55 protein-coding genes (1 of these 55 only partly in view) are annotated in these 55632 nt (G+C 62.5%); 20 read left to right on the plus strand and 35 right to left on the minus strand.

The window, feature by feature from the left end; genetic code table 11:
• Positions 1–184: 184 nt before the first annotated feature.
• Complete coding sequence (locus EI969_RS13965) at positions 185–1495, minus strand: ATP-binding protein (RefSeq protein ID WP_160388322.1); 1311 nt, start codon at positions 1493–1495, stop codon at positions 185–187.
• Positions 1492–2232, minus strand: coding sequence for a response regulator (locus tag EI969_RS13970; RefSeq protein ID WP_160388323.1), 741 nt, complete (start codon positions 2230–2232; stop codon positions 1492–1494). Before EI969_RS13970 ends, EI969_RS13965 begins: the two co-directional genes overlap by 4 nt.
• A gap of 307 nt (positions 2233–2539) precedes the next feature.
• Here EI969_RS13970 and EI969_RS13975 point away from each other — a divergent pair, with 307 nt between their 5' ends.
• The 3 genes from EI969_RS13975 to EI969_RS13985 all read left to right on the plus strand — a co-directional run bounded on the left by EI969_RS13975 (position 2540) and on the right by EI969_RS13985 (position 4429).
• Positions 2540–2803 carry a DUF2790 domain-containing protein gene (locus tag EI969_RS13975; RefSeq protein ID WP_160388324.1) on the plus strand — a complete coding sequence of 88 codons (264 nt, stop codon included), beginning with the start codon at positions 2540–2542 and terminating at the stop codon, positions 2801–2803.
• A 48-nt stretch (positions 2804–2851) separates the two neighbouring features.
• Positions 2852–3064 (plus strand): hypothetical protein, encoded by a 213-nt coding sequence (locus tag EI969_RS13980; protein WP_160388325.1) that lies wholly within the window; start codon positions 2852–2854, stop codon positions 3062–3064.
• A gap of 147 nt (positions 3065–3211) precedes the next feature.
• On the plus strand, positions 3212–4429 hold the full coding sequence (locus EI969_RS13985; RefSeq protein WP_160388326.1) for a cytochrome c biogenesis protein DipZ: 1218 nt from the start codon (positions 3212–3214) through the stop codon (positions 4427–4429).
• A gap of 17 nt (positions 4430–4446) precedes the next feature.
• On the opposite strand, the gene EI969_RS13990 is transcribed toward EI969_RS13985, so the two are convergent.
• Both EI969_RS13990 and EI969_RS13995 read right to left on the minus strand, forming a co-directional pair.
• Entirely contained in the window at positions 4447–4908 is a 462-nt protein-coding gene (locus EI969_RS13990) for a GNAT family N-acetyltransferase (protein WP_160388327.1), read from the minus strand.
• A gap of 68 nt (positions 4909–4976) precedes the next feature.
• Positions 4977–5954, minus strand: coding sequence for an AraC family transcriptional regulator (locus tag EI969_RS13995; RefSeq protein ID WP_160388328.1), 978 nt, complete (start codon positions 5952–5954; stop codon positions 4977–4979).
• A 180-nt stretch (positions 5955–6134) separates the two neighbouring features.
• On the opposite strand from EI969_RS13995, the gene EI969_RS14000 reads away from it, so the two are divergent.
• Together EI969_RS14000 and EI969_RS14005 are read left to right on the plus strand one after the other, a co-directional pair.
• Positions 6135–6404 carry a DUF4242 domain-containing protein gene (locus EI969_RS14000; protein ID WP_160388329.1) on the plus strand — a complete coding sequence of 90 codons (270 nt, stop codon included), beginning with the start codon at positions 6135–6137 and terminating at the stop codon, positions 6402–6404.
• Between the two features lie 44 nt (positions 6405–6448).
• Positions 6449–7261 carry a class I SAM-dependent methyltransferase gene (locus EI969_RS14005; RefSeq protein WP_160388330.1) on the plus strand — a complete coding sequence of 271 codons (813 nt, stop codon included), beginning with the start codon at positions 6449–6451 and terminating at the stop codon, positions 7259–7261.
• A 163-nt stretch (positions 7262–7424) separates the two neighbouring features.
• Here EI969_RS14005 and pcsA read toward each other — a convergent pair whose 3' ends face one another.
• A complete protein-coding gene (pcsA, locus tag EI969_RS14010) occupies positions 7425–8147 on the minus strand; it encodes a phosphatidylcholine synthase (RefSeq protein ID WP_160388331.1) in 723 nt (240 codons plus the stop codon).
• Positions 8148–8405: 258 nt separating this feature from the next.
• Here pcsA and EI969_RS14015 point away from each other — a divergent pair, with 258 nt between their 5' ends.
• Both EI969_RS14015 and ligD read left to right on the plus strand, forming a co-directional pair.
• A complete protein-coding gene (locus EI969_RS14015; RefSeq protein ID WP_160388332.1) occupies positions 8406–9134 on the plus strand; it encodes a tellurite resistance TerB family protein in 729 nt (242 codons plus the stop codon).
• A 798-nt stretch (positions 9135–9932) separates the two neighbouring features.
• Complete coding sequence (gene ligD, locus EI969_RS14020; RefSeq protein WP_160388333.1) at positions 9933–12497, plus strand: DNA ligase D; 2565 nt, start codon at positions 9933–9935, stop codon at positions 12495–12497.
• Positions 12498–12555: 58 nt separating this feature from the next.
• On the opposite strand, the gene EI969_RS14025 is transcribed toward ligD, so the two are convergent.
• From EI969_RS14025 to potE, 6 genes are all read right to left on the minus strand, one after another.
• Positions 12556–13230, minus strand: a complete 675-nt coding sequence (locus EI969_RS14025; RefSeq protein WP_160388334.1) for a DUF3313 domain-containing protein — start codon at positions 13228–13230, stop codon at positions 12556–12558.
• A 50-nt stretch (positions 13231–13280) separates the two neighbouring features.
• The gene (locus tag EI969_RS14030) at positions 13281–14549 is read right to left on the minus strand and encodes an OmpP1/FadL family transporter (RefSeq protein ID WP_160388335.1); all 1269 of its coding nucleotides are present in this window, start codon (positions 14547–14549) and stop codon (positions 13281–13283) included.
• A 223-nt stretch (positions 14550–14772) separates the two neighbouring features.
• Positions 14773–15312 (minus strand): HD domain-containing protein, encoded by a 540-nt coding sequence (locus EI969_RS14035; RefSeq protein ID WP_160388336.1) that lies wholly within the window; start codon positions 15310–15312, stop codon positions 14773–14775.
• Entirely contained in the window at positions 15312–15713 is a 402-nt protein-coding gene (locus EI969_RS14040) for a hypothetical protein (RefSeq protein ID WP_160388337.1), read from the minus strand. Before EI969_RS14040 ends, EI969_RS14035 begins: the two co-directional genes overlap by 1 nt.
• Positions 15714–15894: 181 nt before the next feature.
• The gene (locus EI969_RS14045) at positions 15895–18180 is read right to left on the minus strand and encodes an Orn/Lys/Arg decarboxylase N-terminal domain-containing protein (RefSeq protein WP_160388338.1); all 2286 of its coding nucleotides are present in this window, start codon (positions 18178–18180) and stop codon (positions 15895–15897) included.
• Positions 18180–19586 (minus strand): putrescine-ornithine antiporter, encoded by a 1407-nt coding sequence (gene potE, locus EI969_RS14050; RefSeq protein ID WP_160388339.1) that lies wholly within the window; start codon positions 19584–19586, stop codon positions 18180–18182. The genes EI969_RS14045 and potE overlap by 1 nt, the downstream gene beginning before the upstream one ends.
• A 183-nt stretch (positions 19587–19769) precedes the next feature.
• On the opposite strand from potE, the gene EI969_RS14055 reads away from it, so the two are divergent.
• The gene (locus EI969_RS14055) at positions 19770–20099 is read left to right on the plus strand and encodes a hypothetical protein (RefSeq protein ID WP_160388340.1); all 330 of its coding nucleotides are present in this window, start codon (positions 19770–19772) and stop codon (positions 20097–20099) included.
• A 123-nt stretch (positions 20100–20222) separates the two neighbouring features.
• The gene (locus tag EI969_RS14060) at positions 20223–20639 is read left to right on the plus strand and encodes an organic hydroperoxide resistance protein (protein ID WP_150719327.1); all 417 of its coding nucleotides are present in this window, start codon (positions 20223–20225) and stop codon (positions 20637–20639) included.
• 121 nt (positions 20640–20760) lie between these two features.
• Here EI969_RS14060 and EI969_RS14065 read toward each other — a convergent pair whose 3' ends face one another.
• The 5 genes from EI969_RS14065 to EI969_RS14085 all read right to left on the minus strand — a co-directional run bounded on the left by EI969_RS14065 (position 20761) and on the right by EI969_RS14085 (position 24789).
• On the minus strand, positions 20761–21270 hold the full coding sequence (locus tag EI969_RS14065) for a copper chaperone PCu(A)C (protein WP_160388341.1): 510 nt from the start codon (positions 21268–21270) through the stop codon (positions 20761–20763).
• A 1-nt stretch (position 21271) separates the two neighbouring features.
• Positions 21272–21877, minus strand: coding sequence for an SCO family protein (locus EI969_RS14070; protein ID WP_150719325.1), 606 nt, complete (start codon positions 21875–21877; stop codon positions 21272–21274).
• Between the two features lie 220 nt (positions 21878–22097).
• Positions 22098–22982, minus strand: coding sequence for a ChaN family lipoprotein (locus tag EI969_RS14075; protein WP_160388342.1), 885 nt, complete (start codon positions 22980–22982; stop codon positions 22098–22100).
• A gap of 56 nt (positions 22983–23038) precedes the next feature.
• Positions 23039–23806: a heme ABC transporter ATP-binding protein gene (locus EI969_RS14080; RefSeq protein ID WP_160388343.1), complete on the minus strand. Its 768-nt coding sequence runs from the start codon at positions 23804–23806 to the stop codon at positions 23039–23041.
• The gene (locus tag EI969_RS14085; RefSeq protein ID WP_160388371.1) at positions 23806–24789 is read right to left on the minus strand and encodes an iron ABC transporter permease; all 984 of its coding nucleotides are present in this window, start codon (positions 24787–24789) and stop codon (positions 23806–23808) included. Before EI969_RS14085 ends, EI969_RS14080 begins: the two co-directional genes overlap by 1 nt.
• A gap of 328 nt (positions 24790–25117) precedes the next feature.
• On the opposite strand from EI969_RS14085, the gene metE reads away from it, so the two are divergent.
• Positions 25118–27406 carry a 5-methyltetrahydropteroyltriglutamate--homocysteine S-methyltransferase gene (metE, locus tag EI969_RS14090; RefSeq protein ID WP_160388344.1) on the plus strand — a complete coding sequence of 763 codons (2289 nt, stop codon included), beginning with the start codon at positions 25118–25120 and terminating at the stop codon, positions 27404–27406.
• Positions 27407–27517: 111 nt separating this feature from the next.
• Here metE and EI969_RS14095 read toward each other — a convergent pair whose 3' ends face one another.
• From EI969_RS14095 to EI969_RS14130, 8 genes are all read right to left on the minus strand, one after another.
• Positions 27518–28189, minus strand: a complete 672-nt coding sequence (locus EI969_RS14095; protein WP_160388345.1) for a bifunctional 2-polyprenyl-6-hydroxyphenol methylase/3-demethylubiquinol 3-O-methyltransferase UbiG — start codon at positions 28187–28189, stop codon at positions 27518–27520.
• A gap of 12 nt (positions 28190–28201) precedes the next feature.
• Entirely contained in the window at positions 28202–28423 is a 222-nt protein-coding gene (locus tag EI969_RS14100; RefSeq protein WP_160388346.1) for a DUF4287 domain-containing protein, read from the minus strand.
• Positions 28424–28524: 101 nt separating this feature from the next.
• Complete coding sequence (locus tag EI969_RS14105; RefSeq protein ID WP_160388347.1) at positions 28525–29046, minus strand: cytochrome C; 522 nt, start codon at positions 29044–29046, stop codon at positions 28525–28527.
• 246 nt (positions 29047–29292) lie between these two features.
• The gene (locus tag EI969_RS14110; RefSeq protein ID WP_008050506.1) at positions 29293–29814 is read right to left on the minus strand and encodes a methylamine dehydrogenase light chain; all 522 of its coding nucleotides are present in this window, start codon (positions 29812–29814) and stop codon (positions 29293–29295) included.
• Between the two features lie 18 nt (positions 29815–29832).
• The gene (gene mauD / locus EI969_RS14115; protein WP_160388348.1) at positions 29833–30459 is read right to left on the minus strand and encodes a methylamine dehydrogenase accessory protein MauD; all 627 of its coding nucleotides are present in this window, start codon (positions 30457–30459) and stop codon (positions 29833–29835) included.
• A gap of 5 nt (positions 30460–30464) precedes the next feature.
• The gene (locus tag EI969_RS14120; RefSeq protein WP_160388349.1) at positions 30465–31004 is read right to left on the minus strand and encodes a MauE/DoxX family redox-associated membrane protein; all 540 of its coding nucleotides are present in this window, start codon (positions 31002–31004) and stop codon (positions 30465–30467) included.
• 11 nt (positions 31005–31015) lie between these two features.
• On the minus strand, positions 31016–32164 hold the full coding sequence (locus EI969_RS14125; RefSeq protein WP_160388350.1) for an amine dehydrogenase large subunit: 1149 nt from the start codon (positions 32162–32164) through the stop codon (positions 31016–31018).
• 217 nt (positions 32165–32381) lie between these two features.
• Positions 32382–33863 carry a sensor histidine kinase gene (locus EI969_RS14130; protein WP_160388351.1) on the minus strand — a complete coding sequence of 494 codons (1482 nt, stop codon included), beginning with the start codon at positions 33861–33863 and terminating at the stop codon, positions 32382–32384.
• A 347-nt stretch (positions 33864–34210) separates the two neighbouring features.
• On the opposite strand from EI969_RS14130, the gene EI969_RS14135 reads away from it, so the two are divergent.
• The 9 genes from EI969_RS14135 to feaR all read left to right on the plus strand — a co-directional run bounded on the left by EI969_RS14135 (position 34211) and on the right by feaR (position 42098).
• Positions 34211–35374 (plus strand): acyl-CoA dehydrogenase family protein, encoded by a 1164-nt coding sequence (locus tag EI969_RS14135; protein ID WP_160388352.1) that lies wholly within the window; start codon positions 34211–34213, stop codon positions 35372–35374.
• Positions 35375–35405: 31 nt separating this feature from the next.
• Complete coding sequence (locus EI969_RS14140; protein WP_110661140.1) at positions 35406–35777, plus strand: hypothetical protein; 372 nt, start codon at positions 35406–35408, stop codon at positions 35775–35777.
• Between the two features lie 3 nt (positions 35778–35780).
• Entirely contained in the window at positions 35781–36251 is a 471-nt protein-coding gene (locus EI969_RS14145) for a nuclear transport factor 2 family protein (RefSeq protein WP_160388353.1), read from the plus strand.
• Positions 36248–37372 (plus strand): amidase, encoded by a 1125-nt coding sequence (locus tag EI969_RS14150; protein ID WP_160388354.1) that lies wholly within the window; start codon positions 36248–36250, stop codon positions 37370–37372. The genes EI969_RS14145 and EI969_RS14150 overlap by 4 nt, the downstream gene beginning before the upstream one ends.
• A gap of 23 nt (positions 37373–37395) precedes the next feature.
• Positions 37396–38679, plus strand: coding sequence for a Rieske 2Fe-2S domain-containing protein (locus tag EI969_RS14155; RefSeq protein WP_160388355.1), 1284 nt, complete (start codon positions 37396–37398; stop codon positions 38677–38679).
• Positions 38676–39176: an aromatic-ring-hydroxylating dioxygenase subunit beta gene (locus EI969_RS14160; RefSeq protein WP_077048276.1), complete on the plus strand. Its 501-nt coding sequence runs from the start codon at positions 38676–38678 to the stop codon at positions 39174–39176. The genes EI969_RS14155 and EI969_RS14160 overlap by 4 nt, the downstream gene beginning before the upstream one ends.
• Before the next feature lie 10 nt (positions 39177–39186).
• Complete coding sequence (locus tag EI969_RS14165) at positions 39187–39927, plus strand: SDR family NAD(P)-dependent oxidoreductase (RefSeq protein WP_160388356.1); 741 nt, start codon at positions 39187–39189, stop codon at positions 39925–39927.
• Positions 39928–40071: 144 nt separating this feature from the next.
• Complete coding sequence (locus EI969_RS14170; protein ID WP_160388357.1) at positions 40072–41022, plus strand: PDR/VanB family oxidoreductase; 951 nt, start codon at positions 40072–40074, stop codon at positions 41020–41022.
• A 155-nt stretch (positions 41023–41177) separates the two neighbouring features.
• Complete coding sequence (gene feaR, locus EI969_RS14175) at positions 41178–42098, plus strand: transcriptional regulator FeaR (RefSeq protein WP_160388358.1); 921 nt, start codon at positions 41178–41180, stop codon at positions 42096–42098.
• 145 nt (positions 42099–42243) lie between these two features.
• On the opposite strand, the gene EI969_RS14180 is transcribed toward feaR, so the two are convergent.
• A complete protein-coding gene (locus EI969_RS14180) occupies positions 42244–42873 on the minus strand; it encodes a response regulator transcription factor (RefSeq protein WP_160388359.1) in 630 nt (209 codons plus the stop codon).
• 257 nt (positions 42874–43130) lie between these two features.
• Between EI969_RS14180 and hpaC the strand changes: the two genes are divergently transcribed.
• A complete protein-coding gene (gene hpaC / locus EI969_RS14185; protein WP_160388360.1) occupies positions 43131–43643 on the plus strand; it encodes a 4-hydroxyphenylacetate 3-monooxygenase, reductase component in 513 nt (170 codons plus the stop codon).
• 78 nt (positions 43644–43721) lie between these two features.
• On the opposite strand, the gene EI969_RS14190 is transcribed toward hpaC, so the two are convergent.
• The 10 genes from EI969_RS14190 to EI969_RS14235 form a co-directional block, all read right to left on the minus strand.
• Positions 43722–44123: a biopolymer transporter ExbD gene (locus EI969_RS14190; RefSeq protein ID WP_160388361.1), complete on the minus strand. Its 402-nt coding sequence runs from the start codon at positions 44121–44123 to the stop codon at positions 43722–43724.
• A 1-nt stretch (position 44124) separates the two neighbouring features.
• On the minus strand, positions 44125–44847 hold the full coding sequence (locus EI969_RS14195) for a MotA/TolQ/ExbB proton channel family protein (RefSeq protein WP_160388362.1): 723 nt from the start codon (positions 44845–44847) through the stop codon (positions 44125–44127).
• An 84-nt stretch (positions 44848–44931) separates the two neighbouring features.
• Entirely contained in the window at positions 44932–45744 is an 813-nt protein-coding gene (locus EI969_RS14200) for an energy transducer TonB (RefSeq protein WP_160388363.1), read from the minus strand.
• 57 nt (positions 45745–45801) lie between these two features.
• The gene (locus tag EI969_RS14205) at positions 45802–46596 is read right to left on the minus strand and encodes an ABC transporter ATP-binding protein (protein WP_160388364.1); all 795 of its coding nucleotides are present in this window, start codon (positions 46594–46596) and stop codon (positions 45802–45804) included.
• 11 nt (positions 46597–46607) lie between these two features.
• Positions 46608–47369 (minus strand): ABC transporter permease, encoded by a 762-nt coding sequence (locus tag EI969_RS14210; protein WP_160388365.1) that lies wholly within the window; start codon positions 47367–47369, stop codon positions 46608–46610.
• A gap of 9 nt (positions 47370–47378) precedes the next feature.
• Positions 47379–48140, minus strand: coding sequence for an ABC transporter permease (locus EI969_RS14215; protein ID WP_160388366.1), 762 nt, complete (start codon positions 48138–48140; stop codon positions 47379–47381).
• A 236-nt stretch (positions 48141–48376) separates the two neighbouring features.
• A complete protein-coding gene (locus EI969_RS14220; RefSeq protein WP_160388367.1) occupies positions 48377–50839 on the minus strand; it encodes a TonB-dependent siderophore receptor in 2463 nt (820 codons plus the stop codon).
• 279 nt (positions 50840–51118) lie between these two features.
• Complete coding sequence (locus tag EI969_RS14225; RefSeq protein ID WP_160388368.1) at positions 51119–53389, minus strand: TonB-dependent receptor; 2271 nt, start codon at positions 53387–53389, stop codon at positions 51119–51121.
• Positions 53390–53772: 383 nt separating this feature from the next.
• Complete coding sequence (locus EI969_RS14230) at positions 53773–54831, minus strand: ABC transporter substrate-binding protein (RefSeq protein ID WP_110661677.1); 1059 nt, start codon at positions 54829–54831, stop codon at positions 53773–53775.
• A gap of 36 nt (positions 54832–54867) precedes the next feature.
• Positions 54868–55632, minus strand: partial view of an ABC transporter substrate-binding protein gene (locus EI969_RS14235; protein ID WP_160388369.1) — the 3' portion only. It continues 288 nt past the right edge of the window; the window shows 765 of its 1053 coding nt (coding positions 289–1053); its start codon lies off the right edge, out of view; its stop codon occupies positions 54868–54870.

The raw sequence follows: 55632 nt of genomic DNA on the forward strand, positions 1-55632 counted from the left end.
AGCCAACATCAATATTGGATGTACTGGCCTCATCGCGGGCAAGCCCGCCCACAGGTTTGATGTCATCCAAAAAAATGGTGTTCGACGCAAATACTGTGGGAGCTGGCTTGCCAGCGATGACGGCCTACGAGCCGACCATTCTTTACGCCCAGTCCTACATCCCTCGCCCCTGAACCGAAACGCTCTACCCCGGCAACTTCAACTCCGCACACAACCCACCCCCCTCACGATTGCTCAGGACCAACGCCCCGCCAATCGCGACCGCCAGTTGCTGGGCGATCGCCAGTCCCAACCCGGTGCCGCCGGTGCTGCGGTTGCGCGAGTTTTCCACGCGGTAGAAGGGTTCCATCACTTGCTTGAGTTCTTCCTCGGCGATCCCCGGACCGCGGTCGAGGATTTTGATCGACAGCTTGCCGTCGACCTGTTTTTCCACGCGCAACTCGGCAGCACCGGCAAATTTCAATGCGTTGTCCGTCAGGTTGACCAGCACCCGGCGCAAGGCGTGGGGGCGGGTGTCGATGATGGCGGTGCTCTTGCCTGTGAGTTGAACGTCCTTGCCCATGTCCTGGTAGTCGAACACCAGGCTGTCGAGGAAAGAGTCGAGGTCGGTGCGCCGGCTTTCTTCGGTGGCGCCGTGGATGCTGCGGGCGTAGGCCACGCCTTCGCGCACCAGGTGCTCCATCTCGCCGAGGTCGTTCCACAGTTTGTCTTTTTCGCTGGAGTCGTCCATGAACTCGGCGCGCAGTTTCATGCGGGTGATCGGGGTTTGCAGGTCGTGGGAGATCGCCGCGAGCAGTTGCATGCGTTCTTTGAGGTACGCCGCGATGCGTGCCTGCATCGAGTTGAAGGCCCTGGCGGCGTGGGCGACTTCGGTCGGGCCTTTTTCGTCGAGGAGCACGGGGTGGGCATTGGGGTCCAGGGTTTCGACGGCGCCGGCCAGGCGGGTGAGGGGGCGGATGGCGATTCTGACCGCCAGCCAGGTGCAGGCAAGCATCAACGCCAGTTGCCCGAGCAGCACGATGGGCAGCCAGGGCGACAAGGGCACCATCGCCGGGCGCACGTCGATGGTCAGCGGGCTGCCGTCCGCCAGGTTCAAGTGCACTTGAAAATGCTTTTTCGGCCCGGGGATGTCGGTAAAGGTCATCGGGTAATCGTGGCCGATGGCGTCCTTGATCGAGGCGATGGCAACGGGCGCATCGGGCATGTCGGTGCGGATCGGCGTGCCCGGCGAACCTTCATTGAGCAGGTAGCTGTAATTGCGTCGCTGCAGTTGTTGCAGCCAGCCTGCGCGTTCATTGGCGGGCAAGCGGTCGAGGATGGCCACGGAGGTGGAAACGTCGGTTTCCAGGTTGCCGAGCATGGTGTTTTTCGAGGACTCGTAGCGCTCGTAATATTGCGCGCCGAAGGACAAGGCCTGGGCGAGGATCAGGCCGATCAGGAAGATCAGCGACAGTCGCGAGGCCAGGGTCCGCGGCCAGTGCAGCGCCAGGGTCATGATTGATCGCCCAGGATTTCCACCGGCAGCGAGAACACATAGCCTTCGCTGCGCACGGTCTTGATGTAGGCCGGTTCGCGGGCGTCGTCGAGCAGGCGCTGGCGCAGGCGGCTGACCAGCAGATCGATGGAGCGGTCGAACAGGTCGGCATCGCGGCCCTGGGTCAGGTTGAGCAACTGATCACGGTTGAGCACCCGCTGGGGATGATCGAGAAACACCCGCAGCAATCGGTACTCGGCACCGCTCAGGGCGACCATGGTGCCGTCGTTGTCGAGCAGGTGGCGCGCCGAAGTGTCCAGGCGCCAGCGGCCGAAGGCCAGCAAGCGGCCGGCTTCGCTCACCACGAGGTTCGGCGGCAGCATGCGCGTGCGTCGCAGCACCGCGTTGATCCGCGCCAGCAGTTCACGGGCGGCGAACGGCTTGACCAGGTAGTCGTCGGCGCCCATTTCCAGGCCGAGGATACGGTCGGTTTCATCGTTGCGGGCGGTGAGCATCAGCACCGGCGTGGCCTTGTGTTTGCCGGCGCGCAATTCGCGGCAGAGCAACAGACCGTCGTCCCCCGGCATCATGATGTCCAGCACGATCAGGTCCACCGGCGTGGTTTCCAGGAATGCGCGCATCTGCCGTCCATCGGCCACGACGGTGGTGCGCAGGCCGTTCTTCTTCAGGTAGTTGCCTACCAGCTCGCGGATTTCGCGGTCATCGTCAACGATGAGGATGTGATCAACGTGATCCATTGGGCCAAACCTCTGATAAATGGGGATTGCCACACAGTCTATCGAGCCCGGGCGGGGTCGCTGACCGCCCTTTGTATTGCAGTGTATCTGGCCTGCCCGCGGATACACACGAAGGCAAAAAAGCCGGTTTTTCAGCGGTTTTGTATTGCTCTGTATCTGCGCCCCGTTCTGATACGTACCGATTGATTCGCGCCGATTCCCGACACAGACGAGATACCTCGCAGGCTTCTAATGGGTTCCATCGAGGCACACCAGACCGCCTCGGCCCAACGAACCAACGACCTGCTGAAACTTCGAGGAATCCGCCATGAACACCAAAGCCATCTACGCCGCCTGCCTGTTTGCCGCCCTGAACATCTGCACCCTGTCGGCCCGCGCCGAAGCCGATGTCACGCCGAAAACCTACACCTATGGCAGCCACCTCGACATCAGGAAAGTGCTGTCGATGACCGAAGACTCTACGCCTTCCTGCGGCGTGGTGAATGCCCGGCTGACCTACCTCGACTCCCAGTCCAGGACCCAGGTGCTCGATTACAGCAAGTTGGCCGACCACTGCAACTCGGAAAACTGAGTGTCGCGCGCAACCACCGCTTAATCCAATTGAATCAGGAAGGACATCATGAACAACGTATCGCGCTTTTTGACCGCCGTCGCCTTTTCCCTCGCCGGTGCGGCAGCCCATGCCAACGCCGCCGTCGAGCAAAGCGCCTGTGGCAGCAGCACCTGCTTCCAGCTCACGCCGGTGGCGGAGAAGGGCACCCAGGGTTTCCTCGCGCAGGACGGTTCCAGCCGTACGCCTCAGGGGCAATTGCTGGATGAGCAAACGGCTTGAAAACACCCCCAATCCACTGTGGGAGCTGGCTTGCCAGCGAAGGCGGCCTTGCAGATGACATCTGTATTGAATGTGCCGACGTCTTCGCGGGCAAGCTCGCTCCTACAGTGATGAAGTGTTGCCCTCTAATGTGTATTAGGTGATCCCATGTTACTCATCGCTTTCCTGGGCGGAATTCTGACCGTCCTCAGCCCGTGCATCCTGCCGGTCGTGCCGTTCCTGTTCGCCGGTGCCGACCGCACACGCTCCTCGATCCTGCTGACCCTCGGTGGCATGGTCCTGACGTTCGCCCTGGTCTCGAGCCTGGCCGTGGTCAGTACTGAGTGGGTGATACAGGCCAGCAACACCGGCCGCCACTTCGCCCTGTTCGTGATGGTGCTGTTCGCCCTGTCGCTGATTTCGGCCCGGGTCGGCGACTGGCTGGCGCGGCCCTTCGTGATGCTGGGCAATCGCATCGACCCGAACTCGCGCAAGATGTCCGGGCCGCTGGCTTCGATCATGATCGGTGTCGCCACCGGGCTGCTCTGGGCACCCTGCGCCGGGCCGATCCTCGGAGTGATTCTGACCAGCGCCATGCTGCAGGGCGCGAACGCCGGCACCAGTGTGTTGCTGGTGGCCTATGGCGCGGGCAGTGCGCTGTCCCTGGGCGTCTTGATCTTCGCCGGTCGCGGCCTGGTCAATCGCTTGAAACCGTCGATTCCGGTCACTGGCTGGCTGCGCCGGGGCGCCGGGGTTGCGGTGCTGGGCGGTGCAGCGCTGATCGCAACGGGAGGCAACGACCTGTTGCTGGCCAACACCTCATCGCAAGGTGTCAGCAGCGTCGAGAAAGGCGTGCTGGAAACCGTGCCGAAAGTCGTCGATTACCTGGTCAGCAAGGTCAAGGCCGACAGCACCATGGGCGACGCCAAGGGCGCGATGCCGTCGCTGTCCGGCGCGGTGGAGTGGATCAACTCACCCGCACTGACCAACGAAGCCCTCAAAGGCAAGGTGGTGCTGGTGGACTTCTGGACCTTCGACTGCATCAACTGCAAACACACCCTGCCGTACGTGAAGGACTGGGCGAAGAAATATGAAAAGGACGGCCTGGTGGTGATCGGCGTGCACACGCCTGAATACGGCTTTGAACGCATCATCGACAACGTCAGGGACAAGGTGAAGGAATACGGCATCACCTACCCGGTGGCGATCGACAACAACTACGCGATCTGGCGCAACTTCGACAACCAGTACTGGCCGGCGCACTACATCATCGATGCCAAGGGACAGGTGCGCTACACCCACTTCGGTGAAGGCAGCTACGACACTCAGGAGAAAGTGATTCAGCAGTTGCTGGAGGAGGCCAAGGCCGGCACGCCAGCGGCGTAATCCGCTCGATCAATGGCTCACAAGTCCCGTGCCATGAGCCATTGATCTTTTTCCCATGCCTGAAAACGCTCCAGCACGACCCAACCGCGCTTGGCGTAATACGCGCTCTGGTCCTGGGTGTGCAGGTAGATCCTCTTCTCGCCGCTGGCTTTGGCTTGCGCGCAAATCCCTTCGATCAGCCGCTCCGCCAGGCCCTTGCCGCGTGCCTCTGGGGCGATGAACACGCAAGCGAGCCAAGGCCCAAGATCCGGGCGATGGGCCAGGTCGGCGCTGGCCAGCGCCGCGCCGCCCAGCAGCTCGTCATGGTCGAGGGCAATCAGACATTTCCAGTCGCCGTTGTGTTGACCTTCGGCGAACTCTCGTTGCCAGTCGGTCAGTGGCTGACCGGCGTATTCGTAGTGGAACTGCTGGTGGATCCACGCAGCGAACGTGTTGCTGTGGTGCATATGTCGAGCAAGCGAGTCCAGGCGGAGTTTCATAGTGTGAGTCCTTTCAGAGGTCAGTCGCGAGAGTAGCGATCCTGGGTGGTGCTGTCGCCCCTACCGGCTCAGCGACCGCTCAAGTGATGGGAAGCCGCCTGCCCGCGCCGCCACGCCGCCGGCGGTGCGCCAAACTCGCGGCGAAAAGCGCGGCTGAAGGCGGTGTCGGTCTGGTAGCCCACTTCTTCGGCGATCCGCGTCAATGAGCTGTTGCTGCTGCGTAACAGGTTGGCGGCGAGCAACATGCGCCATTGCGTCAGGTATTGCATCGGCGAGATCCCCACCAGTTGCTGGAAGCGTTCGGCCAACACCGATCTTGAGGTGCTGGCGGTGCGGGCCAGTTCTTCCAGCGTCCAGGCGTGGCAGGGGTTCTTGTGCAAGGCGTTGAGGGCGGCGCCGACGATTCGGTCGCGCACGCCGGCCAGCCAGCCGGTGCGGCCTTCGTCCTGTTCGTTCATGTACAGGCGCAGCACTTCGATGAACAGCACTTCGGCGAGTTTGGCCAATACCCCTTCGCCGCCGGGGCGGGGCGAGCGGGCTTCGGCGAGGGCGTAGCGCACGGAGGACTCCAGCCAGATACCGGCGCTCGATCCGCGCACATTGACCCGCACCACGGCCGGCAAGCCCTTGAGCAATATGCCCGCCAGGCGCGTATCGCAGGCCAGGTAGCCACACACCAGGCGGGTGACCGCGCCACCGCCGCCATAGCTCAACTGGCGGGGCCGGCGCGCCAGCACCGCATCCAGGCGCGCACCGGTGGCCGGGGGCAATCCCGGTCGGGAGCACATGCGATGGGCGTCGCCCTGGGGGAAGATCACCACGTCGCCGGCGCTGAGCAGCAGCGGCGGATCATCGCCCAGCTCGACGTAGCACTCGCCCTCGGTGATCAGGTGAAAGATCACCACCCGTTCCGCATCGGGCTCCAGGAACGGCGCCGCCGTGTCGGCGCTGGGCGACTGGTAGCACCAGGGCGCGGTGAACCGGGCGTTGATGAAGATCGCGCCGACCAGGTGCACGACGCGCAGGGTTTGTGACAGAGCGTCCATAGGGCGTTCCCCGTGGCAGGATTCCTGATTGTGAACGCCTCGGTGCGCAACGTGGAATCTCCGGACGATCGGGCAGGCCTGGGCGACGATCGGACAGGACGCCAGCACCCGTCAGGACGATAGTTTGTCTACGGGGTCAATACCGGCCCTGCTTCCCAGAACAAGAAAAGAGAGGTTGCCATGCCGAAGTTCGTGATTGAACGCGAGATCCAGGGCGCCGGAGCATTGTCGGAAAGGGATTTGAAAGCCGCTTCGCTAAAGTCCTGCCAGGCGTTGCGTGAGTTGCCGGAGGTGCAGTGGCTGCAGAGCTATGTCACCGGTGACAAACTCTATTGCGTGTACATCGCGCCGAACGAGGGGCAGATCCAGGAGCACGCGAGGATCAGTGGTTTTCCCGCCAACCGGATTTCCCAGGTCATGAACATCATCGATCCGACGACTGCGGAGTAACCGCGGTCAGGCCCGATTCGTGCTTCACCCCAGAGACTGCCTCCATGAGTACACCCATTGATCTGACTGCCTTGAAAAACCGCCAGATGGCCTCCTGGGCCAGCGGTGACTACGCCGTGATCGGCACCACCCTGCAAATCGTCGGCGAGCAACTGGTCGAAGCCTGCGACCTGTTGTGCGATGAGCGCGTGCTCGACGTTGCCGCCGGCAACGGCAACGCGACCCTCGCTGCCGCGCGCCGTGGCTGCCAGGTGACGTCCACCGACTATGTCGCGGCCCTGCTGGAACGAGGTGAAGAGCGGGCCCGGGCCGAACGCCTGAAAGTCAGCTTCCAGGTCGCCGATGCCGAAGCCTTGCCCTTTGCCGACGGCAGTTTTGATGCGGTGCTGTCGACCTTCGGCGTAATGTTCACGCCGGACCAGCCCAAGGCCGCCGCGGAGCTGGCACGGGTCTGCCGCCCGGGCGGGCGGATCGGCCTGGCCAACTGGACGCCGGAAGGGTTCGTCGGCCAGATGTTCAAGACCCTTGGCCAGCACCTGCCACCTGCGCCGGGAGCGAATCCGCCCTCGCGCTGGGGCACCGAAGCCTGGTTGCACGAGCATTTTGACGAGCGGCAATTCCTGCTCCAGGTGACGCGCCGCACGTTCAATTTCCGCTATCGCTCGACGGCGCATTTCATCGACACCTTCCGCCAGTGGTACGGGCCGGTGCACAAGGCCTTCGCCGCGCTGCCCGAAGACGGCGCCAAGGCGCTGGAAACGGACCTGACCGAACTGATCAACCGGATGAACCGGGCGGGCGACAAGTCGCTGGTGGTGCCGAGTGAATACCTGGAGGTGGTGATTACGCGGCGCTAATGGCCCTTGTAGGAGCGAGCCTGCTCCGGGCGGCGATCCGACGATGGACTCGAAAACACCGCGTGCATCCAGAAAACACGCGTAATCGTTATCGACCATCGCGAGCACGCTCGCTCCTACAAGGGGTAGTGTGATGTCTGCTAAATGACTTTCGCCGGCATGGCTACTTGAGCCGCGATTCGTCGAACCACTCCAGCGCCGTGCGCCACAGGCAGATGCCCAGGAAGTACGCCGACATCAGCAGCCACAGCCCCATCACCAGCGGGTTGATCACTGGATGGTTGAGCACCAGCGACAGGCTGCACAGCAACCAGATGGCCGTCACCGCAATGTTGATCGGCATGAACCGGCGCACGCGGAACGGGTGCAGGAATTTCATCCGGGTCACGGTCAGCAGGGCCAGGCCAATGATGGTAATGAAGGTGATCCACGGCGACGGGGCGATGATGTACAGGCACAGGGCAACCACGTTCCAGGCGGCGGGGAAGCCCTGGAAATAGTTGTCCTTGCTCTTCATGTTGACGTTGCAGAAGCAGAACAGCGACGACACCAGAATCAGCGACACGCTGAGCAGCAAGGTGTAGTCCGGCAGCGGAATGTAGCGGTAGATGAACAGTGCCGGGATGAACACATACGTCAGGTAATCGATCACCAGGTCGAGGATCGAGCCATCGAAGCTCGGCAGCACCGATTGCACATTGACCTTGCGTGCCAGCGCACCGTCCAGGCCATCGACGATCAGGGCAACGCCCAGCCACAGCAGGCAATGGGTCGGCTGGTTGTCCAGCAGGGACAGGGTGGCGAGGAAAGCGGTGACCACGCCAGTGGCGGTAAAGCCATGGGCGCCCCATGCTTTGAGCCTGGCGATGTACAGGGTTGAAATCACGGGGGCGTTCTCCAGTGAATGAAGCAAGCCAGTTGTCACCCCGCGTACGGGGCGGTGGCAAAGCGGGTCGGGTTGCAGGTATCGACCGGGTATCCGCGAATAAGGTTCACCACCTATGAATCTTAGCTGTGCCGAAAAGAAATACCCCGGACAAATCCACGCTGGCGCGGGTGCGTCGGCCCAACGGTGCTGGCACATTCGCTTGCGAGGTCTATCGTTGCCTGACTGGACAGAACCCTTCCAAAGAGGACAAGCGTGATGAACACCAGTGATCTGCTCGAACAATTACTGCGCGCCGGCCAAGGCTCGATGGCGCAACAGGGTGGCGGTGGCGCCTCGGCCCAGGGCGGGCTCGGCGACCTGGGCGGCTTGCTCGGCGGGTTGTTGGGCGGTGGCGCCGGTGCCGGTGCGGGCGGCGGTGGCGGTGGGTTGGGCGGATTGCTCGGTGGTTTGCTTGGCGGCGGCTCGCCGATGGGTGGCGCGCCACAAAGCCGCTCCGGCGGTGGCACCAATTATGCGGCACTGGCCTCACTGGGCATGATGGCGTACCAGGCGTATCAGGCCTGGCAGCGCAGCCAGGCGTTGGCACCGCAGGAAGCGCCACGCACCGTGGACTTGCTGGCCGGTCCGGAGGCCGAGGAGCACAGCCATGCGATCCTGCGGGCATTGATCGCCGCGGCCAAGGCCGATGGCCGGATCGATGAAGCAGAGAAGCACATGATCAGCACTGAAATCGGTCGTCACACCGACGATCCGCAATTGCAGCAATGGCTGGACGATGAAGTCGCCAAGCCGCTTGACCCCAATGAAGTGGCACAGTCGGCCACCGACCCCGGCATGGCCTCGGAGATGTACCTGGCCAGCGTGATGCTGGTGGACGACCAGCAGGACGCCGAGCGCAATTATCTGGATGAACTGGCCGCGGCGTTGCAGATCGACCCAGAGTTGCAATTGCACCTGGAGCAACAGGCCAAGGGCAATGCCTGACCAGGGGCAAGGCAAAAATCCAACTGTAGGAGCTGGCTTGCCAGCGATGACGGCGTATCAGGCGACATTGATGTTGAATATGCCGGCCTCATCGCCAGCAAGCCAGCTCCCACAGTTTTTGTTGTGAACCTGGCATTTGCGGACAACCCAATCCCTTGTAGGAGCTGGCTTGCCAGCGATGCCGGAGTGTCAGGCGCCATCGATGTTGAATATGCCGGCCTCATCGCCGGCAAGCCAGCTCCCACAGTTTTTGTGGTGTACCTGCTATTTGCGGACGACCCAATCCCCTTGTAGGAGCTGGCTTGCCAGCGATGACGGCGTATCAGGCGACATTGATGTTGGATGTGCCGGCCTCATCGCCGGCAAGCCAGCTCCCACAGTCTTTGCGGTGAACCTGGCATTTACGGACGACCCAATCCCCTTGTAGGAGCTGGCTTGCCAGCGATGCCGGAGTGTCAGGCGCCATCGATGTTGAATATGCCGGCCTCATCGCCAGCAAGCCAGCTCCCACAGTTTTTGTGGTGAACCTGGCATTTGCGGACGACCCAATCCCCTTGTAGGAGCCGGCTTGCCAGCGATGGCGGTGTGTCAGGCGACATTGATGTTGGATGTGCCGGCCTCATCGCCGGCAAGCCAGCTCCCACAGTTTGATGTAGGGCACATCTCCTGCTTGTACCCCGCGCTAACAGCCCGTCTGTCCGGGCATTTCCCACATCGATTGAATTATTGCGCCGCTCGCCGGCTCTGCTGGGTTAGGAGACGTTTGCATTCGACGTCCTGGCGCGAAGCAGGTGAGCCATGGCCCGCAACCTCGATGACTACAACCGCATGCGTGATTTTTCGGCGACTTCCGAGCCTGCTGCCGACAAGCGCTCGCGCAAGAAAACTGCCGGGGATCATGCCTTGCAGTTCTGCATTCAAAAGCACGATGCCTCCCACCTGCACTATGACTTTCGCCTGGAGCTAGACGGCGCACTCAAGAGCTGGGCCGTGCCCAAGGGCCCGTCCCTGGACCCCTCGGTCAAGCGCCTGGCGGTGCACGTCGAAGACCATCCGCTGGCGTACGCCACGTTCGAAGGCAGCATTCCCGAGGGGCATTACGGTGCCGGCGAGGTCATCGTCTGGGATCGGGGCATCTGGATTCCCCAGGACGATCCCGCCAAGGCCTATGCCAAGGGGCGACTCAAGTTCGAATTGCAGGGAGAGAAGCTTGGCGGCCTGTGGAACCTGGTGCGCACGCACATGCCGGGCAAACAGGAGCAGTGGTTCTTGATCAAGCATCAGGACGGCGCCGCCCGTTCGCAGCATGACTACGATGTGCTCAGCGCCGAACCGGACAGCGTGCTCAGCGAGCGGCGCATCGCCGACAAACCCTCGAAACCGGCCGCCAGACCCAAGCCCGTCAGGAAGCCCGCAGCCAGTGCCCAGGAAAAATCCTCGCCACTGACCGGCGCCCGCAAGGCCAGGCTGCCGGACCTGCTCAAGCCTGAGCTGGCAACGCTGGTGGAAAAAGTCCCGGACGGTCCCTGGAGCTACGAAATCAAGTTCGACGGTTACCGGATCATGGCGCGCATCGACCACGGCGCGGTCAAACTCATCACCCGCAATGGCCACGACTGGACCCACAAGTTACCCCGCCAGGCCGAGGCCCTGGCTGCGCTGGGCCTGGAGTCGGCGTGGCTCGACGGCGAAATGGTGGTGGCCGACGACCAGGGTGTGCCGGACTTTCAGGCGCTGCAGAACGCCTTCGAGGCGAATCGCAGCGACGGCATTCTCTACTACCTGTTCGATATGCCATACCTCAACGGCGTGGACTTGCGCGAGGTGCCGGTCGAAGAGCGCCGGGCCGCGCTTTCGACAGTGCTCAAGGCCAACGACCAGCCGTTGCTGCGCTTCTCCGAGTCGTTCGGCGAGGAGCCACAGGCCTTGCTCAACAGCGCCTGCCAGATGCGCATGGAAGGCTTGATCGGCAAGCGCCTGGGTTCGCCTTATGTCTCCCGGCGCAGCAGCGACTGGATCAAGCTCAAATGCCAACATCGACAGGAGTTCGTCATCGTCGGTTTCACCGACCCGAAAGGCTCGCGCCATGCCTTCGGCGCATTGCTTTTGGGGCTGCATGACCGCGACAGTGGCGAGTTGCGTTACGCCGGCAAGGTCGGCACCGGGTTCAACGAGGCGACCCTGCGCAGCATCCATGAGCAGCTCAAGCCGTTGCGGGTGAAAAAACCGCCGGTGGTCAATCCGCCCGACGGCTCCGAGGCCAGGGACGTTCACTGGCTCAAACCCAAACTGCTGGCGGAAGTGGCCTTCGCTGAAATGACCAGGGACGGCTCGGTGCGTCATGCCGTGTTCCATGGCCTGCGCGATGACAAACCCGCTCAAGACATCACCGAGGAGCGCGCGAAAACCGTGAAAACCTCCACTGCGAAAAAAACCACGCACAAGAAAACCGAGCCCGCCCCCTCACAAATCGGTCTGGAGCAGGGCAAGGTACGAATCACTCACCCGGACCGGGTGATCGATCCCGACAGCGGCACCACCAAGCTGCAACTGGCGCAGTACTACGCGAGCGTTGCCGAGTGGATCCTGCCCGAACTCAAGGATCGTCCGGTGGCGCTGGTGCGTGCGCCGGACGGCATCGCCGGCGAACTGTTTTTCCAGAAGAATGCCGAGCACCTGGCGATCCCGGGCATCACCACGCTGGACAAGCAGCTCACCGGCCAGCCGATCATGCTCATCAACAACGCCGAGGCGCTGATTGGCGCGGTGCAGATGAGTACCGTGGAGCTGCATACCTGGAACGCCACGTCGGCCAACCTGGACAAGCCAGACCGCTTTGTCCTCGACCTTGACCCGGACCCGGCGCTGCCATGGAAGCGCATGGTCGAGGCCACTGCGCTGACGCTGTCGGTGCTGGATGAACTGGGGCTCAAGGCGTTTCTGAAAACCAGCGGCGGCAAGGGCATCCATGTGGTCGTGCCGCTGACTCGCAAGCTCGGTTGGGATGAGGTCAAGGACTTCAGCCATGCCATTGTCAGTCACATGGCCAAGCTGTTGCCCGAGCGTTTTTCGGCGGTGTCGGGACCGAAGAACCGGGTCGGCCGGATCTTCATCGATTACCTGCGCAACGGCCTGGGGGCGACCACCATCTGCGCCTACGCGGTACGTACCCGCGAGGGTCTGCCGGTGTCGATGCCGATTTTTCGCGAGGAGGTTGCCGAGCTCAAGGGCGGCAATCAGTGGAACCTGCACAATGCACATGAACGCCTGGCAGAAGTCGGCGATGAACCCTGGGCACAGATGCGCAAGACGCAGCAGGCGATCACCGCCGAGATGCGTCGGCGGGTGGGGATGAAAAAGTGACCGCAAGGGTCAAGGGAAATCCCTGTGGCGAGCTCGCTCGCCACAGGTACAGGGGGGGTTACTTGATGAAGGCCTGGAAGTCGGTACCCAGTTTGTCGATCGCCGCCTTGAAGTCCTGGGCGGTAATCTTCTGGCTTTCGTTTTTCAGTTCGCTGCCGAACACCTTGCGCACCACTTTGGCTACGGTCTGGTTGCTCTTCGCGTCAATGAATTCGGCTTCGATGAACAGGGTGGTTTCCTGGTCACGGTGACCGGTGGCGGCCTGGGTTGCGCCGACTACGGCCGCGATGGGCACCACTTCATACCACTTCATGCCTTCGTTCTCGGCGTTCACCCCGGTGATCGCAGCGCGCATGATCAGCGGCCGGGAACCCGCCGGAGCGGCTGACGAGGTGGACACTACGCGGTACTTCTGACCGAGCGTGGCCTTGGCCTTGTTGGTCATGTAGTTCTGGATGTCGGTCAGCGTCTGCTGGTTGACCCGCTCATCGGGCTTGGGCGCCGGGTACAGCTCCAGCTTGTTGAACACCACGGTGTCATAGGCATTCGGGTTCCACGACGGGCTGACCCAGCGCATCGCGGTGCCACCGCTCGGCGTTTCGACTTCCTGCAGGTTGTTATAGTTGGGCAGGAAGCCTGAGTATTGTTCCTTCTCGGTCACTTTCGAGGTACAGCCGCCTAGCAACAGACTTGCCAGCGTAGCGCCGACCAGCAGTTTTCGGGACAGATTCATAGTGGTGTTTACTCCTTGGTTGAAATCGTCGTTCTTGCGTTGTCTGAGCATCAGAAGCGCCAGGTCATGTTCCCGGTCAGGGCCTGGATCCAGGCGTTGTCGAACTCGCCGGAAACTCGGTTGCCGGATACGGACTTGGTCTGGTCGATCGGCATGTCGCCGAGCCAGACCATGGCCCAGCTGACGTTGACATCGGTGTCCTTGTTCAGAGCATAGGTGGCTCCCGTCGCAATGCGCCAGGATTCGTTCATCGGCACGATCACGCTGCGGTTGCTGTCCGAAACGGCGCTGCTGTCATAGGCCACGCCGAAGTTCCACAACAACTGTTCGGTGGCCTGGTACTGCGCGCCAAGGGAGAGGTGCCAGGTGTCCTTGAATCCGGCGTCGACGTTTTTCGATTGCGAACCCAGCGCCGTGGTGTCGACTTCAACGCCGATATCGCCGAACTCGGACCAGTCCTGCCAGTTGGCCGAAGCCAGCAGGGCCCACTGCCGGTCCAGTTGCTGGAACAGGCTCAGGGTCAGGGTTTGCGGCACCTTGATGTCGAGTTCGGTGTCGGTGTTGTTGATGCGGTCGAGCAGGCGGCCATCGCCCTTGACGTCCAGCCGGTCCTTGAAGTCGAGGTCGACCTGGCTGGTGTAGGCCAGGCCTATGCGCGTGCCGGGTTGCGGGGCGTAGATCACCCCGACGTTGGCGCCGTAGCCCCAGGCGTTGTCCTTGTATTTGTACTGGCCGTCGGTGCGGTCGGTGAAGCCGAAGGGCGAGCGGTCAATCGCCGTTTGCGCCTGCAACATGCCATACATGGCCTTGACGCCCACGCCCACCGACCATTGTTCGTTGAAGCGGTAGGACACGCTCGGCACCAGGGACAGACCGAGCAGGCTGGAGTTTTGCGCGAAGTAGCGGCCGGACCAGTCGTTGTCGTAGTTGACCGCCAGGCCGAAGTCGCCATAGGAGCCGAAACCGACGCTCCAGTGATCGTCCAGTTCATGGCTGATGAAGAAGCTGGCACCGGGGATCGGATCGAGGGCATTGCCGCTGCCACTGCCGGCAGTGTTGGTGCCGGAGTCACGGTCGAAGCTCAGGTCGCCGTAGAGCACTTGCAGGCCGCCGGTGATTTGCGTGCCTGGCAGGTAGCTCATGCCCGCCGGGTTGCTGGCGATGGTCGAGGGGCCCTGGGCACGGGCGGCGGCGCCAGCGTTGGCCAGGCCTGCGTTGTCGGTGCCGATTTCGTAGAGCATGATGCCGCCGGCCCAGGCCTGTTGGCAGCACAGGGTCAGTAGCGCGGATGCAGATACGGCAAGTGTTCTGTTCGGCATGTATCTACCTCAGCAAATGTCCATTTCGAATGCGCGTGGACGGTGCCGGCCACCCGCGGATTCGGCTGTTTACCTGGCCTCTTGGTCCGCGCTGCAGCGACCTTGGCCGCGCCCGGCTCGGCGATGATGTTCAGGTTCCCCGTCAAGAGCGTAGGTTCGAATTGCGAAATATCCAGTAATGGCTAGTTAGAAAGTAGGCTTTCAGTCGATATAAGCGTCTGTTTCACCAGCGAAACATGGGCAACGGCCGCAGCGGCGAGCGGATCAGTTGCCGGACTGAAAGCTTCATCAGCATCGAGTGAAAACCATGGTCGGGAAAGGTCGACTGCACGGTTTTGACGAAGCTTCGAGGCAAGCCGAAACGCACCAGGCCCAGGGACACATCCACCAGATCGGCCTGGCGAAAGGCTTCGACGCTTTCGGCACAAGCGCCGCGATACCGGCGCAGCTTGTGATGCTCGAGAATCAGCGCACTGACTTCTTCCTTCAGGTCCGATCGCTGCTGGCTGTCGAGGTACTCGGTGGCCAGGGCAATGGAGGGCGGCAGGTAGTCCAGGGTGTCATCGGTCCAGATACCCAGGTCGTGAAACGCTGCGGCGATCTGCACGGCGTCCGAGGGCAAACCGTCGGCAGCGCTGAGGGCCGCGTGGAAATTCAGCACCCGGTAGATGTGGTTGCGGTAGCCCTGCAGGTCGGCACCGATGGCCAGGGCGAATGAGGTGAGGATCTCGTCGGTGCGAGGGAATTCGAGCAGCAGTTTCATCAGGCGTCACGCAACAGGTCGTTGGCGTTGAGCAGGTCGTAGGCTATCTCCGGGCGCTTTTCCATGGCACGGCGAATGGCCGCGGGGATGCTCGCGCGGGTCTTGCGGCACAGTCCCGGCAGTTCGCCAACCTGGATGCCGATGCCGCGCATGGTGCGCACTTCATTGAAGCCCGGGGCGATGGCCACGCGAATGCCCAACTGCTCGAACATGCGCCGCTGCACGTGCTCAAGATCGCTCAGGCTCTGCAGGTTCTCCAGGCGTTCGATCAGGCGTTTTTCTTCGTTGCGGGTCAGAAACAGAATGCGCAGGTCCGCCCCCGGTGTTTCCAGCAGCGGGTCACGCCCGCAGTCGCAGGCGCCGGGCGGGCAGGGTGAGCGGGTCGCAGCGGTGGTGGTCATGGGGATCAATCATAGAGCGCCGTGATTGAATTTGCCCATAGGGATTTGAAAGGGTATGCAAAAGCAATGTGGGAGCGAGCTTGCTCGCGATGGCGTCGTGTCAGGCAACATTGATGTTGACTGGAAAAACGCTATCGCGAGCAAGCTCGCTCCCACAAGGGTTGCGGTGAAGCTGTTTAATTTATTTCAGTACCAGCATCCGATAAACGCCGTCTTCGACTTCGATCCCGTGGGTGTCATGGGTGAAGCCCGGGAAGGATCTGTCGAAGGCTTCCAGTGCCTTGAGGTACGCAAGCAAAGGACCGTCCGCTGGGCCCGCGTTCTCGCCTGGCATGAGCAACGGGATGCCTGGCGGATACGGCACGATACCGGTGGCGGCGAGGCGGCCGGCGGCCTGGTCGAGGGTGACCAGTTCGATGTCGTTGCGCACCAGTTTTTCGTAGGCCTCCACCGGGCTGAACTCGGCTTGTGGCAGGGTGCCGAACGCCTGGGACATGTTGGCGGTGGTCTTGTGTTTCTTCATGGCGGCGAAGATTTCGTCGGCCAGGTCCTTCAGGCCCATGCCGGCATAGCGTCGCTGGTTGGCGTTGTACAGGTCGGGCAGGCACAGCTCCAGTTCGGCGTTGTCGTCGTAGTCGCGCTTGAAGTCGAGCAGGGCGTTGAGCAGCGTGCCCCACTTGCCTTTGGTGATGCCGATGGAGAACAGGAACAGGATGGTGAAGTCGGTGGTTTTCTCGACCACGATGCCCTGGCGTCCCAGGTACGCGGTGACGACGCAGGCGGGGATGCCGTGGGCCAGCAGGCTGCCGTCGTCGCCCATGCCCGGGGCCAGTACCGAGACCTTGATCGGGTCCAGCATGCAGTAGCCGTCTTCGATGTCACCGAAACCGTGCCATACCGCATTCGGATGCAGCACCCAGCAGTTCGGGTCGGTTTTCAGCGTGACCGGGTCGACCTCATGGAACGGCACGGTCGCTGCGCCCACCTGTACGCTCGGCGGCTGCCAGCAGGTGAAGAACCAGTCGTCCTTGCTCAGCATCTCGTTGTGCATGCGCGAGAGCACCTGGCGGAAGCTGATCGCTTCTTCGATCGACTCGCTGGTGAGGATCTGCCCGCTCGGGGCTTCCATCATCGCCGAGCTGACATCGCAGGAGGCCATGATCGCGTAGTTCGGCGAAGTCGAGGCGTGCATCATGTACGACTCGTTGAAACGCGCATGTTCGATCGGGTTACGGCCGTCGCGCACGTGGATCATCGAGGCCTGGGACAGGGCGGCCAGCAACTTGTGGGTCGACTGGGTGGCGAACACGGTCGGCTTGGACTTGTCGTGATCGGCCGGGTTGCCGTGCATGGCATGGCGTCCGGTGTACAGCGGGTTGAAGCGCGCATAACCGTACCAGGCTTCGTCGAAGTGCAGGCGGTCGACGCTTTCGCCCAGCAGCTCCTCGACGCGGGTGACGTTGTAGGTCAGGCCGTCGTAGGTGGAGTTGGTGACGATGGCGTGCACCGGCGTCGGGTCGATGCCTTTCTTGACCAGCGGGTTGCTGGCGATGGCGGCTTTCACGCCTTCGGCGCTCAGGGTCTGCGGCAGGATCGGGCCGATGATGCCGTAGCGGTTGCGGGTCGGCACCAGGTAGGTCGGAATCGCCCCGGACAGGGTCATCGCATGTTCGGCGGACTTGTGGCAGTTACGGTCGCACAGGGCGATCTGGTTGCGCGTGACGCTGGCCATGAGGATGACGCGGTTGGACATCGACGAGCCGTTGGTCACGTAGTACGTGCGGTGCGCGCCGAAGACCTTGGCGGCGTAGCGTTCGCCCTGGCCGATGGGGCCGCTGTGATCGAGCAGCGAACCCAGTTCGCCGACCGAGATCGACAGGTCGGAGCGCAGCAGGTTCTCGCCGAAGAATTCGTAGAAGGCACGTCCGGCGGTGCTCTTGAGAAACGCCGTACCACCGGCATGGCCCGGGGTGTGCCAGGAGTATTCATAGGTGCGGGCAAACTTCACCAGCGCGCCGAACATCGGCGGCAGGGCGGCCTGGCGATAGCGCTCGATGGCGGCCAGGATGCGCCCGCTGAGGAAACCGGTGGTGTCTTCGGGCAGCCAGATGAAGTCGTCGGCGTGTTGCATGACCAGCAACGGAATGCTCGACGCGGTGGTGCGGTCACTGATCAGGAACACCGGCACCCGCGTGTTGCGCTCGCGCAGTTTGACCAGCAGTTTGATGCAGTCGGCGTGGCCTTCACTGGTGTCCATTTCCCAACGGATGAGCACGCACTGGACGGCAGGGTCCGAACGCAGGATCGATGCGGCATCGCTGAGGCTTTCCGAAGCCAGGACGCTGACACCGCGTCCCTCTACGTCGTGGAGCAGGTGATCGAGGGCACGGCCAAACACCGTTCGCTTGTCCGGCGGGCTGCTGACCAGTAGCGCCAGCATGCCCAGCGAGTGTTTATAGTCCGTCATTATTGAACCTCCAGAGTGGCTTTATTCAGATTGTTCACCGGCACTGGCTCGGCAGTGAGGTGCTGCGCGCTGACGGTTTGCGTCGGTACGCTGTTGTTGAGTGCTTCGAGGCGGATCAGGCGGTTGTTGACGAAGCCGAACAGGGTGTAGCCGACGATGGTGGCCACGCCGCCCAGCATCAGCGCCTGCTCACCGGAGCTGTACAGCGCCAGGTAGCTGTAGGCCGCCGCGATCAGGGCGATGACGTTGGTCGCCAGTGCCTTGCCTTCCGGCACGTTGGAGACTTTCTGCATGGTCATCAGTGAGGCCATGGACAGGATGTACGGCACAAGGTTGGTCACCACCGCGAGGTTGACCAGGGTGTCGAACTGTTTGCTCAGGTCGGGACTGATGGTCAGCAGGGCCAGCGCGGTCTGTGCCGCCAGCAGCACCAGCATGCCGACAATCGGCGTTCCCGCTTTGTTGCCCTTGGCGAAGATCGACAGGAAGTAGCCGGTGTCGGCCGAGCTTTTGTACACCTGGGCGATGGTGAACTGCCAACCCAGCAGCGAACCGATGCAGGCCAGCACCATGGCCGCCATCACGATGTCGCCGACCATCGGGGTGAACATCTTGGCGAACACCAGGCCGAACGGCGCGGTGGATGCGACCAGCTCTTCGTTGCCGACGATGCCGAAGATCACGTTGGTGGAGACGATGTAGATCACCGCCGCACCCAGGGTGCCGCCCAGCACCGCGATCGGTACGTTGCGCTCAGGGTTTTCCACCGCGTCGGTGTTGGCACAAGCCGATTCCAGGCCGAGGAAGGCCCACAGGGTAATGGCCACCGAGGCGCCTGCCGCTTCGAACCAGCCTTTGTCGTGAGGGTTCCAGCCAGCGGCGTAGACACTGCTGTCGAACCAGAACCAGCCAATGGTGGACACCAGTACCACCGGTGCAATCACACCCCAGACCGTCACCGCGCCGATACGCCCGGTAATGCTCGCGCCGCCGAAGTTGGCGAAGGTGGTGATCCACAACAGGGCAATAGTGGCCAGGCCTACTTGCAGCGAATCAAGTTTTATCCCGAACAACACCTGAATATAGCCGACCGCGGTAATACTGATCGCCACGTTGGCAATCAACAGCGAGAGGCCATAGGTGTAGTTGGTGATGTAGTTACCTGCTTTACCGAAGGTGTATTCGGCGTAACCGCCCATGCCGCCGGTCTTGCGGCTGAGCATCCCGCATCGCGCAAAGGCGTAGGCCAGAGCGAGGGAGCCGGTGGCCGTTATCAGCCAGGAGAGGATTGAAATCGCACCGACTTCCGCGAGTTTAGTCGGTAGCAGGATAATTCCTGAGCCCAACATGTTGACGGCGGTCAACATTGTCAGTTGCCCCACACTCATTTTCTTTGCGACTGACATTCCGTTGCCTCACTTAGTTGGCGATTGAGAACCTTAGCTATAGCAAAGGTTTGAGAACTCGCAAGAAATAGGCGAACCCCACCGCGCTTTTTCATTTATTTGCAGAAAAGGCAGGATGCTGGCCCCCAAATTTCCAGGTTCTCTGCAAAATTACTTTGTTTTCAGTTGGTTAGATAGGTCGAAATGCGCAAGATATGGATCGCGTTAATCCCGCTAATAGTTGCGGGCATAGGCAACTCGGCTCAAGCAAAAGAATTAGCCGCCAATGATCAGTACATGTGCAGTTGGGGCGCAGGCACCGCTGCAAGGGCACAGGAACTCAAGCTTTCAGGCGTTTCCCTGTACGCCGCACGGCAGAAAATCCAGGCCTACAAGTTCGCCAAAACCTGGATGCGCATGATGGCACTTGGCATTACAGAGCAAACTTATGACAGTCCGTCGCGATTGAAACCGACCGCCGTGCGGCAGAGCTTTCATGAGGACTGCGTCAGGTACAAGTTGGCACGTAAATAAACAAGGGGCGGGCGCCGGTCGGATCGACCACGGCGCATGGCTGTGACGACTATATTGATTGACCATCCCGGCAATCGGATGGGGTGTAAAACCGGTTTCTTACAACTCAATCAGGAGGTCACCATGAGCCAGATCGATAAAGTGTTGTACACCGCCCAGACCCACACCACCGGCGGGCGTGACGGCGCCGCCCGCAGTTCCGACGGGATCCTCGACGTGAAGCTGTCGTCGCCGGGCGCGGGGGGCGGCGGTACCAACCCCGAGCAACTGTTCGCTGCCGGATGGTCAGCCTGTTTCATCGGCGCCATGCAGGTGGCGGCCAGGGAAATGAAAGTGGCGTTGCCCAAGGATGTCGCCGTCGATGCCGAAGTCGACCTGGGCACCAATGAAGGCGGCTACCTGCTGCAGGCGCGGCTCAATGTCAGCCTGCCGGGGCTGGATCGTGAAACCGCACAGAAAATTGTCGACACCGGGCACCAGTACTGCCCGTATTCGAAGGCCACGCGCAACAACATCAACGTCGTGCTCAAGCTGGTTTGAGTCGACGGGCGTTCACCATTTCTGTAGGAGCTGGCTTGCCAGCGATGGCGACCACGAGATCGGCGCAAGGCTCGAGGGCAAATCGCCGGCAAGCCGGCTCCTACACGGTGTCACGCGTGCATCAATTCATCTTGCTGTGATCGTGCGCCATCGAGCCGTGATCCATGGTGCCGATCGCCTTGGCAACGGCCTCAACCTGAATCGACTCTTTCGCGCCGCTGGCGTTTTCCACGGTCAGGGTCAGCGGCACCTTGTCGCCTTCCTTGATCTGCCCCGTCAGGTTCATCAGCATGACGTGGTAGCCATTGGGATCGAAGCTCACCGCTTCACCGGCGGGCAGCGCGACGGACTGCACTTGCTGCATTTTCATGACGTCGTCTTTCATGCTCATTTCATGAATCTGCACCAGCCCGGCCACCGGCGTTTGCACGCTCAGCAGTTTGCTGTCGCTGCTCGCGGTGACCGTCATGAAGGCGCCGCTCGACGGCTGGCCGGCTACGGTGGCGCGAACCCAGGCGTCGTCGACGCGGGTTTGTGCCGATACCGCAAAGGCCAGGCCGATCAGGGACAAGCCCAGCGCCAGTTGCTTGCAGCGTTGAGCGATACGGCTTTTAACCTGTGGGGCATTCATTTCAGCAAACCTCCATCACAGTGAGCAGGTCTTCTGCGCACTCTTTGGCCGTCAGGGACGCGGACAGGCCCAGGCGCAGATTGCCCCGGGAGTCGAAGACATAGCTTGTCGCGGTATGGGAGAGGGTATAGGTATCGCCGCTCGGGACTTTTTCAAAGAACACGCCGAATTCCTTGGCGGTCGCGGCGGTTTCTTCCAGGGTGCCGTACAGCGCTTCGAAACTCGGGTCGAATGCCTTGACGTACTTGTCGAGCAGTTCCGGGGTGTCGCGTTCAGGGTCCAGGGTAATGAAGACCACCTGCAACCTTTCGCCGTCGCGCCCCATCAGCTTCTTGGCCTGTGCGGCACGGGCCAGCGTGGTGGGGCAGACGGCCGGGCACTGGGTGAAACCGAAGAACACCATCGGCATCAGGCCGCGATAGCTGCCCAGCATGCGGGTTTCGCCCTCAGGGTTCTTGAGCTTGAAATTACGCCCCATGATCTTGTCGCTGAGATCTTTGCCGTACTGGAACGACAGCTTGCTGCTGCCGTCGCAACCGGCGAGCAGGCCCAGGCTCAACAGGCCCATGCCTTGCAGGACAGTTCGGCGGGTATACAAAGTACTCATGGAAAAAAGCATCCTGTTGAACAGGCTGAAACTGACAGCGTGGTGACTGTACAGACGAAAAAATCGTGGGGATGTTACCAAACTGTGCCGGTGGCGGAGGGGTGGATACGACCATTGGACCTTTGCTGCGGCGCGACATAGTGTCGCGCCATCGGGGTGAAAGTGCTCTTGTGGTGAGGGGGCAAGCCCCCTCACCACAGGCAGCCCCCCTCACCACAATTTATCGACGCAAACTCGCGCAGTGATCCTGTTCCGGCTGCGCAGCGGTGTACCACACGTAATCGGCGCTCTGGGCGGTCACGGTCTTGCCCGCTTCCGCGAGGATCAGCACGGCATTGCCCTCGCCGGCACCGAGGTCCTTGAGGTGCAATGGCACTCCCAGGTCCTTGCGCACGTGGAAGGCCCCGGCCAACAGCAACGCCGGTGTCGGCGCGGCCATCAGGCGCTCGGCCATGCGCCGGTCACGCTGTTGCTGCACGGCGAGCATGGCCGGCATCTGTGCTTCGGGCAACAGGCCGCAATGGGATTCGCGGATGTCCTCGAGCAAGGTCGCCTGTACCTGTCGGGTGGTGGACGCTTCACCGGTGAGCACCGGGCGCTGCTTGTAGATCTGCATGATCTGCGCGCGGTCCAGGTTCGCCGCCAGCAGCGGATAGGGTTGGCGCAGCGCGTAGGTGACGAGGGCGCCATACACGCTCCAGTCCCAATTGGCCTGCCAGGCCAGCGCCTTGAACGCATCGGCCGGTGGCTGTCCGGCGCGGGTCGCGGCTTGCGCGGCATCGACTTTGGTCTGTTGGTCGGGATTGAGCATTTCCATCAGCAGGCTGCCCTGGGCGCGTTGTGCCGCCAGCTCGCGCAGCAACCACAATTGCAGGGCATGGTGGTCCGGGTTGTCGTGTTGTTCACCGACCAGCACGCGCGGCGCCACGGCCAAGCGTTCGACCAGTTCCTGCGGGGTCAGCGTGCGACCGCTGGCCAGTTCGCGGATGACGCCAAGGTCGGCGTGATCGCGCCCTTGCGGGGCAATCGGCGCCGGGGGCGGCGTTACAGAATGGGTTTGGCAGGCAGCCAACAGGCTGAACGCACACAGCAACAGAAAGCGCATCGGTTTTCCTTGATAGATAGAGACCCCCTCGATCAAGCAAGGAGGGGGGGGCGGTATCAGCGCGCGATGATCAACGGATGGCCGCGTTCCGGATGCTGATGAATCAGCACCTCCAGGCCATAGACCGCCGCCAGCGCTTCGGCGGTCAGCACCTCTGCCGGTGGCCCGTAGGCGTGGGGCAGGCCTTGTTGCAGCAACAGCAGTTGATCGCAGTAGCGAGCAGCCAGATTGAGGTCGTGCAGGATCACCAGCACCGCGGCGCCGCGCTCGGCGAAGTCGCGCACGGCTTGCAGGATGGTGTGCTGGTGCAGCGGATCGAGCATCGACGTCGGCTCATCGAGCAGCAGGGTTTGCCCTGCGGCCCCCGGCCAGAGCTGAGCGAGCACCCGCGCCAGATGCACGCGCTGGCGTTCGCCGCCGGACAGGGCCAGGTAGCTGCGTCCGGCCAGATGCAGGGCGTCGGCGGCTTTTAACGCCTCTGCGACGATTTCGCCATCGCGCACGCGGCCGCTGGCGTGAGGCAAGCGCCCCATGCCCACGACTTCATTGACCGAGAAGGCAAAGTTCAGGCTGGAACTCTGCGGCAGCACGGCCAGGCGTTTCGCCCGTTCCTGTCCCGGCCAGTCGGCGAGCGGGCGTTCGTCGAGGCTGACCGTGCCTTCGCTGGTCGGCAATTCGCCGCACAAGGCTGCGAGCAGGGTGCTTTTGCCGGCGCCGTTCGGACCCAGCACGCCGAGCACTTGACCGGGGTGCAACTGGATATCGATGTTCGCCAGTACCGTGCGGTTGCCACGACGTACCAGCAGGTTGTTTGCCCGCAGCATCAGGAACGTCCTCGTACCAGCAAATAAAGAAAGAACGGCGCGCCGATCAATGCCGTCACGATGCCGATCGGCAATTCAGCCGGCGCCAACAGCAGGCGCGCAGCCAGATCGGCCAGCAACAGCAGGCTGGCACCGGCCAGTAGCGACGCGGGCAGCAGCACCCGGTGATCCGGGCCGACCAGCAGACGCATCAGGTGCGGTACCACCAGGCCGATAAAACCGATGAGGCCGGCCGCCGCGACGGCCGCGCCGACGCCGAGCGCCGTGCACAGCACCAGCTCCAGCTTGATCCGTTCGATATCGAAGCCCAGGTGCCGGGCTTCGGATTCGCCCAGCAGCATGGCATTGAGTGCCGCAGCGCGACGTGGCAACCACAGCGCCACGCCCACGGTGACGATCAGCAATGGCCACAGGCGTGGGTAACTGGCGCCGTTGAGGCTGCCCAGGTTCCAGAACGTCAGGGTGCGCAGGGTCGCGTCATCGGCCAGGTAGGTGAACAGCCCCACGCCGGCACCGGCCATGGCCGTCATCGCCACGCCCGCCAGGAGCATAGTGGCAACGTCGGTTTGCCCGTTGCGACGGCCGAAGCGATACACCACCGCCGTGACGATCAAGCCACCGCCGAAGGCGCAGAGCGACAGCAGATAAGGCTCGATGGCCGCTGGCACGCCGCCGAGCAGGCTGCCGCCGACGATGGCGAGGGCCGCACCGAGTGCCGCACCGCCGGAAACGCCGACCAGGCCCGGATCGGCCAAGGGGTTGCGGAACAACCCCTGCATGGCCACGCCGGACAACGCCAGTACCGAACCGACGGCGATGCCGAGCAGGCTGCGTGGCAGGCGAATCTGCCCGAGGATCAATTCCGCCTGTTGCGTGTCGCCACCGTCCAGCGGCAACCCGAGCAGACGCATCCCGGCCAGCAGGGTATCGCCCAGCGGCAGGCTGACCGGCCCGAGGGCCAGGGACAGCCAGAACACCAGCAGCAGCAACAACAGCAAAAAGATCAAGGTCGGACGCGGCCGAAAAATGGCCGTCATGGGTTGATCCCGGCGGTCCGGGCCCGGGCCGACAGTGTCTTGATACGCATCGGGATTATTCCTTGGCCGATCAGAGGGCGGCGATCATCGAATTATTCGTCGCGGGTGATGATGCCATCGACATCCGGCTTACGCACAGGTCATGGTCGGTCAACTTGCAACCCGTGTTGATTGATCATGAGGATAACTTGTGATCATCACGATTAAAATGAGTTTGTCTCACTCTTCGGTACTGTCGACAATGACTCCATTGAACGCATTGGAGTTATTTGACATGGCTTTGGCCCATTCCCTTGGATTTCCGCGCATTGGTCGCGACCGCGAACTGAAAAAGGCTCAAGAGGCGTTCTGGAAAGGCGAGCTCGACGAAGCTGGTCTGCGCGCCGTTGGCCGTGACCTGCGCAAGAGCCACTGGGACTTGCAGAAAAAGGCCGGCATCGAACTGTTGCCGGTCGGCGACTTCGCCTGGTACGACCAGGTCCTGACCCATTCGTTGATGTTCGGTGTGATCCCCGAGCGTTTCCGCCCGCACGATGGCAAGGCCAGCCTGCAAACCCTGTTCGGCATGGCCCGCGGTGTCAGCGACAGCTGCTGCGGCGGCGCGCACGCCCAGGAAATGACCAAGTGGTTCGACACCAACTATCACTACCTCGTGCCTGAATTCAGCGTCGACCAGCAGTTCCAGCTCGGCTGGGATCAACTCTTCGAAGAAGTCGAAGAAGCCCGCGCCCTGGGGCACAACGTCAAGCCGGTGATCATCGGCCCGCTGACTTATCTGTGGCTGGGCAAGGCCAAGGGCGGCGAATTCGACAAGCTCGAATTGCTCGATCGCCTGCTGCCGCTGTACGGCCAGATCTTCCAGCGTCTCGCCGCACAAGGCGTTGAGTGGGTGCAGATCGACGAGCCGATCCTGGTCCTCGACCTGCCGCAAGACTGGAAAAACGCCTTTGAGCGCGCCTACAACCTGATTCAGCGCGACCCGCTGAAGAAACTGCTCGCGACCTACTTCGGTGGACTGGAAGAGAACCTGGGGCTGGCCGCCAACCTTCCGGTGGACGGCCTGCACATCGACCTGGTGCGTGCGCCTGAACAGTTCCCGACCATTCTTGATCGGTTGCCGACCTATAAAGTGCTGTCGCTGGGCGTGGTCAACGGTCGCAACGTCTGGCGCTGTGACCTGGAAAACGCTTTGGCCACCTTGCAGCACGCTCATGAGCGTCTGGGTGATCGCCTGTGGGTGGCGCCATCGTGCTCGCTGCTGCACAGCCCGGTCGACCTGGGCCGTGAAGACAAGCTCGATGCCGAACTGAAAAGCTGGCTGGCGTTTGCCGTGCAGAAGTGTGAAGAAGTGGCGGTGCTGGCGCAGGCGGTCAACGACCCGGAAGCGCCGAAGGTGCTTGAAGCGCTCAGCCAAAGCCGTGCCGTACAGGCTGCCCGTGCGGCGTCGCCACGCATTCACAAACCGGCTGTTCAGGCTCGTGTGGCCGCGATCAGCGCCAGGGACAGCCAGCGTCACTCGCTGTTTGCCCAGCGCATCGGCAAACAGCGCGCCGGTCTGAACCTGCCGCTGTTCCCGACCACCACCATCGGTTCGTTCCCGCAAACCGCGTCGATTCGTCTGGCCCGGCAGTCGTTCAAGCAAGGCAAGCTGAGCGAAGCCGAATACACCGAGGCGATGCACAGCGAGATCCGTCACGCCGTGCAAATCCAGGAGCGCCTGGGCCTGGACGTGCTGGTGCACGGTGAAGCCGAACGCAACGACATGGTCGAATACTTCGCCGAGCAACTCGACGGCTACGTGTTCACCCGCTTCGGCTGGGTCCAGAGCTATGGTTCGCGCTGCGTGAAACCGGCGGTGATCTTCGGCGACCTGAGCCGTCCGAAAGCCATGACCGTGGAGTGGATCCGCTACGCCCAGGGCCTCACTGACAAAGTGATGAAGGGCATGCTGACCGGTCCCGTGACCATGCTGATGTGGTCGTTCCCGCGCGAAGACGTGAGCCGCGAAGTGCAGGCCCGGCAACTGGCCCTGGCGATCCGCGACGAAGTGGTCGACCTGGAAGCCGCCGGCATCAGGATCGTGCAGATCGACGAAGCCGCGTTCCGCGAAGGCCTGCCGCTACGCCAGGCGCAGTGGCAGCACTACCTGGACTGGGCGACCGAAGTGTTCCGCCTGTGCGCCTCTGGCGTGCGTGACGAAACCCAGATCCACACCCACATGTGCTACAGCGAGTTCAACGATGTGATCGAGTCCATCGCCGCCATGGATGCCGACGTGATCACCATCGAAACCTCGCGCTCGGACATGGAGTTGCTGGATGCGTTCGAAGCCTTCGCCTACCCCAACGAAATCGGCCCGGGCGTGTACGACATCCACTCGCCACGCGTGCCCGATTCCGCGGAAATGGCCGGCCTGCTGCGCAAGGCCGCCCAACGCATTCCCGCCGACCGCCTGTGGGTCAACCCGGACTGCGGCCTGAAAACCCGCGGCTGGCCGGAAACCGAAGCGGCGCTGGTGCACATGGTCAATGCGGCGCGCCAACTGCGCAAGGAATGGGCCTGACGGGTCGGTGGCTACACCACTGAAACCTGTGGGAGCGAGCTTGCTCGCGATAGCGGTATGTCTGCGGCATCAATGCTGGATGTGCCGACGTCATCGCCGGCAAGCCGGCTCCTACAGTCGTGGCTCGGCCACCAACAGCAACGACTGCGGCACGGGGCTTTGTGGGTGCTGCGGTTCCTGCAGGGCTGCCAGCGTAAAGCCCGCCATGTCCAGGGCATTCAGCCAACTGGACAGGGTGCGGAAATACCACGGCATGGGCTGCCACTGCCCCTCGAACGCGGAAAAGGTTTCTTCCCGCCAGCCATCCTGATAATCGCCTGCTGCAGCTGCCCACGGGTGCGGCGTCTGGATCAACAGCGCGCCGCCGGGGGCGAGCAGGCTGTTCATGGCGGCGAGCAGGGGGATGATGTCCTGATGCAGCAGGGCGAAGTTGGCGCAGATCAGGTTGTAGTCGCGGCCGATGTCGACCTGCGTGTCTGCCAGATGCTCATAGCTCGCCAGATGCACCGGCGCAGCGCCCGCCGCCCGTGCCGCTTCCACCAGCGTTGCATCGCCGTCCACACCGACCGCCTCGATGCCACGGTCAGCCAGCGCCCGCAACAACCAGCCTTCGCCACAACCCAGGTCGAGCACACGCTCAGGCTGGCGACCCAGCACCGCCAGCAGGATGGCCTGGTCGGTGACCTTGAGGCGGCTTTCGATGCTGCCCGTGCGGATCGCGTCGATCCAGGCCCGGGCATTGTGATGCCAGCTGTCGAGGAGGGTGGATTCGGGGGCAGGCATATCGTTGCCCCGCTAGGGTCTGGAGGTGGCGGCTGCCAGATGATAGGCAACCAACGCGTTGGCGTGCCCATGACCCATGCCGTGTTCGGCCTTGAGCCAGGCCACCAGCTCCATGTGTTTCTTGTCGCTGACGGTTTTAAGCAGGTCCAGCCAATGGCTGACCGGCTGCCCATACTTTTTCTCGATTGACGGGAAGTACGAAGCCGGTCCTTTGGTTTTGGTCTCTTCGGTCACGATGCAAACTCCCTTTCCAATGATCTGAGTTCGATTGCAGCGCCGATTACGTTACTGATTTGCCGTCGGTGAGTCCATCGTTCGAGCCGTCGATTTCGAAGTCAGTAGTTCATCCCGTCATCAATCGCGATGCCTTGGGCACGCATGCCCTTGATCAACTCGCTGCGGGTGCCCGGCAGGTTAAGCATGGTCTTGGCGCGTAACGCCGTGACTTCTTCGGCGGTGTAAGGCTGATAGTCGGCCGGCAGGCTGTCGCCCGCCATGCCGTCTTTGCGCATCAGCCAGTTGAGCAGGTCCGCCAGTTGCGCGTTGTCCAGCGCCGACTGCGACATGCCTGGCACGCGCACGAGGAATTCGCGGCCGCCCGGAACCTTCAGGAAGTTGCCGACAAAGCCCTTCATCCGTGGTGTGTCGTTGGCGGCGGAACCCGTGCCGTCACCCAGGTGGCAACCGGCGCATTGCAACTGGTAGTTGACGCCGACGCTGTACCCAGCCTGGGCAATCGGGGTTTGCACCGATTCATTACCCGGCGCGTGATGCTGGTTCGGGTCGGGAATGGCCCGGGCCTGGGCGAGCGGGGCGCCGAGGGCGCAGACGAGACCGAGCAATATCAAACTACGCATGTAACTAACTCCGCTGATGACCGTTTTGACTCTGGATCCCCTGTAGGAGCGAGCCCGCTCGCGAAGAACTCAAGGGCGACGCGTTAAACCAGATAACCCGCGTTATCGTTGACGTCCTTCGCGAGCAGGCTCGCTCCTACAGAGGTAAAGAGGTACAGAGGTACAGAGAACAGCTAAAAAAAAACAAAAGCAGCCACAGAAAAAAAAGCCGCCGGTTGCGCGAGCAACCGGCGCAAAGCGCGTTTTTTAAACGGCGACGCCGCGGATCACCGATACGGTGCAGTGATAGATGTGCGATTTGGCGGCCAGGCACCAGTTCACATCGTTGTTGTTGAACGGGCGGTAAGCCGGTTCTTCACTGTCGTTACGGGTGCAGGCGCACTGGGCGCAACTTTGTTTACCGCAGCAGTCGTTGTACGAAATGATGTAGTCCTTGCCGTCGGCCGGGTTGCGGCAGGTGCCGATCCAGGTCACTTGCGAGGCTTCGGTGCCCGGAGGGCAGGAGGTCACCGACCCGCCGCAGCAGCTGCACAGAAAGCCGTCGATGGAACAGTAGCGCCAGTAGTCGCAGCTGTTCGGATCACCCGGGTCGCCGGCCTGCGCAGGTTCCGCGGCCAGGGCCTTGCTGGTGCGATCCAGCGGCAGCAGCAGGGGCAGGGCGGCACCGGCCACCATCAGCGAACCCATGCGTGCCAGCAGTTTGCGGCGCGACGTGGTGTCGGCGACACGGCGGGACGAACGCTCAAACAACAGATCCAGCAGTTTCATAAAGGTCTCCCTGCCTTATCAGTGGCTATGGCCGTGGCTGTGGTCGTGATCGTGGGTGTGCGGCTGGGCATTGAGGTACTGCTGCAGCGTCGCGTGCTTGAGGTGCTCGACTTCGAACAGGCTGTCCAGGTGCTCGCGGGAGTTGACCAGGCCTTTGGCGCGCAGGGTGCCGGCCTTGTCGATCAGCGCGGCGTACGGCAGCTTGCCGATCTGGTAGGTCATGCCCACTTCCGGGCCGACCACATAAGTCGCGTCTTCCAGTTTGTGCTCACGGATCAGCGCTTGCTGGGCATCCATGTCGCCGTCGCTGACGAATACCACGTCGAGCGTACCGGCCTGTTCCCTGGCGATGGATTTGATCGCCGGCAGCAACGACTTGCAGATCGGGCAGGTCGGCGAGAGGAAGAACAGCAGTTGCGATTTCTCGCCGGCATAACCGAAGTTCACCGGACGACCGTGACGGTCGGCGGCGGTGATTTGCGGAGCGGCTTCGTTGACGGCCACACCTTTGTCGACCATCAGCGCGCCGGCCGGTGCCAGGCGACCGTGCAGTACGCCAATCTGCCGCACCAGGCCCATGACGACAAACGCCACGGCCACCAGCAGCACCCAGAGCAGAACGTTGGAAACTATCAAGCCTTCCATTTCGATTACCTACCAATCAATTTGAGCAGAAGAGGGGAGTTCGCCAGCAAGCCATCGGCGGCGGCGTAGATGAGCAGCGCGACGGCGGCGGCGGCCAGGGTCACGAAGCCATCGAACAGGTTGAGGTCGCGGGCCACCGGCGCAATGCCGGCCACCAGCGCCAGAGCGACCAGCGCACTGTTGCGCGCCAGCAGCACCGGGCGCAGCGGTTGTGCCTGGTCGGGACCGGCGCAACCGCAATCGATGTCCGCACGGCCGCGCCACAGGTTGATGCCGATGGCGGCGGCGTACAGCGCCAGCAGGCTGGCGGCGCTCAGCGCGGCGTAACCGCGGCTGACCGGCACCAGCAAGGCGAACGCGATGGCCAGTTCCAGCAGCGGCACCAGGCGCGCCGTCGGGCGCACCAGCGCTGCGGGCAGCAACTGGTAGTCCGCCAGCTGCTTGCTGAAGCGGGCCGGCGCGCGCAACTTGTGGGTCGCGGCACTGGCCAGCAACACCGCGATGGCGACGGCGCTGGCAATGATGAAGATCGGATCTGTGTGCATAACCGAACCTCTTAGTAGCTCAGGACCTGAGTCGCGGTCTTCGCGACTTTCGGCATGCTGCCGGTGAGCTTGTTGGTCTTCAGGTCGAAGATCTGCAGACCGCCTTCCACGTCGGTGCCGAGCAGCAGCGGTTTGTCGTCGCCGGTGGCCTGCATGCTCCACACCGGAACCGGTGCTTCGAGGGTGGCGATCTTCTTGTGAGTCTTGAGATCAAACGCCCAGATCAGCGGGCTCGGGTCTTCCCACTTCATCGCTTCGTGGGCGTCGTGCATCAGCACGTACAGACGGTCCAGCTTCGGCGCCACGGCCATCAGCTGCCAGCCACCCGGAGCCCAACCGGCTTTCTTTTCTTCATCGCTGACCAGCGACCAGGACGGCAGGATTTTCGGCGCATCGCCGGCGAAATCCACCGGGCGTACGGTGCCGGTGGTGGTGGTGAAGTAGTAGGTGTCGCCGACGTTGACCGCGCGTTCCACCAGTTTTTCCGCGTTCGGATCAAAGAACGGCGTGCGGCTGCGCGCGGTTTCCTGGCCCTGGTCGTTGAGGGTCACCACCTGCAGGCTGCCGTCGCCGCACAGCGAGGCGAAGCGGCGGTTGCCGACCGGGTAGTTGAGCACGCAACCGGGAATCGCGATTTCGCCGGCCACGGCCTTGGCCTGGGTGTCGACCACGGTCACCGAAGTCGACGGGGTGAAGTTGTAGACATAGACGAACTTGTCGTCGCCGCTCGGCTTGAGCGAGTAGCGCTGGGTCAGCGATTCGGCGCGCTTGTTCGGGATCAGTACTTCCCAGGCCGGCGACAGGGTCGAGCTGTCCCAGGCGGTCAGCACATCGGTACGGGTGCCACGGGTACCGCGCGAATACCAGATGTCTGCACTGTAGATAGTCTTCTTGTCATGGCTGAGGGTCGACGGCGCGGCAAAACCGGTCGGGACCATGCCGAGGATGCGCTTCTGGTCCGGGTCGACCACGGTCACGCGGCCAGCGACGAAACTGTCGAATTCGACGTCGATGACAAACGCGCGGTGAGCTTCGGGTGGAAACGCCAGAACGGTCTGGCCAATCGTACCGGCGGGCAAATCCGCACGGGCACTGTTCAAACCGAGTACAAGCAGGCTCAGGCCTAGCGCTGACTGTACGGAGATCCTGTTTGTTCGCATAAGGGGAACTTCCTGAATTGTTGGTAACGCGGATCGCGGGTGCTTTGGCAGATTTTTACCCTTTGATTCTGCCGTGCCCCGCGATCGCGAGAATTGCCCTGCCTGCCAAGTGTTTGTGTGTCTGTGCCAGTGTCATGAAACTGGCTGCGCAGGCTGATAAGGCGGGGGGTGGAGAGGGGGGGCAAAGGAGCTTTTGTGGTGAGGGGGCTTGTGTAGGTCAGGCGGGATTGGCGAGAGGCAGGGAGAAGGTAAATACAGCGCCGCACGGCTCCAGGTTCTGCGCCCAGATGTCGCCCCGATGCCGGCCGATGATGTTCTTGCACAGCGCCAGGCCGATGCCGTTGCCGCTGACCTTGGACGAGAAGAACCCGTCGAACAGCTTCTCTTGCGCCTGGGCCTGGATGCCACGGCCGCTGTCTTCGATGCGCACCAAAGCCACATCGTTGTCGCGGCTGGCATGGATGCGCAGCAGGCGACGTTCGGCCGGCAGGTCGGCCATTTCTTCAATGGCGTTGAAGGCCAGGTTGAGGATCACCTGGCCGATCAGCACTTTCTCGCAGCTCACCATCAGCGGTTCGGGCGAGTCGATGATTTCCACGCGCACCAGGCTCGGGTCGGCGCGCAGGCTGATGAAATAGCGGGTTTCGCGCAGCAGTTCATTGAGGTCGACGCGCTCTTCCGACTGCTCCAGCTTGACCACGTAATCGCGCACGCTCTTGATGATCACCGACGCATGCTCGATTTGCCGCACGGCGCTCTGCAGGCCCCAGGTGACAGCGGGGTCGGCATCGGCGACGTTGCCCAGGCGAATCACCGTGCCTTCGATGAAGTTGCGTGTTGCCGCCAGGGGCTGGCTCAGCTCGTGGGCAATCGCCACGGCCATTTCACCCATGGCGTTGTAGCGCGCCAGGTACTCGAGTTTCTGCTCGCTGAACCGCCGCGCCTCTTCGGCCTGCACCTGTTCGGTCACGTCGCGAAACAGCAGCAGGTGGCCGACCAGATCGTCCTCGATCTCGATGTAGCGGCAGGTTGCATCATGCCAGCGCCATTCGCCATCGCGGCGCTGCACTTGGTAATGCACGTTGAACGGCGCGTGCTCCGGCGTCTCCACGGCGAACCGTTGCAGCAAGCGCTGGCGTGAAGCGTCGTCGCACCAGGCCAGGAAGTTGTTGCCCATCAGCTTGTGCACTTCGCTGTCGAGCAGGTGCGCGCCGGAGTCGCTGATAAAGCGGATATCGCCCTCTGGCCCGAGTACGGCCACGCCTTCGGCCAGGTCCTGCATGAACGCCGTGAGTCGGCTCTCGAAACGCTTGAGGTCGCGCTTGACCTTGTCCTCCTTGGAAATGTCGCGGAACTGCACCATCAACACGTCGCGCCCGTCCAGGTGCACCAGGGTCGCCACCGCTTCGGACAGGATTTCCACCCCTTGCTTGGAGCGGTAGCACCACTCGATGGCCCGCTGCCCGGTGCGTGCGGCCCCTTCGAGCCAGCGCAGGCCTACCGAACGCCGGTATTTCGGCGCGTCGCGGGTCATGTCCGGGGCCTTGAGCGGCGTCAGTTCTTCCAGGGTAAAGCCCAGCGCCGCCAGGGCAGCGGCGTTGGCCCAGAGGATTTCCTTGGTGTGCGCGTCATGAAGAATGATGCACAGCGGCATGGCTTCGATCAGCGCATGAAAGTCGTTCGGTTTTGGCAGGTACATCGCACGGCCCCTGGCGGCAGAGATTTGCAGTATGGCGTTTTATACCTGCTCGCACAGCGCGATGCGCTCAGAGGTAACCGGCGTGGGCCTAGGGGTTTTCTTTAGCGCGGGGGCTGCACGCCCCAATAGTTGCGGGCGGACGCGGTTTTTACACTGGACCTCAATGCAAGGGCAACCACCGCGCTCCTTACCCCTGTAGGAGCGAGCTTGCTCGCGAAAAACGTCTGAACAACGCAGTCATCCAGACTGGGCTCGTTATCGTTGACGTCCATCGCGAGCAAGCTCGCTCCTACAGGTAGAGGGAACAGCGGAGCCCACCAACAATAATCACAACGGAGAACTAGCCCATGCTGCGTTCAGCTGTCGCGCAACAAGACCCTGTGTCCGCCCCGGTCGTGCCAATGGTCGAGAGTCAGCTATTTCAGCAAGTGCTGGATGAGGTGCGTCAACGCCGCGAGGAATTCGACGCCGGCTCCCACGTGCCTCGGGACATGATCGAGCGATTCAAGCAGGTGGGTATCTACCGCGCTGCCACGCCGAAATGCTTCGGCGGCGACGCCCTGGCTCCGGCACTGTTCCTGCAAATGATCGAACGCATCTCCGAAGCCGACGGCTCGGCGGGCTGGGTCGCCAGCTTCGGCAGCGCCGGTGTCTATCTGGCCGCCTTACCGCCAGAAACCCTGGCTGAACTCTATGCCGACAGCCCGGACCTGGTGTTCGCCGGCGGCCTGTTTCCGTTGCAACCGGCCGAAGCGGTCGAAGGCGGCTATCAGGTCAACGGCACCTGGAAATTCGCCAGCGGCTGCAAAGGCGCAGACCTTTTGGGCGTGGGCATCGGCGCCGCTGGCGGCAAGCCGCGCACCGCAGTATTTCGCCCTGGGCAGGTAGACATCGTCGAGAACTGGGAAGTGGTCGGCCTCAAAGGCACCGGCAGCCACGACCTGCGGGTGACGGACAAACGCGTTGATGAGCGCTGGACCTTCATCCGTGGCGGTGCCGCGACCATCGACGAACCGCTGTTCCGCTACCCGTCGATCGCCTATGCCGCGCAAGTGCTGGCGGTGGTCAACCTCGGCCTGGCCCGTGCAGCGCTGGACGAAATCAGCCGCATGGCGGGCGGCAGCGGCATCACCGGCGCGCCGAAATTGTCCGATCGCGCTTACGTGCGCATCGAGATCGCCAAGGCTGAAGCCAAGCTCAGCGCCGCGCGCGGTTTCTTCTACAACGCCACCGAACAGGTGTGGAACTCGATCCTGGCCGGCAACCCGGTCACGCCGGAGCAGACCAGCCTGCTGCGCCTGTCGGCGATCCATGTGTCCCAGGCCGGTGCCGAGGTGGTGCAGAGCGCCTACAGCCTGGCCGGCACCACCGCCATTTACCTGCGCCATCCGCTGCAGCGCTACCTGCGCGACTCGATGGTGGTGACCCAGCACGCCTTCCTCAGCGAAGGCCTGTACGACGGCGCCGGCTCGGTGTTCCTCGGCGTGCAGCCGTTCCCGGGCTACATCTGAACCCCCATTACTTTTTCAAGGAATCGCACCCATGTCGCAAACCACCCAAGAGCCATTGCGCGTCGTCTTCTGCATCGGCATCACCCAGAACTTTTTCGACCTGCCGACCGGCGAAGGCCTGAGCGTGTGGAAAGGCTTCAGCCAGATGATGGGTGACCTCGGCGCCATGCCGGGCATCACCGTGCTCGGTGCCATGGACGACGACCGCCTGATGGTCGGCCCGTCCACCACCTCGCCATGGACCGTGTACATCATGGCCGACGTCGACTGCCACCAGTCGGTGATCGACGCCTGCAACCTGTTCCGCACCACGCCGGTCGGCCAATACAGCCTGTGGCGCTACGCCAAGATCGAAGCGCGCATCGGTCGCCCGCTGACCATCCCTGATGCGGCCAGGGTGTAAGCCATGAACGAGGCCTTGCTGCAGCGTCTGGCGACGCTCGAAGGGGAAAGCGCAGTGCGTCGTTTGATGGCGCGCTACATGGACCTGTGCGACGTGCCGCGGGCGGCGATTCACTTGAGCCAGTTGGCGCAATTGTTCACCGAGGATGCGGTCTGGGAAGGCCTCGGCACCCAGACCGCGCAGACCTTCGGCCAGCACCACGGACGTGCGGCGGTGGCGACCTTTGTCGGCGGTTATCTGCCGCCGTCCGATCACTTCAAGCTGAACCTGCATTACCTCACCAGCGAGTCGATCGTGGTCGACGGTAACAAGGCGCAAGGGCAGTGGATCATGCAGCAGATCTCGACCTACGCCGATGGCCGCAACGAGCTGATCGGCACGCGTCTGAACATTGATTTTCGTTGCGTGGATGGCACTTGGCTGATCGCGCATTTCCGTACGCAGCGTTTGTTCAATACGGAGTTGAGTGCATGAGTACCTTCATCAGCGAATTCCTTCTCGGTGGCAACGGCAAGCGCGTCGCCATCAAGGACTCCATCGACATCGCCGGCCACCCGACCCGCTCGGGCAGCCGTGCTTTTGCCGATGCACCGGCGGCAACGAAAAACGCCGAAGTAGTCGACGCGATCCTCGACGCCGGTTGGCAAATCGTCGGCAAGACCAACCTGCATGAACTGGCGTTTGGCGTCACCGGCATCAACGACTTGACCGGCACGCCGATCAACCCGCAGGCGCCGGACCGCGTGCCGGGCGGTTCGTCCAGCGGTTCGGCTGCGGCGGTCGCGGCAGGTTTGGCGGACATCGCCATCGGCACCGACACCGGTGGTTCGGTGCGGGTGCCGGCCGCTTGCTGCGGCGTGGCCGGGCTCAAGCCGACTTACGGCCGAGTCAGCCGTGTTGGCGCCCATCCGCTGGAATCCAGCCTCGATTGCGTCGGGCCGTTCGCCAAAAGCATGGACGACCTGATCGCGGCGATGCAGGTGATCTGTCCGGGCTTTGCAGTTCAGGGCTTGCCGGGCGCCGGTGCAAAAGTCGCCTTCCTTGACGTGAACTGCGACCCGCACCTGCAAGCCTGCCTGGGTGCCGCCGCCGACCGCGCCGGATGGCGCCGCGGCAATTTGCATTTGAGCGAGTTCGAAGCAGCGTTCGCCGCCGGCCTGACCGTGATCAATTTCGAAAACTGGGCGGCGTTCGGCCACCTGACCGGCCAGGGCTTGATCGGCGCCGACGTGGAAACACGTTTGCTGGCGGCCAGCCGCACCACGCGCCAAGACCTGGCCGAGGCCGAAGCCGTGCGTGCAGCGTTCACCCAACAAGTGGACGCAGCGCTGGAAGACTTTGCCGTATTGCTGCTGCCGACACTGCCAACCCTGCCGCCGACCCTCGGCGAAGCCCGCGCCGGCAGCAAGGCCGTGGCCGGCATGACCCCGCTGGTACGTCCCTTCAACCTCAGCGGCCATCCGGCCCTGACGGTGCCGGTGGAACTCGACTGCGGCGGGCTGAAAGTCGGCCTGCAAATAGTCGGTCGCAAAGGTCAGGACGAACTGGTCTGCGCCTTTGGTGCGCAGCTGCAAGCCTCTACCACTCAATCATAAAAAGAAGCCATGAGGAGAACCGCATGAGCACTCATGAATATCAGCTGATCGCATCGTCGAAAAGCCCCGAAGACCTGGTCCAGCACGACCGCGTCGACGTCTCGTTGTACAACGATCCAGCACTGTTCGAAGCCGAGCTGGACAAGATTTTCTACCGCACCTGGGTGTGGGTTGCCCACGAGAGCGAAGTGCGCAACAGCGGCGACTTCAAGACCGCCATGGTCGGCCGTCGCCCGGTGATTGTCGTGCGCGACAAGAAGAACAACATCAACGTGCTGGAAAACCGTTGCCGGCACCGTGGCGCCACCGTGTGCGAGAAGCACAAGGGCAACGCCACCGGATTTACCTGCCCGTACCACAGCTGGTCCTATGGCCTGGACGGCAAGCTGCGCGCGCTGCCGTATCCGGACGGTTACGAAGGCATCCTGGAGAAATCCGAGCTGCCGCTGACCAGCCTGCGGGTCGAAAGCTACGCCGGCATGGTCTTCGCCAGCTACAACGACGAGATCGAGCCGCTGGAAGACTTCCTCGGTGGCGCGAAGCACTGGATGGACCTGTTCATGAAGCAGGGCGCCGGCTACCCGATCAAGACCCAGGGCGAGCACAAGTTCAGCTTCAAGGGCAACTGGAAGATCCAGCTGGAAAACACCACCGACGGTTACCACTTCCCGATCGTGCACAAGTCGTTCATGTCGTCGGTGGATGAAGAAACCTCGGAAATGCTCTCGTTCATGACCGACGAGCAAGCCGTGACCCACTCGCTGGGCAATGGCCACAGCGTGATGGTGATGGTGCCGGAGCACGTCGACCTCGATCACGACGACGGCACCGAGCAGTTGCAGGAACGCTTCGCCCACGTCACTGAAGAGCTGTCGAAAACCATGCCGGCCGATCAGGTGCGTCGCATCGTGCGTTCGCTGCACGGCGCCGGGTTCAACCTGAACCTGTTCCCCAACGTGGCGATGTCGATGTCGTTCTTCCGTGTGCTGCGCCCGGTGTCGGTCACCGAGACGGAGATCCGTCACGTTGCCCTCGGCATGGACGGCGGCCCGGAAGTCGCCAACCGCGAGCGCATGCGCATCCACGAACACTTCCAGGGCCCGTTCGGTTTCGGCAGCCCCGACGATGCCGAGGCCTGGGACCGCGTGCAGCGCGGCTCGTATGCCGGCGTCGACGCGCCGATCCTGGTCAACCGCGGCCTGAACCGCGAAATCACCGCTGAAAACGGCGACAAGGTCAGCCACGCCACCGACGAAGGCGGCATGCGCGGTGCCTACGACATGTGGAAAAGGATGATGAGCCAATGAGCAATCACGACACCCTGAATGGTTTTTCCGGCCCGTTGGCCCAGGCCATCGAATTCATCTGGCGCGAAGCCGAACTGCTCGACCACAAGAACTACGCCGAATGGGCGACCCTGTGGAGCGAAAGCGGCAAGTACATCGTGCCGATCGACCCGGACACCGAAGATTTCGAGGCGACCCTGAACTACGCCTACGACGATGCGCGCATGCGTGACCTGCGCATCGAACGCCTGACCGCGGGCTACTCGCCGTCGGCGGTGGATGCTGCGAAAACCATTCGCACGGTCTCGCGTTTCCGTCTGGTGGAAGCGGCCGGCGACATCGTCGAAGTGAACTCCGCGCAGCTGCTGTACGCCTACAAGCGCGGCGTGCACACGCCGTTCGTGGCGGACCTGAACCACCGTATCCGCTTCACCGACGGCGTGCCGACCCTGGAGCGCAAAGTGGTGCGCCTGATCAACTCCACCGACAGCCTGAGCGCGCTCGGCTTCCTTTTGTGAGGGCAACATCATGAGTCGAGTAGCCCTTGTAACGGGTGCCTCGCGCGGGCTGGGCGAATGCATCGCCCGCCGTCTGCACGCGGCGGGTTATCGCGTCGCCCTGGCGGATGTGCGCCTCGATGGCGTGCAGCAACTGGCCGCAGAACTGGATGGCAGTGGCGCCAGCGCCGTCGCCATCGAGCTGGATGTGCGCAGCAAGGCTGACTTCCAGCGTGCCCGCGACCTGCTCGCCGAGCGCTGGGGCGGCACTGACATCCTGGTGAACAATGCCGGTGTGTCGAAGGTCGCGGCGTTGATGGACATCACGCCGGAAGAGTTCGACGAGTCGATGGCGATCAACCTGCGCGGTACCTTCGTCGCCTGCCAGGTGTTCGGCGCGCACTTCGCCGAGCGCGGTTTCGGGCGCATCGTCAACATCGCGTCCCTGGCCGGACAGAACGGCGGCACTGCCACCGGCGCGCATTACGCGGCGGCCAAGGGCGGCGTGGCGACCCTGACCAAGGTCTTCGCCCGGGAACTGGCACCGCAAGGGGTGACGGTCAACAGCATCTCGCCGGGTCCGCTGGACTTGCCGATAGTGCGTGAAAGTGTGGCGCCGGAGCGTCTGGAACAGATTCTCAAGATGATCCCGGCCGGCACCCTCGGTGACCCTGCGTTCATCGCCGACAGCGTGTTGCTGCTGATCGCCGATAACGCGACTTCCGTGACGGGCGCGTGCCTGGACGTCAACGGCGGCTTGTTCATGCGCTGATTGGCTCGCCGAAAAATAACCCTTGTAGGAGCCGGCTTGCTGGCGATGGCGGCCTTGAGTCATGCATCGCCTATCAGGGCGCCTTCGCCAGCAAGCCGGCTCCTACAAGTGCTGTGTTAAACAAAAATATATTCAGGTGATGCAATGATGAAGGTGAAGATCGAAAGGATCGTCGACGAAGCGCTGGATATCCGTTCCTTTCGCCTCGTGCGCAGTGACGGCCAGCCGCTCGACACCTATGAGCCGGGCGCCCACGTCGACCTGACCGGGCCGACCGGGGTGACCCGCCAGTATTCGCTGTGCAGCCCGCCGCAGGATCGCCGTGCGTATCTGGTGGCGGTGAAGAAAGAAGCGCAGTCGCGCGGTGGTTCCCTGGCGCTGCACGAGCAGGTAGAAGAGGGCATGGAGCTGGAAATGGGGGCGCCGCGCAACCTGTTCCGTCTTGATGAAAGTGCCCGCGAACACGTGCTGTTCGCCGCCGGTATCGGCGTCACGCCGCTGTTGAGCATGGCTTATCGACTGGCGGAAAGCGGCCAGCCGTACCGCCTGCATTACTTCGCTCGTTCGGCGCAGTACGCCGCGTTTACCGAACTGTTGGCGACAAACTTTGCCGATCAGGTGGAGTTTCACTACGGCGTGGAGCCTGCGGATCTGGACGGCGCATTGAGCGCATGCCTGGAGCGCGCCGGCAGCGCCGCCCATGTCTACACCTGCGGCCCGGCACCGTTCATGAACAAGGTGGTGGAAGTGGCTTCGCGCAGTCGCGCGGTCGATGCCATCCACCTCGAACACTTCGCCGCGGACCCGGCGGCCAACAGCGCCCCGGCCGGCGGTTTCGACGTGGAACTGGCCAGTTCCGGCGTGGTGTTGCACGTGCCGGCCGACAGCAGCCTGGTCGACGTGCTGCAAGCCCACGGCTGCGACATCGACACCGAGTGCCGCGAAGGCATCTGCGGCACCTGCATCGTCGAGGTCCTGGACGGTTTGCCGGAGCATCGCGACAACTGCCTGTCGAACAAGGAAAAGGCCTCCAACAAGCAGATCTGTGCCTGTGTATCGCGGGCGCTTTCCGCTCGTCTGGTATTGGACCTTTAAGACCAGGGAAGGCTGGAAAGCATGCGCCGGAGCCTGTTGAATGGGCGCCCGGCGGCCGTCGAGGGAGGAGACGGCTACAAACGAGAATGATTTTTAGCGAACCGCTCGACGAAGCGGTCGGAAAATAACAACAAAAACCCTGAGGCTTTGCGGACATGATTACAGCATCGACGGTGCGCAACGAGGCGTTCGAAAGTTGGTTGAGCCAGGTGAACCAGGCCTGTGGGCGTTTCGACGCGCGGGCGCTGGACACGGATTTCTACGGCGAACTGGCGGAATTTCGCAGCGGTGCGATCAACCTCAGTGTGGTCGACATGGCGCATGTGCATTTGTATCGCACCAGCAAGGACGTCAGCACCAGCAGCGACGGACACTACTACGCAGTGTTCCAGATGCGCGGCAGCTCGCAGCTGGAGCAGGGCGACAACCGCGCGAACCTGGGGTGTGGCGACATCGCGCTGATCGACGCCAGCCGTCCGAGCGACATGATCTACAACGACGACTGTCGACAGCTGTCATTGATACTTCCGCGCCAGGTGGTGGAACGTGGTTCGCACTTCAACGCCGTCAACTGTGCCACGCGCATCGCGGCGAGCAGCCCCCTGGCGGCGATGGCCAACAAGCTGGTGCTGGACACCCGTCAGCACGAAGGCCTGGACATGCAGGAAAGCGAGGCCGTGCTCGATGCCCTGGCCAGCCTGCTGCTGCCGGGCATCAGCGCTCGCGACAGCGCTGCCGATCCCCATGAACGGCAATTCCGCAAGATCATCGCCTTCATTGATGCACACCTCAGCGACGAAGAACTGTGCCCCGAACTGATCGCCCGTGAAGTGGGCATATCCGTGCGCGGCCTGTACCGGATGTTCTCCAAGCGCGGGTTGGTGGTGGCGCAATACATCAAGCATCGCCGCCTGGACTTCTGCGCGGAAAACCTGCGCCGCGCCGATGTCGATCAGAAGCTGTCGGCGTTGTGTTATGCCTGGGGGTTCTCGGACTCGAGCTACTTCTCGTCGGCGTTCAAGTCGCGCTTTGGCGTGTCGCCGGGGGCTTATCGCAAGCGCTATAGCCAGATCTGACAGCGCGTTATCGTTCATCGTCAGAACGCCGCCCGGAGCAAGCCCGCTCCCACAGTATCTGCGTCGTACACAAATGCTGTGCGCACTGAAGAACCTGTGGGAGCGGGCTTTACCGCGATGGCGGCCTTATGACCGCCACAATCACTCAGTGCCGCACCGGCTCTTCCACCGGCAAATGCAGCACCTCGCGCACCAGCATGGCGATGCTGGTCACGCCCATCTTTTCCTTGATCTTGGTGCGGTGCACGTCAACGGTCTTCACGCTGATGTTGAGCTCGCGCGCGATCACCTTGCTGGCCTTGCCATCGATCACCAGCATCAACACTTCGCGCTCTCGGCTGGTCAGCAGCGCCAGCTTGCCTTGCAGGTTCTGCCGCTGCTGCTGATCGGCCTGGGCGTGCACGGCGGTTTTCAGCGCCGCCTGGATGCGGTCGATCATCTGCTGCGGGTTGTAGGGCTTCTCGACGAAGTCCAGCGCGCCGTTCTTCATCGCCGCGACCGACATCGGGATATCGCCATGGGCCGAGACGAAGATGGTCGGCAGGGTACTGCCGCGCTGGTTGAGGATTTCCTGCAACTGGAAACCGCTGGTCTCCGGCATGCGCACGTCGAGCACCAGGCAGGCGGGCTGCTTGGGGTCGTATTGGCTGAGGAATTCTTCGGCGCCGGCAAAGCACTGCGCCTGCACGCTGACCGACTCCAGCAACCACGCCAGCGAAGTGCGCAGGTCCTTGTCGTCGTCAACGATGTAAACAATCGGTTTGCGGGTTTCCATCGGGGCTGCCACGAAAATTCTAATTATTGTTTTCGCACGCGAACGCGCGGCACGCATCGGCTCGTCTTTGCCGAGCCAGTAAGCAGAATACCCACTGTGGCCGGCCCTTGCGATAAAGAAACCACCTAGTCGACTAGCGGAAACCCAACCTCGTCATGGGGATCGTCAGAATGGTTGTGCCGCGCCCGCAGCCTTAGTCTTGTTCCATCACCTACGGGCCGCTCAACGGCGGTCCTCCTGAAGGAAGGGGCATCGACATGGCCGACCTGAGCCAGCAGCAAATCGACTTTCGCAACGCCATGGCGCAGCTGCCTGCCGCGGTGAACATCATCACCACCAACGGCCCCGGCGGCCGTTGCGGCATCACCGCCAGCGCCGTGTGCTCGGTGACCGACTCGCCGCCCACGGTGCTGGTGTGCGTCAACCGCAACAGCGCCACCCACGACGTGTTCCGCACCAACGGCCACCTGTGCATCAACGTGCTGTGTGGCGAGCAGGAAGAACTGGCCCGGCACTTCGCCGGCATGACCCAGGTGCCGATGGCCGAACGCTTCGCCTGGGACCTGTGGGACGACGGCGCCGCCGACGTGCCGGTGCTGCGCGATGCCCTGGTGCAACTGGAAGGACGCATCAGCGAATGCAAGGAAGTGGGCTCGCATTCGGTGATGTTCGTCGAGCTGACGAAGGTCGGCGTGCGCGAACCGCGTGACAGCCTGGTGTATTTCAACCGCCTGTTTCATCGCCTCGAGCATGCCGGGGCGCATTGCTGAACTCCCCCCACCCAACCTGTAGGAGCTGGCTTGCCAGCGATGAGGCCCTGAAGACCGCCATCGCCAGCAAGCCGGCTCCTACCTCGCAGTGATCACCGACAGTTTGCTGATCCCCGCCCGCTCGATCGAGGCCATGGCGCGAGCCACTTCGCCATAATTCACGCCGTCATCGGCCTGCAATTGCACGCGCACTTCCGGGTCCTTGGCCTTGGCCGCCTTAAGGTTGAACTCCAGCAGATCCGGCTGGATTTCATCCTTGTTGATGAACACTTTACCGGCGCCGTCGATGCTCACCACCAACGGGTCTTTCTGCTCCACGGGCGCCACGGCTTCGGTCTTGGGCAGGTTGATCGGGATCGCATTGGTCAGCAGCGGCGCGGTGACGATGAACACCACCAACAGCACCAGCATCACGTCCACCAGGGGCGTGACGTTGATCTCACTGAGTACTTCATCGCTGTCTTGAGTCGAAAAGGCCATGTCAGGACGCCTCCTTGATTTTCTGCCCGGAGGTGCTGGCGCCGGATTTACCCGCGACTGGGGTCAGCAGTACGCGGAACGCATGCTTCTGCGCGAGGTTGTAGAAGTCGTGCGCAAAGTCATCCAGGTCTGCCGCCGTCAGCTTCAGGCGACGCAGGAAGTAGTTGTAGACCAGCACCGCCGGCACGGCGACGGCAATACCGACGCCCGTGGCGACCAGTGCGGCGCCGATGGGGCCCGCCACGGTTTCCAGGCTCGCCGAACCCGCTGCACTGATCCCTTTCAACGCGGACATGATCCCCCAGACGGTGCCGAACAGGCCGATGAAGGGCGAGGTGCTGCCGATACTGGCGAGGATTGCCAAGCCGGTTTCCAGGGAGCGCCGTTCACGCACGATCTGCTGGCGCAGAGCACGCTCGAGGCGGTCCTGATGATTGATCGACTGGCTGAGGTCGGCGTTCTGGCTGTCACTGATCTGGATCGCGTTGTAACCGGCAAGCGCAACGCGGGCCGCGGCGCCAGGCAGGTTGTTGGCGAAATCGGCGGCCGATTCAAGGCTCGAGGCGGCCCAGAACTGCCGGTGGAATTTGCGGTCCTGCGCCTTCAGCCGAGTGAACTGCAGTCCCTTGAGCAAGGCCAGGCCCCAGGTCGCGACGGAGAAGACGATCAACAGCCAGATGACGGCGTGTTCGATGGATTCGAAGGGGGAGGTGAGTAGATTCATGGTCGGGTGCTCCAGCAAGGCATTGGATCGGTTGTAGCGATGCGCCTTTTGTCAGGTAGCCCGCGAGGTATCGATAGGTTTGAGTTACTTGATCTTGAAGTCGATGGGCACGCTGACCCAGCCGTCCAGCGCGGTGTTGCCTTGCCTGGCCGGGACGAAGCTCCAGCGTTTCACGGCGGCCAGTGCGGCGTCGTCCAGCGATTCGCGGCCACTGCTTTTCTGAATCTGGATTTCACCGGGTTTACCGCTGGCCAACACATGCACGCGCAACAACACCGTGCCTTGCCAGCCCCGGCGCATGGCCTGGGACGGGTACTCCGGCGCCGGGTTGTGCAGGTAACCGGCAGTCGCCGAAGCCGGGGTCACCGGCTGAGGGGCAGGCGGTGCCGCAGGTGCTGGCGCCGCCGCTACCGGTTGTGCTGTTACGGGTGGGGCAGGTTGCGCTGTCACGGGTTTGGCCACCGGTTTAGGCACTGGCTTGATCACAGGCTTGGGCTTGGGTATCGGCTTGGGCGGTGGCGGCTTGACGGCCAGTTCATCTTCCACCGGTGGCGGCGGTTCCACCACGGGTTGGGCAATCGGCTCGGGCGCAGGTGGTTCGACAACGGGTGGCGCCGGTTGCGAGAACTCGATGGTCATCGGCGGAATTTCCGGCGGCACCACAGGCAGTTCCGGCGCCGGTATCTGGTTGACCCAGACGATCACCGCGCCATGCAGGACCAGCGCCAACACGGCGAGCAAGACCACCTCGCGACGATTCAACAGCCGTTGCGGTGTACGTTGCAGGCGAGACAGTGCCAGGGGCTCGCGAAACACCCGGCCAAGGTTGAGCAGCTCACCCAGGCCCGGGCTCTGGAACACCTGCGGCAGACTGGCGGGGCTTTGGACATTGCCCATTTGTTTACTCCTGTGAATCCTGTGTTTTTTCCACGCTTGGACGGACCGGTCCGGGCTTCAATGCCCCACCAGTTCCTCCAGCAGTTGTTCCTTGTAGCCTTGCAGTACGCTTGACGCCCGGTCCCGGGGATGGGGCAGGTCGACCTTGATTTCGTGCTTGATCCGTCCCGGATGGGCGTCCATGACGATCACCCGGTCACCCAGGTACAGGGCTTCCTCGATGTCGTGGGTGACCATGATCACGGTGCAGCGTTGCTGCACCCAGATGCGCTGCAACTCGTGTTGCAGCCGTACCCGGGTCAAGGCGTCGAGCGCGCCGAGGGGTTCGTCGAGCAACAGCACTTTCGGTTTGTTGATCAGCGCCCGGGCAATGGCGGCTCGTTGCGCCATGCCGCCGGACAACTGGTGCGGGTAGGCATTCTCGAAGCCGTCGAGGTTGACCAGGGCAATGTGTTCGGCCACCAAACGGTCTTTTTCGGTCTGGGACAGTGGGTGGTTTTTCAAGGCCAGGGCAATGTTCTGGCTCAGGGTCATCCACGGAAACAAACGGTGATCCTGAAACACGATCCCGCGTTCCAGGCTGGTGGCCACGATCCGTTTGCCATCGAGCAGAATGTCACCTTCGTAGTCGGCCTCCAGCCCGACGATCAGCCGCAGCAGCGTGGATTTGCCGCAGCCGCTGGCACCCACGATGCTGACGAACTCGCCGGGGCGAACGTCGAGGTTGATGCTGCGCAGCACCGGCAAAGGCTGGCCTTCGATCCGATAGGCCTTGCTCAGGCCGCGAATTTGCAGGGCGCCGGACTGTAGCGGGGTGCTCTGGGGCGGGACATGTTGGGCGATTGCGTTCATGGAGTGGCCTTTCAACGAATGTTGCGCCAGCGCAGCAAATGGCGGCTTAGAAGGGTGAATAGCAGGGTCATCAGGTAACCGCACAGACCGATGCACAGCACACTGAGGACGATGACTTCCATGCGTGAGCCGGCTTCGGCGTTCATCATCAGGTTGCCCAGACCGGCTCCCGAAGACAGGAACAACTCGCTGCCCACCGCCGTGACCCAGGCAAACGCGAGCGCATGCAGCACACCGGTGGCGATGCTCGGCAGCGCCGCGGGCAACAGCACATGACGAAACCGTTGCCAGCGGGTCAGTACCAGCACCTGGCCGACTTCGCGATAGCGCTGCTCGACATGGCTGAAGCCCTGGTAAGTGTTGAGCACCATGGGGTAGAAAGCCGCGAGGCTCACGATCAGCACCTTGGAGAACTCGCCGTTGCCGAACCACATGGCGATCAGCGGAATCCAGCCGAGCATGGGTACCTGGCGGATCGAATGAAACAGCGGCCCGATCAGCCGGTTGGCAAGTCCCGACAGCGCCATCAACACGCCCAACAGGACACCGAAGAAAATACCCAGCGCCAGCCCGGTGCTGGTACGCGCCAGGCTGGCCAACAGGTTCACCAGCAGTTCGCCATTGCCCAGCAGCTCGAGCAAGGCGGCGCCGATGGTCGACAGCGGGACAAAGGCGTAAGCCCCCGCCGCGTCCTGGCGTGACAGGTATTCCCAGCCGCCGATCAACAACAGCGGCAGCAACAGGCCACGGGATTTGGCAATCAGTCCAGACATCGAAGGCTCCTAGCGGGTCTGCCAGCGGAACAGCCGCTGTTCCAGTTGGCGAAAGCTGAAATCCAGGGTGAAGCCGATCAATCCGGTCACCACGATCCCGACCATCACCACATCGATGCGCAGCATTTGCCGGCTCATCTCGATCATCTGCCCCAGGCCACTGTCGGCGGCGAGCAACTCGGTGGCCACCAGCACCACCCAGGCGCGGGTCAGGCTGATACGAAAACCGGTGATGATGGGCGGCGCGGCGGCGGGCAGGGCGATCTCGCGGACCAAAGTCGGCCAGCGCAAGCGGTAAACGTCAGCCACCTCGAAGTAGCTGCGCGGAATGGCCTTGACGCCTTCGCTGGCGGCCAGCGCGACCGGGAAGAATGCGGTCTTGGCTACGATGATGATCTTGAAGGTTTCATCGATGCCGAACAGCAGCACGAACATCGGGATCAACGCGATGCTGGGAATCTGGCGCAGGGTATGGAACAGCGGCGAGCAGTAGATCTCGACATTCTTCGACAGGGCCATCAGCACGCCGAACGCCAGGCCACACAGTGAGCCGATGCCGAACCCCAGCCCCAGGCGCGACAGACTGTTGAGCAGGTGTTCGAGGAGTTCACCGCTGGCCGAAAGCGCTTCGAAAGTCCGCCACACCTGAGCGGGGGGAACCAGCAGGTTGCGCGGAAAAATCCCGGCCTCGGCGACCACCGCCCACAGCAACAACAGGGCAACCGGAGAGATGAGCCAGGTCAGGGAGGACAACAGACGTTGAGTACGCATGGCGGTTCTTAATTCGGCGAAGTACCGAAGGGGTATCGCAAGAGCTGTGCCAGCGCGGCGGGATCGGGCGGGTTAAATCCGTAGGAGCCGGCTTGCCGGCGATGGCGGCGGTGCGGCCGACACAAATCGTGCTGAGCGCATCGCTGGCAAGCCAGCTCCTACAGGACGTGTGTCGGTGCGATTGATGCCTGATCAGCACCCGCTGCTGCCAGGGCAACACCCTGGCAGCAGTCCACTCAGAAGTCGTAGCTGACGCTGGTGTAGTAGAACGCGCCCTGGGCGCCTTCGGGGCTGGTAATCGAGTACTTCGGCACGCCGTACAACTGCGCCCCGTCAGCCTTGTCCGGATGGGTGTCGAACAGGTTGATTGCCCCCACCGACACCTTCAGCGCCTTGTCGAAGGTGTATGACAGATCCAGGTCGGTCACCCATTGCGGGCTGTAGGTCTGGTCCAGGGTCGGATTGGTGGAGTTGAGGCTTTTCCATTCGCCATAGCGGCGCTGGGCCACGGTGACGCCCCACCCCTCATACAGCCAGTTGGCACTGAGGATCAGCTTGGAGTCGGGCGTGCCGTCCTCGATCAGGCCTTGGGTGGTGCGGCCGACAATCTGCGAGCCCTTGATGTTGCCGACGTCGCGCAGGGCGGTGATTCTGGTGTTGTTCTGGCTCACGCCGGCATTCAGGTTCAGGCGTCCCCATTGCTGCAGGTCCAACTGATAGTTGCCGGCCAGCTCGACACCGTCGGTGCGGGTGTCGGCCACGTTGGTGTAGAAGGCCGCACTCTGGATATTGGCGTAAGGCGTACCGGCAAAGATCGGCGAAACGACTGACGCGGGCAACTGGTCGGAGAGGGTGATGCGGTTGTCGATATCGATGCGGTAGGCGTCCAGCGTCACCGACGCATTGGCCAGCGGACGCCAGACCAGGCCCAGGGAATAGCTGGTGGACTCTTCCGGCTTGAGCGATGTCCCGCCCAACAGTGCCGCCTCCGGGCTGTCGGCGCGCAATGTGCGCTGCTGCACTTCGACAAAGTTGCCACTGCCCGGTGGCTGCTCCACCACCTGCACGCTGAACGAAGACAAGCCGCTCTGCACCAGGGATGGCGCGCGATAGCCGGTGCTGGCGGTGGCTCGTGCGGCGATCTGCGGAGTGAAGTCATAACGCAGGGACAGTTTGCCGTTGGTGGTGTCACCGAAGTCCGAGTAGTGCTCGGTGCGCACCGCGACGCCCGCCTGGAATTTTTCGCTGAGCTGGCCTTCGACGTCGACATAGGCACCCAGTACGTTTCGTTCCAGAGAGGCGGCGTCGACCTGGGTGATGCCCGAGTAGTACCCGGGAATGCGCCGGCGGGTCACCGGGTCGACCGTGTTGAACAGCGGGCCGTTCTGCCATCCCGCCGCTTCGCCGGCGCTCAGTTCGTAGTTCTCCTGGCGCCAGGCCAGGCCGGCGGAAAGTGTCAGCGGTTTGAACAACAGGTCGGTCGGGAAGTCTCGCACCCAGTCCAGGGTCACGTTGGTCTGATCGGCCTCGCGTTCACCGGTGTAGATCTTTTCCGGGCTGTCGGCGCCCCAGCTGGGGTTGATCGCGTTGCGGTCGGTGGACTTCAGGGTGTTGTCGCCATGGTTCGCGGCAAGGTCGAACTTGCCCAGTTGCTCGTCTTCGTAACGCAGGCCACCGGTCAGCGCATAGTCTTCCAGCGAGTAGCGGGTGATGGGCAGGCGTCCATCCGGGAAGCGTTGCAACGCGGTGCTGCTGTAGTTGTTGCGCAACGTCGTGGGCGGATCGAAGAAGCCTTCGGCGTCGGTGTTCTTGTGGGAGTAGGTGGCAAAGCCGTAGGCGGTCAGGCCTTCGCCGATCCCGACTTCACTGTTCAGGGCGAAGTTGTACTGGTCCGACACGTTGCCCGAACCCCAGCGCCAGGTGCGGTAGCGGTTGTTCTGCTCGCGGGGCGTGTTGATGCTGGTGGAGCCGGGGTAAAAGATCCGGTTGTCGGGGTTGGTGTCGCTGGCCGGGTCCTGGCTGCCGGCATCGAAGCTCAGGGTCAGGAAGCCGTCGTTGGGCAGGGCGATGCCTTTCCAGCCGCTGAATTTGCGCTGGATGCCATCGCCCTTGTCGTAGCCGCCAAAGCGATAACCGAGGTCGCCGCCGTCGTCTTTCTCCTTGAGCACGATGTTGATCACCCCGGCGATGGCGTCCGAGCCGTATTGGGCCGCCGCGCCATCGCGCAGGATTTCCACGCGCTGGATCGAACTCAGGGGAATCAGGCTCAGGTCGACCGCTGCCGCGCCCCGTCCGTTGACCAGGCTTTGGCGGGTGACGTTGGCGCTGGTGTGGCGGCGCTTGCCGTTGACCAGCACCAGCACCTGATCGGATGCCAGGCCGCGCAACGACGCGCCCTGGGCGATGGAGCCGGCAAAAGCGCCCTGGGGCGACTGCGGATAGGTGAACGACGGTGACAGGGCGGTGAGGGCGCCGGACAGGTCGCTGGCACCGGTCTGTTCTAGCTGTTCGCTGGACAGCACATCTATCGGCGCGGCGCTTTCCAGCGCGGTCACGTCGCTGCGCCGCGTACCGAGTACCACCACGGTGTCGAGGTGATCGCTGCTGGCTGCGGGTTGGGTTTCGGCAGCCACGACAGGCATGGCAAGGCTGCCAATGACCAGCGCGACAGCGCCGGCCAACGGGGTGTGATGGAACATGGCTAAATTCCTTCCAGACAAATGAAGACCCTGTAGGAGCCGGCTTGCCGGCGATGGCGGCCTCAAGTGCGATGCAAGGCTTGCGGGCCTCATCGCCGGCAAGCCGGCTCCTACAGTGGATGTGTGGATGCCGGAGGTCCGGAAATCGATGGTTTTATGGGGGCGTACCGGTAGTCCGGATTCGATGATTTTTCTGTAGGAGCCGGCTTGCTGGCGATGGCGGCCAAGAGGGCGATGCAAGGCATGCGGGCCCCATCGCCGGCAAGGGGAGGTTTCGGGTCAGAAGCGACTGGTCACGCTCAGGCCGACGGTGCGCGGGTCACCGTAGGTGATCACGTATTGGCCCAGGGTGCCGTTCGGACGACCGTGTACCTGGTAGCGGCGGTCGGTGACGTTGTTCACAAACCCGGTCACGCTGAGTTTTTCATCCGGGCTGAACCAGGTCAGGCGCGTATTGGCCAGGGTGTAGTGGGCCTGGCTGAGGGTCTTGTCGGCGCTGCTCTGGCGGTCGGCGAGGAAGTATTCCTTGTCGCGGAAACTCACATCGCCACCGGCCACCAACTTTCCACCGACTTCCAGCGGGAAGGTGTAATCGCCACCGAGCGCCACCACGTTGCGCGGTGAACGCACGAAGCTGTTGCCGCTGTAGTCACCCGTGACCACCCCGGTGTTGGGGTTGGTGTTCTTGAAGTCGGTGTATTCGGTGTCGAGGAACGATACCGCGGCACGCAGGTGCAGAAAGTCGGTCGGCTGGGCTTCGAGCTCCAGCTCCGCGCCCTTGACCGTACCCTTGGCGCCGTTGGTCAATGCGGTGGTCAGCACGCCGTTGTTGACCGTCAGCAGGTTCACCTGAATATCCGAGTAGTCGTAGTAGAAGATGTTGGCGTTGGCGGTCAGGCGATGATCGAACCACTCGGATTTGAGGCCGATCTCGTAGGCGTCGAGTTGTTCCGGATCGACCGTGGTCAGCTGCGACAGGCTGGTGGACAGGCCGGTGTTGAAACCGCCGGAACGGAAGCCATGGGCGTAACGGAAGAACACCCGCACGTTGTCGTTGATCCGGTATTCCGGCGTCAGGTCATAGGTCCAGGCTTCCCAGGTCTTGTCTTCCTGACGATTGCCATTGGTGCCGACACCAGGCAGCGGCACCAGCGGGCCGTTGGCCGTGAAGCGGGTCAGTTGCGTCAGGTCGAGGTCGATGTCTTTCTTTTCCTGGGTCCAGCGCAGGCCACCGGTGACGCTGAAATCTTCGGTGAAGTCGTAGGTCAGGTTGCCGAACAGCGCGTAGCTGTCGGTCTTGTGGTCATAGCTCAGATCACGGAAGTCGGTGACGCCGCCGATCTGGTTGGAGCCGGTACCGTTAGGCGTCGGGCCGGGTGTGACAATGCGTTGGGCAGAGCTGTCGAGGTCTTCGTGGAAGTAATGCGCGCCCAGCAGCCAGCGCAGGGTTTCCTGCTGCGGCGATGCCAGGCGCAGCTCCTGGGTGTATTGAGTGTATTTGTTGTCGGAAATCGCTGCTCCGTTGACTTCATAGGGCGTGTAGTCGGCGTCGCTGGTCGCCTGGTTGCGAATGTAGTCGTAGGCGCTGATGGAGGTCAGGGTGTAGTCACCCAGGTGCCAGTTCAGGGTCAGCGACGTGCCGTCGTGATTGAGCTTGGAGTCTTCATTGACATTGATGGCGATATCGCGCCCGCGAGGTCTTTCGTAACCGACGTTGTAATAACGCCCGACCGTGAGCGAACCGTTGCTGCCGTCGCCTTTGAATTCGCGGCTGTGGACCTTGAGCAGTGCCTCGAGATCATCATTGACCTGGGCAAGGAACTGCAGGCGGACGGCCTTCTTGTTCACATCGCCATAGGTGTTGTCATCGACCAGGTTCTCCTGGAAACCGTCACGCTCCTCGGAGTACAGCGAGACCCGCGCCGCGAGTTTTTCATCCACCAGCGCTCCCCCCAGAGCGCCGCTGACGATGCGTTCGTTCTTGGTGCCAAACCCGATCGTGCCGAAGCCGTCGGTGTCGAAGGTCGGTTTTTTCGAGATGACGTTCACGGCGCCCGCGGTGGTGTTCTTGCCGTACAGCGTACCTTGCGGCCCGCGCAGGATTTCGATGCGCTCGAGGTCGAACAGCGGCCCGCCGCCGGCAACCGGGGCATTGAGGTAGACGTCATCGGCGTAGATCCCCACCGGGAAAACGGTGGCTGCGCCGGTATCACCGGTACCCAGACCACGGATGTACCAACGTGGGCGGCCATCGCCGTCCGGGTTTTTCGCCGACGTGTTGGGAACGAAGGTGGTGATGTCGCCCATGTTGCGCACGCCGTCGGCCACCAGGCTGGTGCCCTGGATCGCTGACACCGCCACCGGAATCTCTTGCAGGGTTTCCTCCCGGTGTTGCGCGGTGACGGTCACGGTTTTCAGCGAAGGCTCCGCAGCCGATTTGCTGCTGTCGGTTTCTGTGGTTTCTGCTGCCAGCAAACCCTCGCTGACGCCACCCCCGGCGAGTAACAGGGTTAGCCAGATACTTTTGGTGATTGGATTAAGTTTATGCATTTGAGTCTCCCCCAGGAAAGTTTCACTAGTGGGGGTTGAGCAGAGATCGTGCCAAGTGCTTTTTTTGCGTGGTTAGTTTTATCAAGGTGTTGAAAATAAAGGATTTGTTGTTGGCGAAAGTTGTGCGTTCAGCCGATTTTTTATGAGTTTGTTAGTTGGATCCAGTCTGCCGGGAAGTGCCTGTCAGGCATTCAGCAGAAGTTGCTTGGCGGGTGTTGCTGGAGAAGCAGGCGGAACGGAGGAAAGTGTTGCCAGGCCAGCAATTCATTGTTGTTGAGGAAGAATCGCCAGCAAGCCGGCTCCTACAGGTTTTGTGTTGAAACGGAATAAACATTGTAGGAGCCGGCTTGCTGGCGATGACGTCCTGACAGACGCTGAAAATCTCAAACCGCCAATCGTGACGTGGAGCCAATGACCTTTTCCAGCACACTGAAATCGATCCAGTCACGCACATCGAAACGCCGTGGAATGAAGTCCCAGCGATGCAGGAAATCGGTGAAATCCTGCAGCGCTTCAATGGATCGTGCATCCAGTGTCGTGCGCAGGCGCCGATGGGCGTCTTCACCGTACGCGGCGGCGACCCAGTACTCGCTGGTGTTCAGTTCCCGGGCCAGAAAACGCCGGGTTTCGTCTGGATTGGCCCATGCCCATTGCTCGGTGCGCAGCACGGTATCCACGATGTTCACGCTGGCGTCGAAATGCTCATGCAGCAGGTGCGTGTCCACGGTCAGGGTCCGTGGCGTGCCGTTGTTCGAGCGAATCAGCGGGTCGGGGTGAGAGCCGGTATCGACGACCACCTGCAAACCGAATTCGTTGGCCAGGTGCACGGCGTGCGCGCCCTTGAGAAAAATCGCATCGATGTCGCCGCGCAACAAGCCGATCAGTTCGTTGTTGCGGCGGCTGACACGTGTGACATCGAGGCTGACTTCCGAGCCGTAGACATGCTGTTTCTGATCGTCGCTGTAGGTGCCGCCATAGGGGTAGTCCACCAACTCGACATCGGACACGTCCAGGCCTTCGAGCTTGAGGGCGTTTTCCAGGCCGCGCAGGGCCTGGGCGCGAGTGAAGTCGATCTGCACGTTGGCCCATTTCGGCAAGCCGAAGCGGCGGTTCTTCAGGTCGCGAATGCTCTTCACACCGGATTCCGCGGTGGTCAGGATCAGTTGCACCTCGTCGCTCCAGGACAGCCCCAGCACCCGGGTCTGTACGCCGCTGGCATAGGCCCAGATGGCTGGGATATTGCCGCCGTGACGCACCGAGTTTTTCAGGTGATGGTCGTAATGGGCTTCGCGAACTTCCCGCTCACTGGACTCGCGCAGTGACTGGATATTCGTGCCGAACGGCGCAAAGGCTTGCGCCAGTCGACCGGACTGCACGGCGATGCCAAGCCCCGTGGGAACAGGGCTATGGGTATACCAAAGCGTATCGAGTGGTTTGCTCATAAAGTCCTTCAGTGCCGATCCATGAAACCTGGCGGGTTAGCCTGCCAGTGCGGTAGGGGTTTGCAGCAACGCGCCCAGCGGTCGAGGATCGATCCAGTCGCGCACGTCGAAGCTGTTCGGGATGAAGCGCCAGCGATGCAGGAAGTGTGTGAAGTCCTGCAGGGCGTCGATGGCCTGCTCATCCAGTTCGGTGCGCAAGCGCAGATGGGCATCGTTGCCATACGCGGCGCTGACCCAGTACTCGCTGCTGTTGGTTTCCCGGGCCAGGTAGCGGCGGGTGTCTTCCGGATGGGTGTGGGCCCAATGTTCGGCGCGTCGTACGGAATCGAGAATGCCGGTGGCGACATCGAAGTGGTTGTCCAGCAGGTTCAGGTCCACGGCCAGCGTGCGCGGGGTGCCATTGTTGCTGCGAATCAGGGGCTCGGGATGCGAGCCGGTGTCGATGACGGTGTGCAGGCCGAACTCATGGGCCTGTCGGGCGGCGCTGGCGCCTTTGAGGAAGATTGCATCGACCTCGCCGCGCAGCAGACCCACCAGTTCCAGGTTGCGCCCCTCGACCCGTTGCGCACTGACCGGCGTGCCGTTCACAGTGCTGACCTGCGGATCGCTGAAGGTGCCTTCATAACGAAAGTTCACCAGTTGCACATCGCCGACCTGCAGGCCTTCCAGGCTCAGGGCGTTTTCCAGCCCGCGCAGGGCCTGGGCACGGGTGAAGTCGATTTGCGCGCCGGCCCAGTCGGGCAAACCGAAACGGCGTCCCTTGAGGTCCTTGACGGTTTTGATGCCGCTGTCGGGAAGGGT

This window comes from Pseudomonas sp. PB101, assembly GCF_009764265.1.
Lineage (GTDB): Bacteria > Pseudomonadota > Gammaproteobacteria > Pseudomonadales > Pseudomonadaceae > Aquipseudomonas.

What these genes read in the sequence shown, in the direction of transcription:
- EI969_RS13965 (WP_160388322.1), bottom strand. Translation starts at nt 1,495, where the DNA reads ATGACCCTGGCGCTGCACTGGCCGCGGACCCTGGCCTCGCGACTGTCG.
- EI969_RS13970 (WP_160388323.1), bottom strand. Translation starts at nt 2,232, where the DNA reads ATGGATCACGTTGATCACATCCTCATCGTTGACGATGACCGCGAAATC.
- EI969_RS13975 (WP_160388324.1), top strand. Translation starts at nt 2,540, where the DNA reads ATGAACACCAAAGCCATCTACGCCGCCTGCCTGTTTGCCGCCCTGAAC.
- EI969_RS13980 (WP_160388325.1), top strand. Translation starts at nt 2,852, where the DNA reads ATGAACAACGTATCGCGCTTTTTGACCGCCGTCGCCTTTTCCCTCGCC.
- EI969_RS13985 (WP_160388326.1), top strand. Translation starts at nt 3,212, where the DNA reads ATGTTACTCATCGCTTTCCTGGGCGGAATTCTGACCGTCCTCAGCCCG.
- EI969_RS13990 (WP_160388327.1), bottom strand. Translation starts at nt 4,908, where the DNA reads ATGAAACTCCGCCTGGACTCGCTTGCTCGACATATGCACCACAGCAAC.
- EI969_RS13995 (WP_160388328.1), bottom strand. Translation starts at nt 5,954, where the DNA reads ATGGACGCTCTGTCACAAACCCTGCGCGTCGTGCACCTGGTCGGCGCG.
- EI969_RS14000 (WP_160388329.1), top strand. Translation starts at nt 6,135, where the DNA reads ATGCCGAAGTTCGTGATTGAACGCGAGATCCAGGGCGCCGGAGCATTG.
- EI969_RS14005 (WP_160388330.1), top strand. Translation starts at nt 6,449, where the DNA reads ATGAGTACACCCATTGATCTGACTGCCTTGAAAAACCGCCAGATGGCC.
- EI969_RS14015 (WP_160388332.1), top strand. Translation starts at nt 8,406, where the DNA reads ATGAACACCAGTGATCTGCTCGAACAATTACTGCGCGCCGGCCAAGGC.
- ligD (WP_160388333.1), top strand. Translation starts at nt 9,933, where the DNA reads ATGGCCCGCAACCTCGATGACTACAACCGCATGCGTGATTTTTCGGCG.
- EI969_RS14025 (WP_160388334.1), bottom strand. Translation starts at nt 13,230, where the DNA reads ATGAATCTGTCCCGAAAACTGCTGGTCGGCGCTACGCTGGCAAGTCTG.
- EI969_RS14030 (WP_160388335.1), bottom strand. Translation starts at nt 14,549, where the DNA reads ATGCCGAACAGAACACTTGCCGTATCTGCATCCGCGCTACTGACCCTG.
- EI969_RS14035 (WP_160388336.1), bottom strand. Translation starts at nt 15,312, where the DNA reads ATGAAACTGCTGCTCGAATTCCCTCGCACCGACGAGATCCTCACCTCA.
- EI969_RS14040 (WP_160388337.1), bottom strand. Translation starts at nt 15,713, where the DNA reads ATGACCACCACCGCTGCGACCCGCTCACCCTGCCCGCCCGGCGCCTGC.
- EI969_RS14045 (WP_160388338.1), bottom strand. Translation starts at nt 18,180, where the DNA reads ATGACGGACTATAAACACTCGCTGGGCATGCTGGCGCTACTGGTCAGC.
- potE (WP_160388339.1), bottom strand. Translation starts at nt 19,586, where the DNA reads ATGTCAGTCGCAAAGAAAATGAGTGTGGGGCAACTGACAATGTTGACC.
- EI969_RS14055 (WP_160388340.1), top strand. Translation starts at nt 19,770, where the DNA reads ATGCGCAAGATATGGATCGCGTTAATCCCGCTAATAGTTGCGGGCATA.
- EI969_RS14060 (WP_150719327.1), top strand. Translation starts at nt 20,223, where the DNA reads ATGAGCCAGATCGATAAAGTGTTGTACACCGCCCAGACCCACACCACC.
- EI969_RS14065 (WP_160388341.1), bottom strand. Translation starts at nt 21,270, where the DNA reads ATGAATGCCCCACAGGTTAAAAGCCGTATCGCTCAACGCTGCAAGCAA.
- EI969_RS14070 (WP_150719325.1), bottom strand. Translation starts at nt 21,877, where the DNA reads ATGAGTACTTTGTATACCCGCCGAACTGTCCTGCAAGGCATGGGCCTG.
- EI969_RS14075 (WP_160388342.1), bottom strand. Translation starts at nt 22,982, where the DNA reads ATGCGCTTTCTGTTGCTGTGTGCGTTCAGCCTGTTGGCTGCCTGCCAA.
- EI969_RS14080 (WP_160388343.1), bottom strand. Translation starts at nt 23,806, where the DNA reads ATGCTGCGGGCAAACAACCTGCTGGTACGTCGTGGCAACCGCACGGTA.
- metE (WP_160388344.1), top strand. Translation starts at nt 25,118, where the DNA reads ATGGCTTTGGCCCATTCCCTTGGATTTCCGCGCATTGGTCGCGACCGC.
- EI969_RS14095 (WP_160388345.1), bottom strand. Translation starts at nt 28,189, where the DNA reads ATGCCTGCCCCCGAATCCACCCTCCTCGACAGCTGGCATCACAATGCC.
- EI969_RS14105 (WP_160388347.1), bottom strand. Translation starts at nt 29,046, where the DNA reads ATGCGTAGTTTGATATTGCTCGGTCTCGTCTGCGCCCTCGGCGCCCCG.
- EI969_RS14110 (WP_008050506.1), bottom strand. Translation starts at nt 29,814, where the DNA reads ATGAAACTGCTGGATCTGTTGTTTGAGCGTTCGTCCCGCCGTGTCGCC.
- mauD (WP_160388348.1), bottom strand. Translation starts at nt 30,459, where the DNA reads ATGGAAGGCTTGATAGTTTCCAACGTTCTGCTCTGGGTGCTGCTGGTG.
- EI969_RS14120 (WP_160388349.1), bottom strand. Translation starts at nt 31,004, where the DNA reads ATGCACACAGATCCGATCTTCATCATTGCCAGCGCCGTCGCCATCGCG.
- EI969_RS14125 (WP_160388350.1), bottom strand. Translation starts at nt 32,164, where the DNA reads ATGCGAACAAACAGGATCTCCGTACAGTCAGCGCTAGGCCTGAGCCTG.
- EI969_RS14130 (WP_160388351.1), bottom strand. Translation starts at nt 33,863, where the DNA reads ATGTACCTGCCAAAACCGAACGACTTTCATGCGCTGATCGAAGCCATG.
- EI969_RS14135 (WP_160388352.1), top strand. Translation starts at nt 34,211, where the DNA reads ATGCTGCGTTCAGCTGTCGCGCAACAAGACCCTGTGTCCGCCCCGGTC.
- EI969_RS14140 (WP_110661140.1), top strand. Translation starts at nt 35,406, where the DNA reads ATGTCGCAAACCACCCAAGAGCCATTGCGCGTCGTCTTCTGCATCGGC.
- EI969_RS14145 (WP_160388353.1), top strand. Translation starts at nt 35,781, where the DNA reads ATGAACGAGGCCTTGCTGCAGCGTCTGGCGACGCTCGAAGGGGAAAGC.
- EI969_RS14150 (WP_160388354.1), top strand. Translation starts at nt 36,248, where the DNA reads ATGAGTACCTTCATCAGCGAATTCCTTCTCGGTGGCAACGGCAAGCGC.
- EI969_RS14155 (WP_160388355.1), top strand. Translation starts at nt 37,396, where the DNA reads ATGAGCACTCATGAATATCAGCTGATCGCATCGTCGAAAAGCCCCGAA.
- EI969_RS14160 (WP_077048276.1), top strand. Translation starts at nt 38,676, where the DNA reads ATGAGCAATCACGACACCCTGAATGGTTTTTCCGGCCCGTTGGCCCAG.
- EI969_RS14165 (WP_160388356.1), top strand. Translation starts at nt 39,187, where the DNA reads ATGAGTCGAGTAGCCCTTGTAACGGGTGCCTCGCGCGGGCTGGGCGAA.
- EI969_RS14170 (WP_160388357.1), top strand. Translation starts at nt 40,072, where the DNA reads ATGATGAAGGTGAAGATCGAAAGGATCGTCGACGAAGCGCTGGATATC.
- feaR (WP_160388358.1), top strand. Translation starts at nt 41,178, where the DNA reads ATGATTACAGCATCGACGGTGCGCAACGAGGCGTTCGAAAGTTGGTTG.
- EI969_RS14180 (WP_160388359.1), bottom strand. Translation starts at nt 42,873, where the DNA reads ATGGAAACCCGCAAACCGATTGTTTACATCGTTGACGACGACAAGGAC.
- hpaC (WP_160388360.1), top strand. Translation starts at nt 43,131, where the DNA reads ATGGCCGACCTGAGCCAGCAGCAAATCGACTTTCGCAACGCCATGGCG.
- EI969_RS14190 (WP_160388361.1), bottom strand. Translation starts at nt 44,123, where the DNA reads ATGGCCTTTTCGACTCAAGACAGCGATGAAGTACTCAGTGAGATCAAC.
- EI969_RS14195 (WP_160388362.1), bottom strand. Translation starts at nt 44,847, where the DNA reads ATGAATCTACTCACCTCCCCCTTCGAATCCATCGAACACGCCGTCATC.
- EI969_RS14200 (WP_160388363.1), bottom strand. Translation starts at nt 45,744, where the DNA reads ATGGGCAATGTCCAAAGCCCCGCCAGTCTGCCGCAGGTGTTCCAGAGC.
- EI969_RS14205 (WP_160388364.1), bottom strand. Translation starts at nt 46,596, where the DNA reads ATGAACGCAATCGCCCAACATGTCCCGCCCCAGAGCACCCCGCTACAG.
- EI969_RS14210 (WP_160388365.1), bottom strand. Translation starts at nt 47,369, where the DNA reads ATGTCTGGACTGATTGCCAAATCCCGTGGCCTGTTGCTGCCGCTGTTG.
- EI969_RS14215 (WP_160388366.1), bottom strand. Translation starts at nt 48,140, where the DNA reads ATGCGTACTCAACGTCTGTTGTCCTCCCTGACCTGGCTCATCTCTCCG.
- EI969_RS14220 (WP_160388367.1), bottom strand. Translation starts at nt 50,839, where the DNA reads ATGTTCCATCACACCCCGTTGGCCGGCGCTGTCGCGCTGGTCATTGGC.
- EI969_RS14225 (WP_160388368.1), bottom strand. Translation starts at nt 53,389, where the DNA reads ATGCATAAACTTAATCCAATCACCAAAAGTATCTGGCTAACCCTGTTA.
- EI969_RS14230 (WP_110661677.1), bottom strand. Translation starts at nt 54,831, where the DNA reads ATGAGCAAACCACTCGATACGCTTTGGTATACCCATAGCCCTGTTCCC.